The sequence below is a fragment of the Pseudoalteromonas sp. Z9A5 genome, assembly GCF_011378875.1.
Taxonomy (GTDB): Bacteria; Pseudomonadota; Gammaproteobacteria; order Enterobacterales; family Alteromonadaceae; genus Pseudoalteromonas.
The window spans coordinates 57,021-101,850 of the sequence record NZ_WTLC01000018.1; the positions used below are offsets into that span (position 1 = coordinate 57,021).

Here is a 44,830-nt window from a genome sequence, read left to right on the forward strand (position 1 = left end):
GTAAACCATTTCTCGCTTATGCTCACCTAATACAATGCCGCATGCGTTATAAACTAAACTCGCAATTTCTTTAAAATCTTTATCGGTAAATAAAAACGCTTTCATTATTGGCTCTTAATTAAATTCAAAGAGTAATACCTCGCTGTGCTTAATTTGTAGCGAGTATTTTAGAAAAAATTAAAACAAAAATGCTTTAAAACTCTTCCCATTCATCTGCAGAGTCAACAAAGTTGTCACCTCTTGTTTTAGTTTTATTACGGGTATAACTGCTCTGTGGCTTATGAGACAACTCAGGGGTGCGCATCGTCGGTGAAAACATTTCTACATCTTGCGGCCCTAACGAAAAAAAGTGTAGCAATCTACGCATTTCATTAGCTTGTTCCGCCATTGACTCTCCCGCAGCAGATGCTTGCTCGACTAAAGCTGCATTTTGCTGGGTCATTTCATCCATTTGTGAAATTGCTTTGTTTACTTGTTCAATACCCGCACTTTGCTCTTCAGATGCTTCGGTAATATCAGAAATCATTTGTGCCACTCTTTGTACCGATACAACAATTTCCTTTAACGTATCGCCTGATTCATTTACCAACAATGATCCATCGGCAACCTTACCTACACTATCTCTTATTAGATCTTTAATTTCTTTAGCTGCACCTGCAGAGCGTTGTGCTAAGTTACGAACCTCACCTGCCACTACGGCAAAGCCTCTGCCCTGTTCACCAGCTCTTGCTGCTTCTACAGCTGCATTTAATGCTAATAAATTAGTCTGGAATGCTATTTCGTCAATGACACCTATAATGTCTGCAATTTTTTTGCTCGACTCATTAATAGCCGACATACTTATCACTGCTCTATTAACAACTTCACCACTTTTAATCGCTTTTTCACAGGTTTCTTCCGCTAAATTGTTTGCCACTTTAGCGTTATCTGCATTTTGACGAACTGTGCTAGTCATTTCCTCCATACTTGAAGCTGTTTCTTCAAGTGACGAAGCTTGCTCTTCTGTGCGCTGGCTTAAATCGGTATTGCCTTGAGATATTTCCTCAGCACCACTTGCAACTAGCATAGCCGATGAATTTATACGGTTTATTACTTCGGTTAACTTATCTGCCGTTGCGTTAGCATCACGTTTTAGCTTATCAAATGAGCCTTTATAATCATTTTCTATACGTTTTGATAAATCTCCATTTGCCATTGCATCAAGCATATTCGCGGTATCGGCAACTGCATCATCTACAATTTCAACTAGGCTATTTAACCCTTGCGCCAAACGTAAGAAAAACCCGCTTTTGCCCTCTTCAATAACTCTTATCTCAAGCTCGCCATTTCCAGCAGAACTAACCAACTCCGCAATTTCTTTCTCAATAGCAACTTCAGCCGTCCTATCTTCCCACTCAACAATTGTGCCCAACTTTTTGCCCTCTTGGCTAATCCAAGGTGAAGTTATTAAATTAAAAGTAACTCCCGCTAAAAGTAGTTCTGCTTTGTGTGATTCATTTAGGTTTTTTAATATATCTCTTTGATGTGCAAGGTGTTGATAAAAATCATCAACACATGTCCCAATTAAATTATCGACAGAAAAGCCTGGCAACACCGTTTGCAGCTCTTTTTCACGTACTCTAAACATTTGCTGCACACGGTCGTTCACAAATACAATATTAAGGTCTTCATCTGCAATCATCACATTTGCTTGGCATACCTTTAATGCATTAGCCAAATCAGCTGCTTTTCGAGAGATTTTTTCAAGCTCTTTTTGTGCACTAATATCAGATGCATATTTAATCACTTTAAACGGTTTCCCGTTCATATCATAAATTGGGTTATAAGATGCTTGAATCCAAACTTCTTGCCCTTGCTTACCTATTCGTAAATACTCGCCTGAATCAAATTCACCACGACTAAGTTTGCCCCAAAACTCTTTATATTCATTGCTAACTGCATAATCTGGCTCAACAAACAATCTATGGTGCTGCCCTTTAATCTCACTTAACTGATAACCAAGTGCATTTAAAAAGTTATCATTGGCATCAATAATAGTGCCGTCTAAATTAAACTCTATAACAGCTTGCGATTTACTTATTGCATTAATTTGCCCCGAAGCCTCTGCTGCACTGAGCTTTTGTTCTGTAATGTCGGTAGCAAATTTAATAACTTTTAAAACTTGCCCCTGATCGTCAACAATTGGATTATATGTAGCTTGTATCCATACTTCTTTTCCACTTTTACCAAAGCGTTTAAATTCATTCGACATAAATTCGCCATTACGTAAACGCTGCCAAAAACTTTTATAGTCACTACCTTGCGCTTCATCAGTGTCAACAAACAAAGAGTGGTGCTGTCCTTGAACTTCTTCTAACTGGTATTCCATTACGCTAAGAAAGTTAGCATTAGCAGTAATTATTACGCCGTTTGGTTCAAACTCAATCACAGCTAATGATTTATTTAATGCATCGACAATTAAATCATTACTCGATTTTGACTGTTTTAGATTACTAAACCATCCCATGCTCATCACCACCTTTAAATTTATTTTTCATTGTTATATTTAGTTGTTCTATTCGCTAAATATCCATTGTTTTTTGTAAGTCGATCAATACAATCATTTTGTCGCCAACATTGACCAACCCAGATATATATTCGCAATTACTTGATTCAGATAAGCTAGGAACTGCTTTTGCGTCTTGCTCTGTAATGCTGTAAACGTCAGAAACAGCATCTACTGCAACTCCAATAATTTTACTCCCTTGTCCAAACTCTACTTTTACTACAATAACCACCGTTAATGGTCCGTAATCAAGTACAGGTAAACCAAAGCGCAAGCGTAAATCAATAATAGGTACTATTGTTCCACGTAAATTAATAACGCCTTTTACAAATTCAGGGGCATTAGGCAGCACTGTAATTTCTTCCCAGCTACGAATTTCTTGTACAGTTAAAATATCAATGCCGTATTCTTCATTAGCCATAATAAAAGTTAAAAATTGTTTTACACCCTGTTGTTGCTGAAGGTTTAACTGGTTGTTTAATTGGCTTTGTTCAAAACTCATAGCCCCTCCAAAACAACATTAGACTCAAATATTAATTCCTGAGTACCTGGCTTTTTCAAGCCAGAGAGCTTTACTAAGCCGCTAATATCAACAATAAGCGATACACGTCCATCACCTAAAATAGTGGCTCCCGATACACCATCAACTTTGTGATAGTTAGCCTCTAAACTTTTAATAACCACCTGTTGCTGAGAAAGTAAATCATCAACCAATAATCCAACCTTTTGATTATCAGCTTCAACGACTACAAGCAGAGTTTTATCTAGTGATTCAATTGCATTTTGATGATTAAAAATATCGTATAAACGCAAAATAGGAATATATTCATCTCGAAGCCTTAGTACATCTAAGTTTTGACCCACACGACTCACTTTTGTAATATCAATTTGCAGTGATTCAACAATCGAAATTAGCGGAATAATATAGGTATGCTGAGCCACTTTAACTAACTGGCCATCTAAAATGGCAAGTGTAAGCGGTAACCTAATCGTAAATGTTGAACCAACGCCAGGCGCTGAGGTTACTTCTACAGAGCCATTTAAAGATTGAATATTTCGCTTAACAACATCCATCCCTACACCACGACCAGATAAATCACTCACCTCATCAACAGTAGAAAAACCAGGCATAAAAATAAGTTCGTTTATTTCGTCATCAGTTAAATTTTCATCTTCTGAAATCAACTCATTCTCTATCGCTTTTTCTTTAATTTTTTTAGTATTTAATCCCTGCCCGTCATCCATAATTTCGATAACGATATTACCGCCTTGATGAAACGCATTTAGAGTGACAGTACCTACGGGGTCTTTTCCAACAAGTAGCCTTTGTTCAACTGTTTCTAAACCATGGTCAAGTGAATTTCTTACTAAATGAACCATAGGATCAGATATTTTTTCCATTACCGTTTTATCAAGTTCTGTTTGTTCACCAAGCAACTTAAGCTCAACCTGTTTATTTAATTTTTGGGCTATATCGCGTACTAATCGAGGAAACCTACTAAAAACAAAGTTGATAGGGAGCATGCGAATACGCATGACGTTTTCTTGTAAATCTCGTGTATTATGCGCAAGTTGCGCCAACCCTTCTTTTAAAGAGATAATAGTTGCAGGAGTGATCTCTTGCTCACTAAGCTGATTAAGCATTGCTTGGGTAATAACGAGTTCACCCACCATATTTATTAACGAATCAACTTTATCAATACCAACACGAATAGAGGTAGATTCAGGGGTGTTAGCAGGCTTCTTATCTTGGTTAGCTGTAGATTGCTTTGGTTGACTAAGTGATTCAGGATCTTTTATTAATTCTGGTGTTACCAACTCAACCTTTTTAGGTTTACTCTCATGATTAAACGATTTTTTTTCTTTGTTAACTAATAATTCTTTGCATAACTCAACCGCTATATCGGCATCACCTTCAACCCATTCAAATATTTCTTTTATCGCTTTTTCATCATGCTTAGTATTTAATAAAAAGCGCCAATGCAAAAAACATTCATCACTACTTAAATCTTTAATATCAGGCACTTCATCATAAAATGCGGTTGTTTCTAACTCGCCAAGTTCAGCAAGTTCATTAATCATATACAGCGGCTCATTACCTGTTTTAAATAAATGCTGATGAGGCTTAAAATCAATTCGATAAGTATTACTTCCCGACTTTTCCAATTCCTTTTTAATATCTAGTTCTGGGGTTTCACTTTTCATACCCAGCACTCGTTCAAATTCTATTCGCAATGAGGTAGCTTGTGTTAAATCTGGCTCTTGCTCTGCTTGCAATCCAGCCAATAAAGCGCGTAAACAATCTACCGCTTTAAGTAATAAATTAACGTGCTCTGTAGTTAGTTTTCGTTCACCTTGTCGTATTTGATCTAATAGCGTTTCAAGTACATGAGTAAAATCTGCAACCGCATTGAAACCAAAAGTACCACTACCTCCCTTAATAGAATGGGCAGCTCTAAAAATGGTGTTAATAGTTTCTAAGTCTTCCTCACCAGGGAGTAAGTTTAAAAGCTCAGCCTCCATGGTATCTAGGCCTTCAAAACTCTCTTCAAAGAAAACTTCAAAAAATTGACTTAAATCTATACTCACGCTGCGCTCCTAAATTACCGAATAACCTTTTTAATAACCGCTAATAATTGTTCAGGGTTAAATGGCTTTACAATCCAACCGGTTGCACCAGCAGCTTTGCCTTCTATTTTTTTGTCTAAACCAGACTCTGTTGTAAGCATTAGTAATGGAGTGAACTTATAACTTGGTAAACTTCTGAGCTCTCGTATTAATGTTATACCGTCCATTATTGGCATATTTACATCGGAAATTACGGCATCAAAACCTTGTTGTTTAGCAATAGCTAATGCTTCACTTCCATCTTTTGCTTCAGTTACATCAAACCCTGCGGTCTTCAAAGTAAAACTCACCATCTGACGCATTGATGCAGAGTCATCAACTGCTAAAATTCGTTTCATATAAACTCCTAATCTTTACTTTCAAGTATTAAATATTGATTTAAGCCAAGTTGATTAATTGCGTGTGTTAAAACATCACTTTTACCACTCCAAATTATTTTATGGTGAGTAGTAAGTAAGTGTTTTTGCAAGGCGCATAAAAGTTGAATTGAAGCAGTATCGGCAAAAATTACATCGCTAATATCAAGGCAGATATCATCTTTGCTATTGAGTTCTAGTAGTAAATTTTGATGTAGTATTTCAACTTGCGTAATAGCAAGTTCATTAGGAAGTTTTAGCATTTAGTAAGTGCATTCCCTGTCAATTCAATTCATAACAAAAGCTTAGCCCTAGTTATTGAAATTGCCATAAAATGCTTAATTAAATTTATTTTGCTGCTAAAAACAAAAAAGGAGCTTAGGGTCTGTTGACCTTTCAGGATTAGAATTTGTTTTATCTAGGGGCGATTCAATCGCGGCGCGAGGTTTGTAACCTAGTGGAATTGGTAACTGCTCCTGCGTTACTCTACTGGCTTACATCAATGTAAGCATAAGTAAAACCGAGCAAAGCTTCCGCGTCCTGCTCATGCCCCTTAACTAAATCCATGTAGACAACAAAGAGTTAATCGCTCCAAGGAGAACGCAAAGGGCTGCGTGTATTTGGTTTTTATGCGTTGTTTAGCCTATTTATGGGGAACAACCACACTACATAGACTACATAGACTACATAGGCCCCGCCTTACCTAAAAATCAAACGCTCTGCTGTAAATTCAATCTCGAAAGATAGACAGGTCTTAGAGCTCTTTTAAAATAGGTAAAAATAATAAATTAGTTTTTATAGTAATCCGCTATTTTTTTAAACTCTTCAGTTAAAATAGTCGCATTAATTAATGGCACGCCACCTTGTCTAAATTCTGGTTTAAAAATAGCTCTTACCGAACCATTTTTATCAACCATAGCCACCGAGGCACTGTGATCAACTGCATACTCCGATTCGCTGCTATCGTTAATGGCATAAATTAAGCCTAGCTCCCTAACGAGTGGAAAAAGATCTTTATGTGGTCCCGATACAGCTAAAAATTCAGAATTAAAATAATCTATATATTGCTTTCGTTTAGTTGGCGTATCACGTTTTGGATCTACCGATAAAAACCAAATTTGCAATGGATAGTCTGCTTGTAAGTTTTTATACACCGCATTTAGCTTAGCAAGCGTTAGCGGGCAAATGTCAGGGCAACTTGTGTACCCTAAAAAAACTAAATTCCATTGTCCTAAAAATCGTTGCTTAGTAACTAACTCGCCACGCTGATCGTTCAACTTAAAGTCAGAGAGTGGCTTTGCATTTTTGTAAACTAATGCATCTACATCTGATGGAATATTTTCATTTGAACATGCTGACAAAAACAAAGCTAAAACAACGATTAACCCAAGCCATAACTGCTTCATAAAGAGAGCCATTTATTTATAAGTAAGATTATAAAGAATACCATTAAATGAATAACTGAAAAAAGAAATAAACCCATTACATTGCATTAATTAACTACAATTTTTTAATTTAACCGCTTTATAAATAAACATAATTTTTAATAGCATGATCAAAAAATGAGGCTATAAGCATTTGTATACATAAACTAAATAGGCAGGATTTAAGGTCGGTAAATAAGCAAACGAAGGTAAATTATGAGAAATACTATATTAGTTATGTAACTAATATATGAGCCATATAAAAAATGCGCGCTAAAAAGCACGCATTAATAAATATAATAACCAAAAAATGTTTTTAAATTACATCCAGTCAGCGTTACGAATAACCCCAACAGCTAAACCTTCAATATTAAAAGATTCATTTTCTAGATCAACTTCAATTGCCGAAAAATCATCGTTTTCAGGATGAAGTAATACTTTTTTACCCGCTTTTTCAAAGCGTTTTACAGTTACATCGTCATCAACACGAGCAACTACAACTTGTCCGTTTTCAGCAACTTGGGTTTTATGTACAGCTAAGAGATCGCCGTCCATTATACCTATATCTTTCATACTCATGCCGTTAACGCGTAGTAAAAAATCGGCAGCAGGTTTAAACATTAATGGGTCAATTTTGCAATGACTCTCAACATGCTCTTGCGCTAAAATAGGTTCACCAGCCGCTACTCGACCAATTAGAGGTAAGCCTAATTGTTCAGGCTCTTCTTCCTCAACAAGCTGAATACCACGGCTTGCGCCTGGCTTCATTTTAATAACACCCTTTTTAGCGAGTGCTTTTAGGTGTTCTTCTGCGGCATTGGCACTTTTAAAACCTAATGTTTGTGCAATTTCGGCACGTGTAGGAGGCATACCAGTGTCTTTAATAAAAACTTTAACTAATTCGAGTATTTGAGCTTGGCGCTTCGTTAATGGTCGCATACAACTGGTTTTCCATACAGTACATTTAACTGTGAGTATATACAGTTAAATAAAAATCGCAAATTTAAATTACGCTTTAAAATCGCCCTGTTAATAACAAGCTTGCACTGTTTAAACCACTATCAGAATCGAAGGAAGACCCTAATCCAAATTTAACAGCTACATGAGGAGCAAACCAATATTGCGTTTGTAACTCGTAATTATCTCTGGCGTAATCACTGTTTTGAACATTAGCTATTAAACCAACCGACCAATCTTGATTTACAAAGTAATTAGCCCGCCCTTCGATATTGCGATTTTTCCCTGAAATTTGCTTTAACTCTAAATCCCACCCCTGATTATCAGTAATTGCTGTATAGCGTACATAAGGAGCGTAACGCCATTGTGTATCTGTATTAGTGTAGGTATTTAATAGGTGTGAGCGATCCTCTTCTCTATTATAAAAAACACTAAAACCTAATTGTAACTCCTCATTAATTTGCTTTCCGAGCGACCCTTTTATTAAATAGTCTCGAGAACGCCAATAGCCTTGGTTATCAGTTAAACGCTCTACTCCCCCCATTAAAATTAACCCTAGTGGTCCATAATAGGTGGCGTCTGCATTTACATATTCCACATCATCGCTTGCAAATCCACCTACAGCAAAATTAGTTACTTGGTTTAAATGACTTTTTATTGAATGCGGACCTGAAAGTTGATCTAAATTACTTGTAAAGTATCGGTACCTTGCACCTACAAAGCGGTTATCAGAGCCCGACAAATCAGAAAACCCAACATCTATTTGGTTATTAATTGCAGCTTGTGCAGTAGTTAAAAAGCTTGTTGCCAATACCGTTAGTACTATGATTGTTCTCATCCTAAGTGCCTATCAAAAACAGAAGTAATTGGCTCTATCTTAGGTATTTTTAAAATCATGTCTGTTCGAAAGTGTTTAAAAATGTATAAACTAGGTTTTTAATGTGAAAGGAGTGGTTATGAGTATTTGGTATCAACCTATTACTTTAGAGTTTTGCAAACAACTAGACGAGGGCATAAATGGTCAAGGTACGCTGATGAAAACCATGGGGATTGAAATAAGCGAAATTGGTGAGGACTACCTTGTAGCAACTATGCCAGCCATTCCTGAGCATCATAATCCAATGGGCATGGTACATGGTGGTGCTAACGTAGTCCTTGCCGAAACAGTGGCAAGTTATGCAGCTAACTTTGTAGTCGACCTATCTAAATTTTATTGTGTTGGGCAAGAAATTAGCGCTAGTCATTTAAAAGCATCTCGCAACGGCACTTTAACTGCCACAGCAAAAGCATTTCATATTGGGAAGCGCAGTTCAGTTTGGGAGATAAAAATTACAAATAGTCGCAATGAGCTTTGCTGCGTATCAAAAATGACCGCAGCAGTCGTAGAGCGAAGATAATTAAATTACTATTATTTTTCGATTGGGTAAATTGTAATTTCCATACCTGCACCTATCGCAGATATACGTAATAATGTATCTGCGTCTAAAGCTTGGTTAAAGCATTTAGGAGAAGTGCCTGATTCAAAGCCAATATCAAACGTTCTGCGCGAGCAACTTAACCATTGTTTTAACGCATTACGTGAACATGACTCGATAAGCTCACATAAGTGGTTTATTGCTTTATCAGGTGTTTTTACAGCACCGCTCACTTCTATACGCGCTAATTGACGGTATTCGTCTTTGTCATAATGTAAAATCGTAGCGACTTTTTTTAAATCTGCTACAAGCAGGCTAATATCTTGCTTTGACTCAAGCTCTAGATCTACATTTAAAAATTGAATTTCCGACATCGTTTCGTATTTATCCTTTAATGATTACACTGCAAACTTTAACGCAGTTTCCTGTTTATACCAAATCAACTATGCAGTATTAGTCGTTTTATATAGTGAGTAGCCACTTTTGAGTGTTTTTTGGCACTTTATTTGCTCCTTTAACAATACTTTTGAGATTTTAAGCATTGTTGGTATAAACATATTCAAAGTACGAAATACGTTCATATCACTTTATAAACTATACTAACCATTATTGGGGAGGAGCTTTATGGCAGTCATAGACCACATATTAAAAATGACAATTAGTATATGTACTTCGCAAACAAGGAATGAGCAAACAACAATTTATAAAAGTGCTTCGTAATCATTAATCGCTTTTATTTTTGAATAGTTACAGTAAGCTAAAAAATAAGAGCACATTTAACTCACCATCAAAAACAATAAGATAAAAGCGCATGAAAAATATATTTAAGCCAGCCCGAAAGCTACATAAGTGGCTTGGTTATTTGCTCGCATTGCAAATTTTAGCATGGCTATTAGGCGGCTTAATAATGAGCGCCATTCCTCTTGAAAAAGTTCATGGGAAACACTTAGCAACACGAACTCTTAATAACTCATTTACTCAAGCTGATTATATTGCATCCCTTGACTACATTGCATCTCAGGTAGCTAATCCCACTCAAATAATCTTTGAGAGCTTTTTAACTACGCCTATAATTACAGTTAAAAATAAAGATGAGCAACAAAGCTTTAATGGGATAACTGGTCGCCCTTTTGAGCCACCAACTAAAATACAAATTACCGCAAATGCTAAAGCACACTTACTCATACACGCCCAACCAGTTAGCACATTACTTTTAAAACAAGGTACGAGAGAGGTCGGTTACAAATCAAACATTTGGCAAGTACAGTTTGACGATACATTTAATACAACTCTCTACTTATCTGCTAATAACGGCAAAGTCGTTACTGTTCGCAGCACACTATGGCGAATATTCGACTTTTTTTGGATGCTACATATTATGGATTACGATGAACGAGAAGATTTTAATAATCCGTTACTTATTAGTTTTGCAGCAACCAGCGTACTTTTTTGCCTAAGTGGAATATTACTACTTGTACAAAATATTAGACGTAAGCGGTTCATTAGAGTTAAAAGTAAGAGCAAATCAAAATAATCATATTCATTTCGAAAATGAAAAGCCAAATCAAAGAGTATGTATTAACTAAATAATAGTAATACATACCTTTGCTCACCCTATAATATTAAAGCTTTTTATTCGAAGTGTTTAAATCGGCTCAAGTGCTGTTTTAGCATTTCGTTTTCGCTAATTAACTCATCACGCTCATCCAGTAATTGTAAAATTAAAGGAATTGCCGACCAATCTAGCGATAGATCATGCTTAATCCGCGCTGCCTTTTTAACTAAGGTGACTGTAGAAACCGTAAATTGCCATTCTGTAGCACGTTCCCCTTCAATTGGAACCGCAATACTGTGCTCAACTAGCTCATATAAAATTGCTTCGTTAATATCACTGCTCAAACATAGTTCTTGGCTAGTAAGTAAATCGTCTTTTTGTGTCACGATAATTTGCATTATGATTTACTCCAGTTGCTGCGTGGATCAAAATGGGCTTTTTCGGCTAACTCTTCCCAGAGCTTTTTACTTGTATCGTCAATAGATGCTGGATTGACAATTTTAAGGACAGCAAATAAATCACCTTTAGCTTTTTTACTAATTAATCCCTTACCTTTAATTCGTAAACGCTGACCAGACTGACTATTAGAAGGGATAGTTAATTGGATTTTGCCTGTCAACGTAGGTAAATTTATTTTTGTACCTAAAGCAGCTTCCCATGGTGCAAGAGGAACGACTATATTTAGGTTACAACCTTCAACATCAAATAATGGGTGAGGCACTAAGCTAATTTGTAAATATAAATCACCGTTTTGCCCATTCGCCGACCCTAATCCGCCTTGCCCTTTTAGCCTAATTCGTTCGCCATTTACTGAACCAGCAGGAATTTTCACTTTAAGCGATTTTTTAATTTCAGACACACGACCACTGCTATCTCGCTGCGGTAACATAAACTCAATAGGCTTAACGGTATCAACTAAAGTTTCTTCAAGAAATACTGGGAACTCTATTTCCACATCTTGTCCTTTTTGCGCACGAGTAGCGTTACTTCTGCTCTGCCCGGAACGATCAAATCCACCGCCCCCGCCAAACATTGAATTAATAAAATCAGAAAATTCTTGATCGGTTTGAGGATCACTTTGCTGGTAATTACTTTGCGAAGAGCCATTGTTACCACCATAACTACCTTGTTGCTGACGAGCACGGCTTTGTTGATGACGACGTAACTCATCGTATTTTGTGCGTTCTTCTTTGTTATGGATGACTTCGTAAGCTTCTGCTACTTCTTTAAACTTATCTTCTGCTTGAGGTTCTTTGCTTACATCTGGGTGATATTTTCTGGCTAGCTTTTTATAAGCCACTTTAACCGCTTTATCGTCCGCATCAGACGATATTCCAAGCACTGCGTAATAATCAACAAATTTCATTTGCTATCCAAATCCCCATACTAAATAAGCTTTAAGCATACTCCTTAAACTATAGTTTTGTGCAATTTAAATACAGTAATTAGTAAGAAATAAATGAATAATATAAATGACTTTGAATACAAAACAATCAAACTTTTTTAATAACTCAGCATCACCTTTAAGTTAACTTTATCTTTTATCTTCAAGGCTTTAAAATACTTGTTCCTGTAGTTCACATTTGTGATGGATATGACTCGATTTATTCTAGCCTTATTGGCTTGTTGTGTGTGCGTTTCGGTATCGGCCGAACAATTTACCCGTTTTTCAACTGCAAAAAGACATCTAATTAAAACCCTACCTGACAACGCTAAAAGCATTTATTGCGGCTGCGATATTAAAAAAGAAGGTAAAAAACTTGTTCCTGATCCTACTAACTGTGGTTATGTACCGCGTAATACTCTTACCCGCTCAGGTAAAGTAAATGTGCGAGCGTTGCGTATTGAGTGGGAACATATAGTTCCGGCATGGGAATTTGGTCATCAATTACAGTGTTGGCAAGATGGCGGGCGAAAAAATTGTCGTAAAGTAAGTGCCAAGTTTAGAGCCATGGAAGCTGATATAAACAACTTAGCTCCTGCTATTGGAGAAATTAATGCAGATCGCTCTAATTATCGTTTTGGTATGCTAAGCGAAAACGCAACACAGTATGGTCGCTGCGAGGTAAAAGTAAACTTTAAGCAACGCGTAGTAGAGCCACCTGTTAATGCTCGCAAACGTATAGCCGACACCTATGCTTATATGCAAAAAACATACGGTTTAAAAATATCAGATAAACAACAAAAGCTATTTAATGCATGGAAAAAACAAGCAATTGCATTACAAGACGATACAAAAAAATTGTAATGCTTTTACTCTCATTTACACAAGTAGGGCCAAAAGTGTTGAATAAATAAGCGAGTGTTGTAAAATTTTAAACAACTTATTTACATGAAGTACTTAGTATGTTTAAAAATAATAAAACTTCGCTTGCTATTATTGCTGCACTTTCGGGTTTTACTTTAGTTGGTTGTGGCGGCGGGAGCAGTATGGATACGACCCCAACTCCTATACCTACAACGCCAACTGCACCACCAATTAGCAGTACACCAACATGGACTGCCGGTGTATTCGAACAATCGAATGATTTAAAAAACTTTTGTGAAACGCCTCGTACAGGTAACGATCCATTTAATAACAACGCTCCCTACCCAGATCAAGTAGGCTCAGCCCTTTACGAAAAACTATGGCTTCGCTCTTGGAGTGATGAAACCTACCTTTGGTATGACGAGATTGCCGATAACGACCCTGAGAGCTTTGCCACAGTAGCCGATTACTTCGCCCAGTTAAAAACAGAGCAGCTTACCGACTCTGGTGCAAAAAAAGATAACTTTCACTTTTCAGAACCCACTGAAGATTATTTTCAAGAAGCGCAATCGGGCGTTACTTCTGGTTACGGTATAAATTGGGCGTTTATTGGCGATTCAGCCGACCGCATATTGCGTGTTGCTTACCTTGAGGACGGCTCACCAGCAAGCCAAATAGGTTTTCAACGTGGTGATACCGTACTTTCGGTTGACGGTGTAAGTATAACTACCAATACAGAATCGGGTATAGATACCCTTAACGAAGGTTTATTTAGTCCAACTAACGGCGACTCACATACTATTGTTGTACAAAGTAATGATGGCGCCGAAAAAACATTTAATGTAACCGCTGGCAATATTGAGCAAACACCTGTTCAAAACGTTAAAACGATTACAACCGCAAATGGTTCAAACGTAGGTTATATGCAGTTTAATAGCCATATAAGCATTGCCCAAGAAGGGCTTATTGATGCGGTAAATAAATTTAAAGCCGATAGAGTTGACGAACTTGTGATCGACTTTAGATATAACGGCGGTGGTTTATTGGCACTATCGGCGCAATTGGCTTATATGGTTGCGGGTAGCGCTAATGTGCAAAACCGTTTTTATTACCAAACTCAACAAAACGATAAGCAACTAGTTGATTCGCCTTTTCCATTTATTGATGAAGAAATAGATTACTCTACTTTTTTTAGCACGGGTGAAACCTTACCCGATTTAAACCTATCTAAGGTTTATGTATTAAGTACATCGGACACCTGTTCGGCATCAGAAGCTTTTATTAATGGTTTAAAAGGTATAGACGCAGAAGTTATTTTAATTGGCGACACAACATGCGGTAAGCCGTATGGCTTTACCCCAACTCATAACTGCGCAACAACCTATTACACTATCCAGTTTAGTGGTGTAAATAATCAAGGGTTTGGCGAATACGCGGCTGGTTTTTCACCAACCCCTACGCCACAATTTAATGCCGATGTGCAAGGTTGTAAAATTGAGGACGACTTTGATCATCAATTAGGCGACAGCAACGAGGCTGTTTTAGCCACCGCATTATTTCATGTTGAAAATGGCAGTTGCCCAATCAGAACAGCGACTGCAGCAAAAGCAGAACCTGTAAGCTTTTCAAATACACAAGAGTCGCTAGCTCCTTTAAATGTATCCACGCAATTTACTCAACGTAATATGGACTTAACTTGGCCAACGCTGAGTGAGGAAAAATAATGGCTAAATTACTACTCCCATTAGCCACCTTATTTTTTTTAGGCGGATGCCAAGGTGTAAAAGATACCAGTATAAATAGTGAACCGGCTAAACCAGCAATATTAACGAGTGTAAACTCCAGTATTATTGCAACACTACAGCAGGCAATACAACAAGCTAAGGGAGGCGCATTAGTAACGCTTGCCGATTCGGTATTTACCAAGCGTAGCGAACTGCTAATAGATCATGCAATGAGTAAAGGGCCTGATGGCAGAGTAATTATGGGCGCGCATAATATGAAGTCTGAAAAGTTTATTTTGCAAACGCGTAATAACCAATGCGAGCTTTATTATCCTAAAAAAGAACTTACAACGGTTCTTAAAGGCGTTACCTGTATAGAGTTATAAAGTGCTTTAAAGTACCGTGAATTTATAAAATAAAGGCGCGCAGTAATAATACTGCGCGCCCTTTTTTATTTTAAAACGCTATTACAAGTCTTGATGCGGACCAAATATTTCATAATGAATATTTTCGCTTTTAACACCTAGTTCAAGTAATTGGTTTTTTATAAATGCCATAAAACCAGCAGGGCCACATAAGTAAAAGTCACCATTACTTAATGGTAGCTGTGTTTCTATTACGCTTAAGTTCATTAACCCAGTAAAGTCAGCGCCCTCTGTCACCTGATTAAACCAAGTCATTATTTGCAAATGGCTATTTTTCGTTGCTAAATCATTTAAATGTTTTGAAAACGAATGCTGCTGAGTATTTTCGCAGGCATGTAAATACATAATATTTTGATTAGAGTTATCGCTTAATAACGTTTCGAGCATTGCTAGCATTGGCGTTTGCCCTACACCCGCTGAAATAAATACTGCTGGGTTTGTGTTATTGCGTAAAAAGAAATCTCCCGCTGGTGGGTACAACTCAACAATAGCGCCTTGCTCTAATGAGTGTAAATGATTAGACACCATGCCAGGCTTTGGCTGTAGCTCTTTTTTAACACTAATACGGTAGTTTTTAGCGTTACTTTTTTGCGAAATAGAATACTGGCGAATTTCTTCATATTCAGCGCCCTCTGGCTTAACTTTAATACCTAAATACTGCCCTGGTTTATGCGTAATAACAGCTTCGCCATTAACTGGCGTAAGTGTAAAGCTTGTTACTAGTTCTGATTCAGCCTGTTTGTTGGTTATTTCAAACGCACGAGTGTCCGCCCAGCCACCGTGTTTATTTTTACTATGCTCATACAAAGCGGCTTCTTCGGTTATACAAATATCAGCAAGTACACCGTAGGCTTCGCGCCAAGCGTATTCAACATCGGGAGTAAATTGCTCAGGAAGAAGCTCTTTAAGCGTACCAATTAAGTGTGCACCTACAATAGGGTAATGCTCAGGTAAAATATTTAAGCTCGTATGTTTATGGTTAATACGCGTTAGTGCTTCTTTTAATACAGCTAAATTATCAATATTTTGTGCATACGCAGCCAACGCATTAAAAAGTGCAAATTGCTGACGACCTGTATCTTGATTCGCCATATTAAAAATATTTTTAAGCTCAGGATTATGGCTAAATAAACGCTTATAAAAATGATCGGTAACAACCGTTCCCGCCTCGGCTAATAATGGAACAGTACTTTTTACGATCTCAATGGTTTTATCAGATAACATATGTGTTTTCCTATGGGTAAACTAACCACGGCGCCCATCAACACGACGCCGCGTTAATATAGGTGTGCAGTGAATTAAAAATAATGAAAAAGCCACCAACCAAAGCAAAGCACTTATTTGCCAAGCTAAGTGTGGTCCAATAATAAAAGGGAGTAATGAACGAGTAATTGCGGCTACTAACACAAGTGCAAAAGCAACAGCCATATAATGAGGAATAGTGAGCGTACGCCCTGTATGACCATGCGATACACGAGTCATCATTGCTAAAATCATCATACCTATTGTGCCAATAGTGATTAAGTGCAGCGCATCTTTAAATACTACTGCGCTGCTATAAAAGCTTATTGCCACCAGCATTAGGCCAACACCTAACGCTAAATACGAAAAATGCAAAGACCACAATAAGGGCACTTTTAACACGTTAACGTTCCACCAATAGCAAGCGCGTACTAAGTGCAGTGCAGCTACACCGGCTAAAACTAAAGCTGGGCTAATAGAACTTAAAAATAATTTGCTGATAAAAAATAACGTAATGGCAAAAATAGATGAATACAAAATAGCTTTATCTATTTTAGGAGTGCGCACTTGTTCGGTTAAACTCAACCCTTTGGCAGTAAAAAAAGGTAAAACGCGACCCGCTACAATGCCAACAAGTAAGGTAATGACCAATACTGCGGTATCAACAACAGCAAGTGCAAGCTGCATGTTTTGTTTTAAAACAAGTATTAAATACAACGTATTGAGCGCACATAACACAGCTAAAATAGCTAAAAACGGATAGTTATTTTTGCTATTGGCTTTTAATAACATATTAGCCAGCACTGCTATGGCGCCTAACCACCAAGCAACTTGTAATGTAAGTGCAGCATATAAATTAAAATGAGCAATATCTGGCAGTACTACAAAAAATGCTAAGCGTGCTGCAATCCATACAACAGTAAGCCACATAAGTGCTTTGCCACTTATACTCGCAACGCCTGTCCATGTTTGTGCGGCGGTAAGTAAAAAGCCAACAGCGACAACCCCAGCAAAACCAAATAGCATTTCGTGCGCGTGCCATAATGTAGCGGGCATTGCTAAGTACCAACTTGCATGACCAGTTAAAATAAGTAGCCAATACCCCACCGACAAAAATGCCAATAAGCCACCGCCCAAAAAGAAAGGTCTAAAAGCGAGCATCCATAACGGCCATTGAGATACTTGATGAATAGCAACGCGTTTTGGCATTGGCTCAGTTAAGTTTATAGGGCGCATTATCGAATCTCCTGCCCTAACTCATGCAGTGCAACATAGCGCAGTACGTAACTAACTTTTAAAATAGCGCTGATAACAATAATGCCAATATGAGCAAATATTTTCGCCGAAATAAAAAAGTATTCAGCAAACAATAGCGCTTGGTTTAACACTCTAAACTGTGTTTTATAGTTTAAATTATTCAGCATCAGTGTATTCATAGCGACCTCTGTAACTAACCACGTTACTTAGCTATTACACATACTGTGCCAATATATTTAACTATTAAAATTCAAAAGCTTATATTTAACGTCTTTACAGCATGAGTCTTTATGACCTACTATAAATTAACTCATAAAAACACGTATAGGTCATTTTGACATGAACCAACAATTCAATCTTACACAAGTTGCATTAGAGCTTGCACAAAGCACACTGCATGAGCACAGCTTTGAGCAATTACTAGCAACGGTTGAACGGGTTATTCCAAGTGATGCAAGTGCGTTATTAGTACTTCAAGGTGAGCAATTAAAGCCACTGGCAATTAAAGGGTTAATGCCCGACAGTTTAGGCAGACGATTTAAAATTGTAGAGCATCCTCGCCTAGAGGCTATTTGCAAAAGTACGCTCGCGTTGCAATTTGCACACGACTGCCCGCTTCCCGATCCATACGATGGTCTACTATTAGCTAAAACTGGCGATATTCCGGTGCATGCGTGTTTAGGTTTACCTCTTTATGATAAAAACGCGCTACTTGGCGTACTTACATTTGATAGCCTTAACGCCAATGCATTTAACAGCATAAGTACTGATACACTAAACACCTTACAAACGCTATGCAGTGCGCACTTTAAAACAGCTTTAGAGCTTACCCACTACAAGCAGCATGCACAGCACTCCAGCGCTCTAGTGCAAGAGCTAAATCGTGAGGCATTAACAAGAGATGGCGGCGAAATTATCGGTCAAAGCCCGCTAATGCAAACACTTAAAAATGAAATTGAACTCGTTGCAGCATCTAACTTTAGCGTGCTTATTTTAGGTGAAACAGGAGTAGGGAAAGAGCTGGTAGCACGCAACATTCACTTAAATTCAACCCGAAAAGATCAACCGCTTATTCACTTAAACTGTGCATCGCTTCCCGAAAACCTTGCCGAAAGTGAGTTTTTTGGTCATGCGAAAGGGGCTTTTACAGGCGCACAAAATGCGCGCCAAGGTAAATTTCAGCTAGCTGATGGCGGTACATTATTTTTAGATGAAATTGGCGAACTACCACTTGCCATGCAAAGTAAGCTATTACGCGTGCTGCAAAGTGGTGAAATACAAACAGTAGGTGAAGACACGCCAAAATACGTAGATGTACGCGTAGTTGCCGCAACCAACAGAGATTTAAAAGAAGAAGTAGCTCAAGGTCGCTTCAGAGCCGATTTATACCATCGCCTAAGTGTTTACCCAATTACTGTGCCACCACTTAGTAAACGCGAGCACGACATAATACTCTTGGCAGGTTATTTTATTGAGCAAACAGCACGTAAATTAGGGATAAAACAATTAAAACTAAGTACCGAAGCGCAAGTACTGCTTAATCAATACAATTGGCCCGGTAACGTGCGCGAGCTTGAACATGTCATTAGCCGAAGTGCGCTAAAAGCGAAACAAAGCCAATGGCAAAATCCAATAATAACAATTACAAGCGAGCACTGTGATTTAACACCTAGTGCACAGCCAAATTCAATTGTTGAAACTCAAAGCACAACCAATACCCTAATCAACCAACCTTTAAAGCAAGCTGTAGAATCTTTGCAATACAATGTAATTACCGAGCAATTAAAGCAGCATAATTACAATTGGTCAGCAGCAGCAAGAGTGCTCGAATTAGATAGAGCTAACTTGGTACGCTTGGCTAAACGCCTTGGGATAGAAGTAAAAAAAACACTATAATCATTTAAAACACGGCTAAAATGCTGCTAAAGTTATTGATTAGCAGCTAACTTACTAAAATGTGTTTTTAACAACCCTGCAAAAGCTTGCACTTTAGCAGTACGATGCACTAAATGATGCGTTACAAGCCATATATCGGTAGGCCAGTGTAGCTCATTGTGTAATATCGGTACTAAATCAGTATATTGCGCCGCCACATCATGTTGTAATCCGCCTATACCTAAACCTTTAATAATTGCGCGAGTCGCTTCTGCGGTTTCAGACACACGCAGCTTTACTTGCGATGCAGGAATATGCTCATCAACCCATGCAAAATAAGGCACGCGCGCATTAAAACCCGCCACGCCCGATACAAAGTTATGTTGCTGTAAATCACTTAACGATTTAGGCATTCCGTACTTATTAATGTAACGCTTATTAGCATACAAGCCCGACGAAAGCTGCGCTAAATGCTGGGCAATATAATCCCCCTCATCAGGTCTTGGCCCTGCACGTACTGCAATATGCGCCTGACCATGATCGAGCCTTAACCTTTTTTGCTCTAAAATAACCTCAAGCTGTACCTGCGGATGCAATGCCTGAAATTGCTCACATACATCACCAAGCATGTCCATAAAACCACTGACCGTTGTTAATAATAAACTCCCTCTAAGTGTACTATCGGCTGCAGCTATATCGTTATGTAACTGCTCCAAGGAGCTATGTATAGTTTGCGCCGTTGCAAATAACTTAGTGCCAATTTCAGTTACTTTATAGCCACGAGCATGGCGATGAAAAAGCCGTGCGTTTAAGTTTTTTTCAAGATTATTAATTCGTCTAAGCACTGTGCTGTGGTGCACATTAAGCTCCTCTGCCGCTGCTGTTAACGTACCTAACCGTGCTACTTCAAACGCAACTTTAACGTCTTGCCAATCTTCAAATTTAATCGCCATGCTGCTTACCTTTAACTTATGTGCATATACGCACATAAGTGTTGCGTTTATTGGGGTTTTCTACAAGCAAAATTTTGCTACATTAGCGTTATAGATTTAAACATTAAAAGGTTATTAACATGTCAGCACCAAAAATTATCGCCCTAGCAGGCAGCCTTCGCCAAGAAAGCTTTAATCAAAAAATCATTAATGAAGCAGCACGTTTTGCTCTGCAAACAGGTGCTGAAGTAGAAATAATAAAACTAAACGAATTAAACATTCCATTATTTAACGAAGACATAGAAGCACAAGGCACACCAAGCGACGTACAGCTTTTAAAAGACAAACTACGTGCAGCCGACGGTATTTTACTGGCAAGCCCAGAGTATAACGGCTCAATTACCGCTGCACTTAAAAATGCTATTGATTGGGCGTCACGAACAGAGCAAGGCGCAGTCCCTGCTTTTCGTAACAAAGTGGTGGCGTTGTTTGCAGCATCACCAGGTGGACTTGGCGGGTTACGTGGCTTAAATCACGTACGCGATATATTAAGTGGTATTGGGTCGTTAGTGCTTGCGGATCAACTTGCTGTACCCGCTGTGCACACATTGTTTGACGAAAATGGGCAAATTAACGAACCGGTTACTGCAGAGCGAGTATCTGCGCTTGCTCATCAGTTAGTCAGTGTTGCAAGCAAACTAAAATAATCTGCGCGCTCACCTAAATAAATAATTACTTTGTCGCTGCTATTTTTGCGGCGATAAAGTCTGTATGTGTTACATACAAAAGCCCTGCAACTTTACGTATAACATATTCTTCTTGCGGGTCTATTTCACCATCGGCATACGCTAAGCGCCATAATAGCTCTATAATTTCGATACGTTGCTCAGCGCTGCAATGTTCGTTAATTTGTTTCGAAAACTGAAAATAGTCAATCGCACCATCTAAGCTACTCTCTGCATTACCTGTTAGCTCTTCAACTTCAATATTTGTTAAATTAAAGTACTTTTTTAAGGTTACAGTCAGGGTTTTCTCTTCATTATGTTCAAGTTTTTTATCAGCACGCATTACTTCTATTAATAATGCAGCAACCGCAGTCTTAAAATCATGCGGTTCTATCGTTGGTTGCTGATCATCGAATACAGCAAAAAGCTGTTTTATTTGTTTGAACATCACATAATTCCTGGTTGGGTGTTAGACTAAACTTAATGAAATTGAACTTATATCAACTATTAATGGGTATAAATTTTACAAATTAAAGGATAAATTTTTATGAAAGGATTAAATACACCAAGCTTAATTATTAGCACTGCATTGGTGACCCTTTTAAGCTCAAATACTGCATTTGCTGAAAAAGCCGAAACAGAAAAGCTCTATGATTTTGATAATAAAGTACATTACTATCAAACTAAATTAGGTGACAATAATTACAAACTAGAAATTCAGTCTGATGATTACAAGCACTTCACTAATCAAAGTGTATTTTTATTGCGCCACGCTGATCGTTTATGCCGTGGACAAGCTTTTATGCTTAAAGTGCTTGAAGGCGTGCAAGAGTATGAACGTTTTCCAACCAAACCACGCGCCTATCAACCAGATCTAAATGTTTTACTGCAATGTGAAACAAAAGCCGAAGCTAAAGCTGATGCAAAAAAGACTAAGTAGCACTAGTCTTTATAACCCCAAGGTGCTGATGGTGGAGTAATTGGTTTGGTTAAATCAAAATCCACTTTAAACTCACGCCCTTGGCGAATTAACCGATAAGTAAACACATCGGGATAAATATACATTTGCCACGTGTTTCCAACAGACTGTGCAATCCCTTGCTCTACAAATAACTCTTTAGAGTACTGATCGGCAGGAAACGACTGCATTTGAGCAAACCCAGCATCAAGAGTATGACCACCATACATAGTTGATATGTCGTTAGTGCCATCTTTATGACGATGATCGTGCTTTAAGCTCAAGCCGCTGCCCGTTTTAGTAATAATCCACGTACGTGATGCATCATCACCAACATGAAACGGAACTTGTAACTCAGTGTCGGTACATTTACGTACATGCATAACCAGCTTTTTATCTGCAAATGAGCTTACTCCTTTTGCGTTATCTACTGCTACTTTACCCTCAAAGGCTTTACCACAGTGTTGTGCAATACTATTAAAAAATGCATCGTGAGTAGGAATAGACACCAAAGGTGCTGGTCGTGCAAATACTGCTGATGAGGCAAGTAATAAAGTTGTTGCTGTTAATAATTTCATAAGTCACTCGTTATAATAATTTTTAATACCATAGCGGCTTAAATTAGCTATGGGAAATAACTGCGATAAGCTGTTTTTCTGCTCTGTTTTTCATTAAAGTTAAAAGTGAATGATGAAAATCTTGAAATATCACCTCACCCCATAGTCGTGAATAAACCCCAAAATTAGTATTATCTTGTACTGTGGTTTTTAATGTTAAAAGGGTATTACCGCTGTCGTCTTCACTTAATTGATAACCACCATAAAGTGGAGAAAAGTATTCACCACCAAGTTTAACGTGTTTGTCTAATGCACCATCAGGAATTAAATCTGGATTTATTTCAAACTTATAAAGCATTTTTTTGTTTGGTTGCCAATCAGTAATTACCTCTTTAAATACAACCCCTTGTTGCCATTTACTTGTACGAACAGCGCCAACACCGCTTGCATTCATACTTGCCTCTAATGGTTTAGGTACACCTATAAACTGGGTTAACGAAAAAGGAATTTCTTGCGGATCTATATAACTCACATTAGCAAGTTGTTGCCATACAACATCAACGGGGGCGTTAATTGTAATTGAATTTGTTACTTCGTACGTTTTTGATAAATGTAAAAAATTAAGCTCAATTGGCGATAAAGCCAAAGGCAGTAAAGCAACCGATAATAGTGTCGCATTTGATTTACGCGTTGTTCTTTTACGAATAAACCCAGCAAGTACGCCACCTACACTTGAGAAAAACATAAACGCAGGTAATGCCATTGCTACGCAAATACTACCCTCTAACAGAGTAACAATACTTACTAATAAAAATATAAAAATAGGCTGCCATGCTTTCACAATTATCTGGCGATAAGTTAAATTAGGCGTCTCATTGTATTCAAAATGGATTCGAATATAGCCAATGGCAACCGGCACTAAAAACATAAATGAAATTGTAACTAAGCCGCCAAAATTTAACGCTTCACTAAATTCAATAAAAATCCGCATTGATATTCCATAGAGAACACCTAAAAAAATACCAATCGCTTTTGGGGAGATAGAGTCCATTATCTGCTCTTTATTATTTCAATTGCTCAAAAAATAACATTTATGTAATTTCATCACAATAAAAACACCACGACTCAGTTACTTAAATATAAAACTTATAAAAAATCGAGTTAAGTGACTAAAAATGTCCATAAGTACCTTATTAGACTAAAGGATGACTATTAATAAACATGCTAGTTATAGTCTATATAATCATTATTAAATAATATCCAAACTCACGAAAAAACCATAAGGCACTGATTAAAATAGTAAAATAACCAACCAAATCATTTTATTACTTTTCACCTACCTATAAATCATTTATTAAACCAAGGTATACAAGACCTTTTGCCTATTCTACATTTACTAAAAGCTGATCTACTCTACTTGCTCAATATTCATTGCTTTAAGAAAAAGCTGTATTTTAATTTTGAGTAGCAACAATGTTGCAGGGGAAAATATGAAAACTACGCCGCAAGATGGCACTCCATCTGAAGCCGAGCAAGTAACGGATGCTCAAACTGCATCCGGTAGCTACGAAAGCCTTCACAAACCCAGCTCCGAGTTTAATAGCCGCGACGAGTACCTTGAACACGAACTGCAAATTATGCAGCCTAAGCGCTGGCGTCCTAATTTACCGTTTAGAGACTACAGATTTGAATTTGAAGACACCATTCCAGCAATGGCGGGCACAATTGGTAAAGTCGTTATGGTGGGTGCTATTGCGGCAACATTTGCAGCGCCTCTTGGTTTAAGCGATGCATTTGTTTTAGAAAACGTGCGCTACGAATTACTCATTGTTTCTATTTTTATCATCTTGTTTTCGGGCTTTATTTTACCAACAGCCAACTTAGCCGGTACTCATGGTCCACTTATTCCACTAATCCCTATTGTTGTTGCTGCTGGCGGTCACCCTATGGCGTTTGGTTTACTCATTGGTGCCTTTGGTTTTATTCTGGCCATAACCAAAGGAGGAAGTATGCTCGCGCGCCTAACCAGTAAAGGTGTGTGTGGCGGGTTGCTCATTTATTTAGGGTTTATTGGTACTATTTCGCAAGTTAAAAAGCTGTTTGCTTGGGCAGAAGCCATTGATATGGCACACATTGCATTTATTGTTATTTTAGCCACCATTTTATTGTATGCGCTATTAGAGCACTTTAAAAAGCGTTGGTTGGCCGTACCGTTAAGCTGCCTTATTGGTGGTGTAGTTGCCTTTGCCTTAGGTGCGCCGTTTGAATTTCATACAGCACCAGGTTTACCAAATATGAACCCTGCATACTGGTGGGGTGATAACACGGGTTGGATGCTAGGTTTACCAACACTTGAAAGCTTTGTTGTGGTACTCCCATTTGCAGTGCTCGCCGTTGCCATGTGGTCACCGGATTTTTTAGGTCATCAAGTATTTCAAAAAATAAGCTATCCGCAACGCACCGAAAAAGTACAAATGGATATCGACGATACCATGCTAAGTGCATCGGTTAGACAAACATTTGGCTCACTTGCCGGTGGTGCTAACTTTGCCTCCTCTTGGGGGACTTATATTGTGCCTGCCGCTATTGCTAAGCGCCCTATCCCTGCTGGCGCTATTTTAACAGCATTATTTTGTATTATTGCTGGTTTATGGGGTTACCCTATGGATTTAGCGATTTGGCAGCCTGTATTGTGTGTAGCGCTTATTGTTGGGGTGTTTATCCCGCTACTTGAAGCTGGCATGGAAATGACGCGCGAAGGTAAAACGACGCAATCAGCCGCTATTGTGGTATTTGCTTCGACCTTAGTTAATCCTGCTTTTGGTTGGTCACTTACTATGTTACTTGATAACTTAGGGCTGATTGGCTGTAAAGAGCGCAGTGCTGAGCTAACTAAAATGAGCCGCTGGGTGATTCCACTTATTATGTTTGTGTTACTTACCACTGTAATGGCAATTGTAGGTATGTTACCTGGTATACCGGCGTTAATGGCTGACTTTAGGCATTAACCTTTAGCTACCACATCTAATATTTACCCACAAAAAAGCACGGCAATTGCCGTGCTTTTTAATACGTGATTCTTAATTACAGGTTAAGAAATTACTGCCAAGAACGCTCAGTAGCCAGTTGCTTTTCAAACGCATCTATTTGTGAGTTTAGCGTTTCGGTTACACCAATAAAGTCTAAACCACTTAACAAACGCTCTTTTACCTCTTTACTAATATCAAAACTAATTGGTGCAAACTTACTGCTGGTTAGTGTTTGATTTTCAAGATCGATTTCAATGTTAATATCGTCGTGCTGCTCGCTAAGTACAAACAATTGCTCAAGCGTATCGGCAGGTAATGCAATGGCTAGCATTTGGTTGTTACCACAGTTATTAAAGAAAATATCTGCAAAGCTTTCAGCCAAAATTACTTCAAAACCATATTGCTTAAGCGCCCATGGAGCGTGCTCACGAGATGAGCCACAACCAAAGTTATCGCGCGTTAATAATATTTTTGCACCTTGGTAACAAGGGCGATTTAAAATAAAGTCAGGGTTTGGCTCGTCGTTATCTAGGTAGCGCCAATCATAAAATAATGCAGCATCAAAACCTTCACGGCTAGTTGATGTTAAAAACTGCTTAGGAATAATTTGGTCAGTATCAACATTGTTTTTATCAAGTGGGGCCATTAAGCCACTAAAAAATACGCTCATTAGGCTTCTCCTCTAATATCAACAAAGTGACCATGTATTGCAGCGGCTGCAGCCATTGCGGGGCTAACTAAATGGGTACGCCCGCCACGACCTTGGCGACCCTCAAAGTTACGGTTAGACGTAGATGCACAACGCTTGCCTGCTTCTAGGCGGTCATCATTCATCGCTAAACACATAGAACAACCTGGTTCGCGCCATTCAAAGCCAGCGGCTTTAAAAATATCGGCTAAACCTTCGTCTTCAGCTTGTTTTTTAACTAAACCAGAACCCGGTACAATTAATGCTTCTATGCCGGCTACAACATGTTTGCCTTCAACAATTTTTGCAGCTGCGCGTAAATCTTCAATGCGGCTATTTGTACATGAGCCAATAAATACCGTGTCTACTTTTGCGCTTGATAATTTATCGCCCGCTTTTAAGTCCATGTATTTAAGTGCGCTGCGAATAGCATCGGCTTTAATTAAATCTGGCTCTTTATCTGGATCAGGTATGCACTCATCAACACCAATTACTTGCTCTGGGCTTGTGCCCCAAGTAATTTGTGGCTGAATGTCGTCGGCATTTAGCTCAACAACTAAATCAAAGTGTGCGCCTTCATCTGTTTTTAATGTTTCCCAATATTCAACGGCTGCATCAAAATCTGCGCCTTTTGGTGCAAACGGACGACCTTTTAAGTAATCATAAGTAATTTGGTCAGAAGCAATTAAACCCGCTTTTGCACCCATTTCTATGCTCATATTACATAGCGTCATACGGGCTTCCATTGAAAGCGCTTCAATGCCTGCACCACAAAACTCAGCTACATAACCTGTGCCACCAGCGGTACCTAACTTGCCAATTACCGCCATAATTAAATCTTTAGCCGTAACCGTTGGACGCAATACACCATTAATTTGAATTTTTAACGATTTCGCCTTTTTTTGCTGTAGCGTTTGCGTTGCTAATACGTGCTCAACCTCAGAAGTACCAATACCATGCGCTAATGCGCCAAACGCACCATGCGTAGAAGTATGGCTATCGCCACATACAATGGTTGTGCCTGGCAAAGTAATACCTTGCTCTGGGCCCATTACGTGCACAATGCCTTGGTTAATTGAGTTTAAATCGTAAAGTACAATACCAAACTCTTTACAGTTTTTATCAAGCGCCATTAATTGGTTTTTAGATACTTCGCTTGCGGCATCTAATGAGCGGCTTTTAGTCGATACGTTATGATCCATCGTTGCAAAAGTTTTTTCTGGGCAACGTACAGTACGGTTTTTTTCACGTAGACCTGCAAAGGCCTGCGGAGAAGTAACTTCATGCACTAAATGGCGGTCAATATAAAGTAAGTCGGTTTGCTCGTTTATGCTGGCAACGGTATGTGCTTGCCAAATTTTTTCGTATAACGTTTGGGCCACTTGCTAATTCCCTAATCTGTTTGAGTTGCAGCATAACGGTGCTGCAACTTTAATATGTTATTAAATGCGTGAAACGATGGCTGCTGCCACATCGCTTGTGCTGTAACCTGCATGTGGATATATATCTGGTGTGCCAACGCCTGCTTCTACGGCTTCTGCTACTGCCTTTTCAATTGTGCGAGCAGCTTCGTCTTGCCCTAACGAGTAACGTAGCATTAATGCGGCACTTAAAATTTGTGCTATTGGGTTTGCAACGCCTTTACCTGCAATATCTGGTGCTGAACCGCCTGCTGGCTCGTACAACCCAAAGCCCGATTGATTCAAGCTTGCCGATGGTAATAAGCCCATTGAGCCTGTGATCATGGCGCACTCATCTGACAAAATATCACCAAATAAGTTATCGCAAAGTAGTACGTCAAACTGGCTAGGCTGTTTAACTAACTGCATAGCGGCGTTATCTACATAAATGTAATCTAGGCTTACTTCTGGGTAGTCTTTACTAACTTCGGTTACTACTTCGCGCCATAATACGCTTGATGCTAATACATTGGCTTTATCTACCGACGTTACGTGGTTACTACGTAGTTTTGCCGCTTCAAAAGCAAAGCGTGCAATACGTTCAATTTCTTTTCGTGAGTATGTTTGCGTATCAAATGCAAACTCTTCTGCGCCTTCACCACTGCGGCCTTTTTCACCAAAATAAATGCCGCCAGTTAGTTCGCGCACGCACAAAATATCAAAACCTTTTTCACTAATATCAGCGCGAAGTGGCGACGCTGCACTTAATGCAGGTAATAACTGTGCAGGGCGTAAATTACAAAACAAACCAAAGTGCTTACGAAGCGGCAATAACGATGCACGCTCAGGCTGCTCGTTTGGTGGTAAGTTTTCCCATTTAGGACCGCCTACCGAACCAAATAAAATAGCGTCTGAGTTTTCACATGCAGTAAGTGTACTCTCTGGTAATGCTTTACCAAATTCGTCAATGGCTGCGCCGCCAATTGCATAATGTTCGCGGTTTAGGGTAAAACCAAACTTATTGCTCACAGCATCAAGTACTTGCTCTGCTGCTGCCATTACTTCTGGACCAATACCGTCGCCAGCTAACACTGCAACGCTGTAGTTTGTTTTACTCATCCTGCTTTCCTTTGTTGTTTTAAATCAGACACTTTTTGTGCACGATAAATTAAGTTATAAACACGGATCATGGCGCGTACCGACGCTTCAACCACATCCGCTGCAATGCCCGCACCGTGGTAAGGTCGACCATCGTATTTAGCTATAATATTTACTTGGCCTAATGAGCTTGCACCTTGACCTGTCGCTTCTAAGTTATATTCAATCATTTCAACGCTCATACCGGTTAAGCGCTCAATGGCTGCAAACGAGGCTTCTACTGGACCATTACCTGTCGCGGCCTCTTGTTTAGCTTCGCCATCAATTCGCATTCCAATCGTAGAACTTGCTACCGATTGTGAGTTAGAGGCTGAGTTAACAAATTCTAATTGGTATTTTTCGTCTTTGTCGTTAATTTGATTAAAGTAAATCATCGCCTCAAGGTCGTAATCGTATACTGTGCCTTTTTGGTCAGCCAATTCGATAAAGCTTTTATATAAGCCATCCATATCGTAATCAGATTTTTGATAGCCTAACTCTTCTAAGCGATGCTCAATAACATGACGACCCGAACGCGAAGTCATATTTAATTGGTTGCTTGGCACACCAACGCTTTCTGGCGACATAATCTCATAAGTATTTTGCGCTTTTAATACACCGTCTTGGTGAATGCCAGAACTATGTGCAAAGGCGTTTTCGCCAACAATTGCTTTATTTGGCTGTACTGGCATATTACAAATTTTAGCCACCTGGCGAGATGCGCGGTAAATTTCTTCACTTTTAATATCGGTATATACTTTTAAGTGGTCGTGGCGCATTTTCATGATCATCGCCACTTCTTCAAGCGAGCAGTTACCAGCACGCTCACCAATGCCATTAATAGTACACTCAATTTGACGTGCTCCGGCTTGCACTGCAGCTACTGAGTTTGCTACTGCTAGGCCTAAATCGTTATGGCAATGCACACTTAAGCGCGCTTTATCAATATTTGGCACGTTATTCATTAAATGGCGGATCATCGCGGCGTATTCGTCTGGCGTTACAAAACCAACGGTGTCTGGCAAGTTAATAGTTGAAGCTCCGGCATTAATTGCCTGCTCAACAATTTTACATAAATCCCAATGCGGCGTACGACCGGCATCTTCACACGAAAATTCAACATCATCAGTATAGTTACGTGCCAATTTAATTGATTTAACAGCCATTGCCGTTGCATCGTCTAAGCTCATACGTAATTTATGTTCAAGGTGCAAAGGGCTTGTAGCAATAAAAGTATGAATACGGCTTTGCTGAGCTGTGCGAAGTGCTTCGCCACAGGCTTCAATGTCTTTAGCAACTGAGCGTGCCAAACCACAAATAATCGGGCCTTTTACTTCGGTTGCAATACGTTGCACCGAGCGAAAATCAACAGGGCTCGAAACCGGAAAACCCACTTCCATCACATCCACATTCAAGCGGCTAATTGTATGTGCTAATTGAATTTTATCATCTTCAGTAAGGCTTGCTTTAAGCGCCTGTTCGCCATCACGTAAGGTGGTATCAAAAATCCATACTTTATCTTGCTCTTGCATAACTGCCCCTCATTCCTATGTTACCCAAATTTCAATTAATCCCAGCCGCGAGATAAAAAAAACCCCGCAATTGCGGGGTTTTTAGTGTTCAACTCGATGCAAACACACTAATCCCCGCTTACTTGCCATAGCAGTAAGAGGTTAAGTTTTAGTGTAATTAAACGAATAATATGCATCTTGTTTTCTTGTGTGTGTGTTCAGCGAAACCCATTTTTAACATTACAAAGCGCTGGGCGCAAGCATAAAAATTCCAATAAATAGATTTAAAAGCGATTCAAAAAGGTTTTATTATGCAAAATAGAAGTGGTTTATAGATTTTTTTTACAGCATACATCAATGAAATGTTTAAATTAATAAGCACTGTAAAGCACAGTGCTTATATTAGCTTTTTGCTATTATTTTAAACTATATCTCTTTAGTGCTTTCTCTTACGTAATGCGACGCACCACGCGTAATGTAACGCAGTTGCCAAATAACACGTTCAACAAGTTCATCGCGCTGCTGCCCTTCTATATCAAGCGCTTCGGCGCCAGCATTAAATACGAGCGTCACCATGGCCTCTGACTGAATATATGCATGCATAGCGTTGCACTTAGTTTCACTCTCTAAATAATGGGCAAGCTCTAAAATAAAATGTTTAATTTCTCGAGCTACAGCAGCCCTAAATGCTTTAGAGGTACCAGAGCGTTCTCGCAATAACAATCTAAATTGGTTGCTTGAATTATCAATAAACTCCATAAAAGTAACCACTGAGGTATTTATAACACTACCGCCATCATTTGCTATTCGTCTGCGTGCTTGGCGCATAAGTTGACGAAGGGTTAAACCCGCTTCATCTACCATGGTTAAACCAAGCTCATTCATGTCTTTAAAATGACGATAAAATGAAGTTGGAGCAATACCTGCTTCTCGCGCCACTTCCCGTAGGCTTAAATTCGAAAAACTATGATCTGCGCTTAGCTGATTAAATGCCGCTTGAATTAACGCCTGTCGTGTTTTTTGTTTCTGTTGCGCTCTAACACCCGACATCAACAGCTCCCTGAATAATTTTATGTGAATATTTAGTGATTTTAACTCAATTCCCCAGTCTAATACTTGACGACGAGAGTTTGAAATACTATTTTAGCTTACAGTTGTACGCTGAGATTGAGACTTATGAATAAACCACCGATTATTTGGACAAACGTCCTATTTTTTAGCCTTACCTTTTTGGCGGCTATTACACTTGCTCCTTGGTATGGCATTAGCTACGGATTTACCAGCGCACATTGGATTGCTTTTGTAGGCTGCATGTTTTATGCGGGCCTATCTATTACTGCTGGTTACCATCGACTATGGGCACACAAAACTTATAATGCACACCCAGCAGTTGAATTTATTTTTGCGCTTGGCGGTGCTTTTGCACTGCAAAACAGTGCGCTGCATTGGAGTAGCGATCACCGTATACACCATGGCCAAGTTGACGACCCAATAAAAGACCCTTACGCCGCCACTAACGGTTTTTGGTACAGCCATATTGGCTGGATGTTACGTGACTACCAAGGCGATAGCTATAACGACTATACTAATTGTCGTGATTTACAACGAAATAAAATCGTTATGTGGCAACACAAGCACTACTTAAAGCTTGCTATTGCTATGAACGTAGGCTTGCCGCTTGCACTTGGTTTATTAGTTGGTGATGTGTGGGGTATGTTAATTCTTGCAGGTTTACTACGTTTAGTACTGAGCCAACATTTTACCTTTTTTATTAATTCGGTTGCACATATTTGGGGTTCTCGCCCATACACCGAAAAAAATACGGCACGCGATAACGGCTTTTTAGCGTTATTTACGTACGGCGAGGGTTATCATAACTTTCACCATATTTTTGCAAGTGACTACCGTAACGGCATTAAATGGTTTCATTACGACCCAACTAAATGGATGATCCGCTCTTTAGCTGCTGTTGGTTTAGCCAATAAATTAAAGCGCACACCTGTTGAACGTATCGAAAAAGCAAAGGCCGAAACGCTAATGAGTAGGACGCAAACGCGCCTTGCAAAATTGCCTTTAGCGCAAGATAAGCTTACATTATTACAACAAGAGTACGATTTACTGCTGAAAAAACTGCAAAATTACTGTTCATTACAAAAACAAGTGTTAGAAGTTAAAAAAAATAACATGGCAAAGCAGTGCGAACAGTCGGCATTAATGACACAATATCACGAGCTGGAAGCCGCTTGGGAAAATCAAAAACAAGCATGGCTAGCACTTAATGCGAGGTTATTAAAAGCCTCTTTTAATTAATTTAGGAGTGGCAGTGGCCAAACAACCAGAACAAAAAAAAGTACCCGTGACATACCAATACGACGCAATTATTATTGGCACGGGTCCTGGCGGTGAAGGTACCGCCATGAACCTTTCAAAAAATGATAAAAAAGTAGCCGTTATTGAACGCCAAGAAGCCGTTGGTGGTGGTTGTGTTCATTGGGGAACTATTCCTTCAAAAGCACTTCGTCATTCTGTTAGTCGCTATATCGAATATAAAGCAAACCCTTTGTTTAATATTGGCGAGCGTCCTAGCCGTTTAACATTCCCTGATATTTTACGTCATGCTAGTTCGGTTATTTCTAAGCAATCTAATTTACGTAGTAGCTTTTACGATCGTAACCGTATTCATATGTTTCAAGGTGATGCGAGCTTTGTCGATAAGCATACGATTGAAATCAAAAGAAATGATGGTTCAACCGAGCGACTTACCGCTAAAACAATAGTAATAGCAACAGGATCACGCCCTTACCGACCGCCAGAAGTTGATTTTACGCATTCACGTATTTACGAAAGCGATACAATTTTAGGTCTTAAGCACGACCCTCACCGCGTACTTATATACGGTGCTGGTGTAATTGGTTGTGAGTATGCTTCTATATTTAAAGGCCTAGGCGCTAAGGTTGATTTAGTTAATACACGCGACCGCCTGCTTGCTTTTATGGATGCTGAAATATCTGATGCACTTAGCTATCACTTTTGGAACAGCGGTATTGTTATCCGTCATAACGAAGAGTTTGATCGAATCGAAACACGTGACGACTGCGTTATTATGCATTTAAAATCAGGCAAACGCGTAAAAGCTGACTGTATTTTATTTGCTAATGGTCGTACTGGTAATACAGATACACTAAACCTTGAAGCCATTGGTTTAAAAGCCGATAGCCGTGGCCAATTAAAAGTTAACGAAACATACCAAACAGAAATCGATAACGTTTACGCTGTAGGTGATGTTATTGGCTACCCAAGCCTTGCAAGTGCTGCGTTTGATCAGGGTCGTATAGCTGCTGATGCAATTGCATGTGGCAACTGTGACGACAGACTAATTGTTGATATTCCAGCCGGTATTTATACCATTCCAGAAATGAGCTCTGTAGGTAAAACAGAGCAAGAACTTACAGCCGCTAAAGTACCGTATGAAGTAGGTCGTGCTCAGTTTAAACACCTTGCACGCGCGCAAATTGCAGGAACTGAAGTAGGTAGTTTAAAAATACTATTTCACACCGAAACCAAAGAAGTACTTGGCGTGCATTGTTTTGGCGAGCGAGCGTCTGAAATTGTTCACATTGGTCAAGCCATTATGGAACAAAAAAATGGTGGCAATAATATCGACTACTTTGTAAATACCACATTTAACTACCCAACCATGGCTGAAGCCTACCGTGTTGCGGCATTAAATGGTTTAAATCGCTTATTTAAGTAGGTTATTAAGTAAGGTTTTTTAAAGCCCTTTATAAATAGATAACAAAAAGCCCGCTAATTAGCGGGCTTTTTACTTTTAAACAGTTGTACAAAGCTTGTTTAAATAGCTATTACTTATGGTACTTAGCACTTAGCTCATGTACTGCATTAATGAATACACCGGCATTTTCAGGGTCTACATCTGGTGTAATACCGTGGCCTAAGTTAAACACGTGGCCATTGCCCGTACCAAAATCTTCTAAAATAGTGCCTACTTCTTGGCGAATACGCTCTGGTGTACCATGTAACATAGATGGGTCCATATTACCTTGTAGAGCAACTTTATCACCAACACGGCGCTTAGCGTCGCTGATATTAATAGTCCAATCAAGACCGATTGCATCACAACCTGTTGCTGCAATAGCTTCAATCCATTGACCACCATTTTTAGTGAACAAAGTAACCGGTACTTTACGACCATCGTATTCACGAATTAAGCCATCAACAATTTTATGCATGTATTGCAGTGAAAATTCGTTGTAATCGCGCGGGCTTAATACACCACCCCATGAGTCAAATACCATTAGCGATTGTGCGCCAGCTTTAATTTGAGCATTTAAGTAATCGATTACTGAATCAGCTAACTTATCTAGTAATAAATGAAGTGTTTGCGGCTCTGCAAACGCCATTTTTTTAATTTTACCAAATACTTTACTGCTTCCGCCTTCAACCATATAAGTTGCTAGTGTCCACGGAGAACCCGAAAAACCAATTAATGGAACTTCACCTTTAAGCTCTCGACGAATAGTGCTTACTGCGTTCATTACGTAGCCAAGCTCATCGGTAGGGTCTAACTTTGGAATTTTTTTAACATCAGCTAGCGATGAAATTGGTCGTTCAAACTTAGGACCTTCGCCAGTTTCAAAGTAAAGACCTAAGCCCATAGCATCTGGAATCGTTAAAATATCACTAAATAAAATAGCAGCATCTAACGGGTAACGGCGTAATGGCTGTAGTGTTACTTCACACGCAAGCTCAGCATTTCGACACAGGCTCATAAAATCGCCCGCTTGTGCACGTGTAGCGCGGTATTCTGGTAAGTAGCGTCCTGCTTGGCGCATCATCCATACCGGAGTTACATCTACTGGCTGTTTTGCTAGTGCACGTAAATAACGGTCGTTCTTTAATTCGCTCATGGCGTAAATAATCCTAAGGCTTGTATAAATTGTACAAGATTATACCACCATATTCACCGCCCCTCTATTGCTTAGGGACGAAAACAACCTTACCTAGAGGCAGATCAATAAAATTTGAGGTTTTAATCTATTTTGGTTATAAAACAAGCAAACAAACCATAACATTTAAAACTTCTTGTTAATATGTTTGCAACATCACAAAAACCTTGTTATTGTTCATCCCGCGTTAACAAAAACAATAATAAAAATCTTAAAACAATAAAAATAATAGTTTTAAAATAATAACAATAAAAATCATCTCATAAAAATAAGAAAGCTTGTTATAACAAGTCACTGAAAGAAATTAGACCACCTTAATCGGTGGTTTTTTCTTGCCCGCAATAAACTTTTTAGTAATAAAAACTAAATAAATTACACCTCTTTTAGAACATCTATTTACTTGTTGATATACAGGCAAATTAAATATATCTTGATGTACATAAACTTATTATATTCTAATTGAAAGACCAACCCAGCTAGGAGAACAGTTATGCTGACGCGTGTAGAAAAAGCTCAACAAAAATGGGGTGGTAGCCACACTGTAATCGACAAATGGTTAAACGAACGCCAAGATCTCATTGTGCTTTTTTGTAAAATGGCAGGCTTTTCTCCATACGACAAGAAAGAACATGCTTTACCAGAGCCTGCGCAAATTGAATCTTTTTGCCAAATTTTAATGGATTATTTATCTGCAGGTCATTTTGAAATTTACGATGATATTGCCAAAGCTTGTGAAAATAAAGGTGTGCAAAGCCAAGCACTTGCCAACGACATTTACCCGCGCATATCAAACACTACAGATGTAGCTCTAGATTTTAATGATAAATATGCTGAAGTTAATAAAGATGATTTATTAAAAGATTTTGATAACGATTTATCTGTTATTGGCGAAGCATTAGAAGCACGCTTTGCATTGGAAGATGAGCTTATTGATAACTTATTTTCTAATCATACTGATTAATACATGCGCCATACACTTAGCCTAAATTATGGTTATGTGTAAAATGCATTAAAAAAGGGACCTTAGGTCCCTTTTTGCAAATATAGGCTAAATAAATTTTAGCTTATATTATAATTACTCTTCAGTAGCTGCGTCAGCATCAGCTTGAATTTCTAGTAATTCAACTTCAAATACAAGTGTTGAATTAGCTGGAATTTTACCTAAATCACGGTCACCGTAAGCAAGTTCAGAAGGAATAGTAAACTTGTACTTAGAGCCAACAGGCATAAGTTGTAAACCTTCAGTCCAACCAGCAATAACGCGGTTAAGAGGGAAAGTTGTAGGTTCATTACGTGCGTAAGAGCTATCAAACTCGGTACCATCTAGTAAAGTACCTTTGTAATGTACTTTAACTACATCAGTAGCTACTGGCTTTTCGCCATCGCTTTCGCTAAGTACTTCATACTGCAGACCAGACTCAGTTACTGTAACACCTTCTTTTTTAGCATTGTCAGCTAGGTATTTAACGCCCGCTTCTTTACTTTTTTCAGACTCTACTTTCGCTTTTTCTTCTTGCTTAGTACGTACTGTTGTATCTAGCGTTGTTAATAATTCACGAATTTTTTCTTCGTCAATTTGTGCTTTATCAGCAAGTGCATCTTCAAAACCACGGATTAAAAGCGCTTGATCAAGTTCAATACCAAGCTCAGATTTATCTGCTAGGTCTTTATTTAAAAAGTTACCTACAGATGCACCAATACCGTATGCTTGTTGCTGTTCAACAGTGTCTAATTTAACGTCTGCTTGTTCTTTTTTTGCTTCTTGATTACAAGCTGTAAGCGCTAAAACTGACGCTGCAATCAATGACAATCTAATCGTCTTTTTCATTTTAAATCTCCGACACACTTTGCAGTTGTCATTTAATGTATTATTACTAGTTAAAGATTAACTGCCTACATGATAGGCTGCTTGTTTAATAACTAAATTCTGCGTTGTTAGCTAAACTAAAAACATACCCAGTGCTTAGACAAACAACCTAGGCATTTAACGCGACCTAGTCTAACCTCTCAGTCACTAAGAGTTAAGGGGAAATACCTGTAATATGTCGATATTTCGTACTTTTTTAATCATATTTAGCTGTTTTTTAGCCACCGCCTGTACCGACAAAAAGCAACAGGCTGTAGCAAGCTACGAACATGCAGCAAAAGGTGCATTTTCGTCAGCACTATCAAACGATGGTAAATACAGTTTAATATCCTCTATCAACCATGGGGTCGCCCTGTGGGATAATCAACAGCAAGTGCTAAAATACCAGTGGTTTCAGCAACAAGATCAAGACAGTTTGGTATACGCTGTTGCCATTGCATTTGATAATAGCGTTGCCGTTACCGCCGAAAAAACCACCTTCGCCGTATGGGACATAATAACCGGAGCTAATAAGGGTTATTACAAAATACAAGAATCGAGTATTCGCGATATTGCTATTAGCGACCAAGGTCGTAGTGTTTTATACGGTCGCAGCGACGGCGTAGTTGTATTTGTAAACCTTGAAACAGGTAGACGAATACAATTTTTAGGTCATCAAGATAAAATAAATACCGTTGACCTATCTCCTAACGGACGCTTTGCTTTAAGTGGATCAAACGACTATGTCGCTTATTTTTGGGATACACGTACCGGACAAGTAATTCATCGTTTTAATCATCCTACTCGCGTTACCCAAGTTACACTTGACCCACAAGGTCGCTACGCATTTACGGCAGATAGTATGGCACAAGCAAATGTATGGAAGCTGACTACAGGTGATCTTGTAAGCAAACTGAAGTATATTGCGCGTCAGAAAATTTTTACTGCTGTGCGTTTTAACGAACAAGGCACTTTGCTTGCAACCGGCTCGCCAAATAAGCGCGTTGATTTGTGGCAAATACCAAGCGGTGAAAAAATTCAAACTTGGCAGGTTACCCCGCGCGAAGGCAGTAAGCCTAAATCGGCGGTGGTGCTAGATGTGACATTTACAGATAACGGTAAATCGTTGTTAACCGAAAGCTCCAGCGGTATCGCAGAGCGATTTATTATACGAGAGAATAATGAACACAATTGAACATCGCTTAATGGAACTTGAAGCCAAAGTGGCTTTTCAAGATGAGACGATTGAAGTCTTAAATGATGAAATAAAAGTGCACCAGCAACTTTTAGCGAAAATGAAACGCCAAACCGAGCTGCTAGCAGAGAAAATTAAAGAGTCGCAGTCATCATCGTCTATGATGTCTGAAGCACCTGAGCCGCCTCCGCCGCATTACTAAAACAAGTAAAAGTTAGGCAATAAAAAACCGGGTTAGTCGCCCGGTTTAAACACACCAATTACTTGTTCAAATTGACGAGTAGATGCCTGAACAGCGTTATCTGGTTGCGCCATTTTATGACCACACTCAACACACTCTACTTTTTCAACATCATGTTCTCTGTAAAGCATCATAGTATCCATGGCTTTGCAGTCAGGGCACGATGCACCAGCAATAAATCGCTTTTTTTTTCTCACAACATTTTTCCTGTGGTTTGAACTACCGCTATTTTATCGTATAACTTCACTTGTTGATACGCTTGATAAGAGCATTAAGTTCTATGGTATGATAACGCCAACTTAACAAGGGCACAGTAAAGTAACGCATTCATGATCCAAATATCAGAAATAGAACTACTTCGTGGCGGAAAAGCCTTATTAAAAAACGCATCAGCTACGTTATTCCCAGAGCACAAAGTAGGCCTTGTTGGCGCTAATGGCTGTGGAAAATCAACGTTATTTGGTTTATTAAAATCTGAATTGCAACTCGATGCCGGTAATTGCAACATTCCAAAAGATTGGTCTATTGCCTCAGTAAAGCAAGAAACCCCTGCCCTTGAAATAAGCGCAATTGATTATGTACTGCAAGGTCACCCAGAATACTACGCTATGCGAATAGCACTGCGTGAGGCCGAGCAAAATAACGACGGCGACACACAAGCCAAAGTACATATTCAGCTTGAAAACATTAAAGGCTACAGCATTGAATCAACCGCAGGTGAGCTATTACACGGCTTAGGCTTTGCTAATAACCTTATAGAAAACCCTGTAAGCTCGTTTTCGGGTGGTTGGCGTATGCGTTTAAACCTTGCCCAAGCATTGATACGCGACGCCGATTTACTACTTCTCGATGAGCCAACAAACCATCTTGATTTAGATGCCGTTTATTGGCTTGAACGCTTTTTACGCGCTTACACAGGCACCCTTGTACTTATATCGCATGACCGTGAGTTTTTAGATGCAGTGGTTGATCAAATTTGGCACGTAGATAAGCAACTTATTAATGTGTACAAAGGTAACTACTCGCAGTTTGAGCGCCAAAAAGCAGAGCGTTTACTACAACAACAAGCGATGTTTGATAAGCAACAAGATCAAATTGCACACCTTGAGCAATTTATAACGCGCTTTAAAGCAAAAGCCAGTAAAGCTAAACAAGCACAAAGCCGTGTAAAAGCGCTTGAACGCATGGAAAAACTAGCGCCGGCACATGCCGACTCCCCGTTTAACTTTGAGTTTGCAGATCCAAAAGCATTACCAAACCCACTAATGACAATAGATAAAGCCAAAGCGGGTTATGGTGACGTCACTATTTTAAATAATATAGAGCTAAACCTAGTACCAGGTAGCCGAATTGCTTTACTTGGCCGAAATGGCGCGGGTAAATCAACGTTAATTAAATTGCTTTCTGGTGATTTAGAGCCGCAAGCTGGCGAAGTTATTCAGCATCACGGATTAAATATTGGTTACTTTGCGCAGCATCAGCTTGAATCTCTTGATTTAAAAGCCAGTGCAATAACGCATATACAACGACTCGATCCAAAAGCTACTGAGCAATCACTACGTGACTTTTTAGGTGGTTTTGCCTTTATTGGCGATAAAGCACTTGAGCCTGTAGCCCCGTTTTCGGGCGGCGAAAAAGCACGTTTAGTACTTGCCATGTTGGTATATCAAAAACCAAATTTATTACTACTCGATGAGCCAACTAACCACCTTGATTTAGAAATGCGCCATGCACTTGTTATGGCACTGCAAGGTTTTGAAGGCGCTATGGTTACCGTATCGCATGATCGCCACATGCTTAAAAATACCGCCGATGAGTTTTACCTTGTAGATGACGGCAAAGTGACCCAGTTTGGCTACGACCTAGATGCATATTACCAATGGCTACTTAATGCGAATAAAGAAGCGGTTAAAGCGCAGCAAAACGACGAGCCTAAAGCAAACCCAGGTGTTAATCGTAAAGAGCAAAAGCGCTTAGAGGCTGAGTTTAGAAAAGCCATCCAGCCACTTAAAAAGCAAATTGAAAAGCTTGAAAAGCAACTCGATAAATTCACCGCCGAATTAAGTGAAGTTGAAGTGACCTTAGGTGATAACGAACTCTACAACGACGACAACAAAGCCAAGCTTAAAGAGTTATTAGCCAAGCAAGCAACCCTTACGCCTAAGCTTAACGACGTTGAAGAGGAGCTACTTATGGCACTTGAAGAAATGGAAGAAAAAGAGCAGGCATTCGCCGATGAACTTGCTCAATAGCGACCATTTTTGGCAGTTTGCGTGCACCTTGTACGCAAAGCCTGATCAACAAACAACCTTGCTGACACTACAAAACCAGCAAGGAAAAAACGTTAATTTATGCTTATTGCTACTTTATTTAGACTCATTAAATTTAAGTATTAATACCCAACAGCTAAATGAGTTAACGCAAGTAGTTAGTGAATTTGATACTCATGCATTACAACCTCTGCGCGCTGCTCGTAGCTATTTAAAAGCTAATCAGCATACAATAAGTGACTACGCCACAATACGCGCAGAGTTACTGAGCGCCGAGCTAAAGCTTGAAAAACAACAGCAACATATGTTGATTTCAGCAGTAAATAAGTTTGAATTGATCGAACATTCAGAACCGAATAATATTGAGCTATATGTGAAAGCCACTTAGGCTGTGAGTTTTTATACCCTCTTCCACTTCTTATTCTCTTTTCTTTGTGCAAAAAACCTTTAAGTGTTTTATTCACAAAGAGGTTAAAAGCGCTGAGATTTTAAAGAGGATACAAAAAATCATAGATTACGATCAATTCATTATTTAAAGCGCAAACTTCTCTGTGCTCTCAGTGGAAATAACTTATTAGCCCTTAAAACATGATCTAAATCAACTTAGCTTCGCTCCTACATCTGCTTAAGTAAATAACTTGATCTCGATCACGTTACATTCTGTAAACACCGCCTATGATTAACCCATCAGCAACGAGGGGAACAACTCATGAACGTATTCTTTAGAGACTTTTTTACAGACCCAGTTTTATTTATGTCTTTTGGATTTTTAACTATTGTTGTTTCTCTATGTATCTTTTTTGCTTTTTTCTTTCTTAAAAAGATACACGATGCAGAAGTTCCTGAATAAAATTAAGCACGACGCACAAAGCGCCTTATCTGTTACTGATTAGGCGCTTTTTATTCTTTTTGGTACACTAGCGATTCGTTTTTGCAAAGTGTGTAGTACAAACATGATCCCACAGTTTAAACCCGCATGGTGGATGACTAATCGTCACGTTCAAACCATAATGCCGCGTTTTTTCCGCCCATTTCATCATACTCGCTACGAACTTGAGCAGCTTGATACACCCGACGGTGATTTTATTGAGCTTGCCTGGTCACTTCCGCACAACGAAACGGCTCCACTTGCAATTGTACTTCATGGTCTTGAGGGCAATATTAATAGCTTTTATGCCAAAGGCATGATGAAAGCATTAAAAAAACAAGGTTATGCAGTCGTGCTTATGCACTTTAGAAACTGCTCAACCGAAGTTAATCGCCTACCACGTGCTTATCATAGTGGTGACACCGCCGATTTATCTTTTTTTATTAATCATCTAAAGCTGCAATATCCAAACAGACCTATGGTTGCCGTTGGCTTTTCTCTTGGCGGTAACGTACTTGCCAAATACTTAGGTGAACAAGCACAAGCATGCCCTTTAAACGCCGCTGCGGTGGTATCTGCTCCTTATGACTTGTCGTCATCAAGTGATGTAATACGCAAAAGCTTAGGTAAAATTTATCAAAAATACCTGCTCGATCGAATGAAAAAATCGATGCAACGTAAACTTCCACAAATTAAGCAGCAAATATCGATAACTACCGATCAATTAATGGAAATTGACGACTTGTTAGAGTTTGATAATCAGCTAACAGCTCCATTGCATGGTTTTGAAAATGCACATGACTATTATCGCCAAGCTAGCGCTATGCCATACTTAAAGCACATTGCTGTTCCTACATTAATTATTCACGCAAAAGATGACCCAATGCTTTCTATTAAAGCGGTGCCTAGTAGGCAAGATGTGAGCGAGCATGTTACGCTGCGCATCTCAGAAAAAGGCGGTCACGTTGGTTTCATTAGTGGAAAAAATCCGTTTAAGCCTATTTTTTGGTTAGAGAAAGCCGTACCCAGTTATTTTGGGGAACATGTTTTAAATAAAGCGAGTAAAAAGCAGTAATGATCATCCCTTTTGAACAACTCGATAAAGATACGCTATACAACTTAATAGAAAGCTATGTTTTACGTGAAGGCACTGACTACGGTGAAGTAGAGGCAAGCATTGAATCGAAAGTAAACCAAGTTAAGCTGCAGCTTAAAAATGGTGAAGCGATGGTGTTTTTCTCAGAATTACATGAGTCGGTAACCATTATTTCAAAAGGCGAATTTAAAGCTCTGCAAAGTGAAGAGCATCAAGCGCAGTCGTTTGATTAGTGCACAACACTTGTAACTTTTGAATTGAACGTACACAATGGCTTTTTACCCAAAGAGCCAAAACATGATAAAACTCAGCACTCTAGTGGTAGCCGTATCACTAGCATTAACTAGCCAAGCCCAAGCAGAACAAACAATAACAGCATCTGAAAAGGCAATTAAACTGGCTAAAGACACCATTTTAATTGATACCCATATTGACGTACCTTATCGAATTCATGAAAGCTGGGTTGATGTAACCAAAGCAACTAATGATGGCGATTTTGACTACCCTCGCGCAGTAAAAGGCGGCTTAAATGCCCCATTTATGTCGATTTATATTCCAGCGCATTTAGAATTTGAAGGTAAAGGAAAAAGCTACCAATTAGCTAATCAACTTATTGATAGTATGGAAGCTATTGTACAACGTGCCCCCGATAAATTTGCTATAGCAAGCTCAACTAAAGATATAGAAGAGCAATTTAAACAAGGTAAGCTGTCTATAGCTATGGGTATGGAAAATGGCTCTCCAATTGAAGGGGATATGAAAAACCTTCAGCATTTTTACGACCGTGGTATTCGTTACATAACACTCGCGCATTCACAAAGTAACCATATTTCTGACTCATCTTACGATATTCGCCGAAAATGGAAAGGCTTAAGCCCATTTGGTAAAAAGCTTGTCACTGAAATGAATAATGTTGGTATGCTAATCGATGTATCACACATCTCTGATGATGCGTTCTATCAAGTGATGGAGCTATCTAAAACTCCTGTTATCGCTTCACATTCATCACTTCGTAAGTACACACCAGGCTTTGAGCGTAATATGAACGACGACATGCTATTGGCACTTAAAGAAAATGGCGGCGTTATTCAAATCAACTTTGGTTCTAGCTTTGTTACTGCTAAAGCAGGCTCTTGGGGAAAACAGTTAAAAAGTAAAAAAGAAACAGTAAAAAAAGAAGGTACTAAACTAGCTAAAGATTTTGATGCAGCATACCGCGCTAAAAATCCATATCCATTTGCAAGTCTTGAACAAGTGCTTGATCATATTGATCACGTAGTTGAGCTGATTGGTATAGATTATGTAGGTATTGGCTCTGATTATGACGGAGTTGGCGACTCATTACCTATAGGCTTAAAAGATGTATCTAGCTACCCTAACCTTGTCCAAGGTTTAATGGATAGAGGCTATAGTGATAAAGATATTAAAAAAATCTTGAGTGGAAATACGCTAAGAGTATGGAAACAAGCTGAAGAGTACGCGAAAAAGCATTAAAGCGTGAAAGCTTTTAGCGATTAAAGGCTAGCTAAAACCTTAATAAAAAACACGCTCTAGAGCGTGTTTTTTTGTAGCTAAGTTCTTATACCAATCCGCAGTAATATTGAGGGGATTAAGTTGGCTTTTCTTCAGACATTAAAAAACCCGAGACTAAGCTCGGGTTTTTTGGTAAAAATTAGCTAGGCTAATAATTACGCTACGATAGTTGCTACAACACCAGCACCTACAGTACGACCACCTTCACGGATAGCAAAACGAAGAC

Annotated in this window: 46 protein-coding genes and 1 pseudogene (1 of these 47 running past the window's edge); 19 read left to right on the forward strand and 28 right to left on the reverse strand. The window is 39.0% G+C overall.

Going from position 1 to position 44,830, the window contains the following annotated elements:
• The 9 genes from GQR56_RS11015 to GQR56_RS11055 form a co-directional block, all read right to left on the reverse strand.
• A protein-coding gene (locus tag GQR56_RS11015) for a protein-glutamate O-methyltransferase CheR (protein ID WP_166111313.1) crosses the window boundary here: on the reverse strand, positions 1-105 show its beginning. The gene continues 726 nt to the left of window position 1, outside the view; the window shows 105 of its 831 coding nt (coding positions 1-105); the start codon lies at positions 103-105; the stop codon falls past the left edge of the window.
• 88 nt (positions 106-193) lie between these two features.
• Positions 194-2,506: a methyl-accepting chemotaxis protein gene (locus GQR56_RS11020; protein ID WP_166111316.1), complete on the reverse strand. Its 2,313-nt coding sequence runs from the start codon at positions 2,504-2,506 to the stop codon at positions 194-196.
• Positions 2,507-2,561: 55 nt separating this feature from the next.
• Positions 2,562-3,047, reverse strand: coding sequence for a chemotaxis protein CheW (locus GQR56_RS11025; protein ID WP_166111318.1), 486 nt, complete (start codon positions 3,045-3,047; stop codon positions 2,562-2,564).
• Entirely contained in the window at positions 3,044-5,134 is a 2,091-nt protein-coding gene (locus GQR56_RS11030; RefSeq protein WP_166111321.1) for a chemotaxis protein CheA, read from the reverse strand. Before GQR56_RS11030 ends, GQR56_RS11025 begins: the two co-directional genes overlap by 4 nt.
• A gap of 14 nt (positions 5,135-5,148) precedes the next feature.
• Positions 5,149-5,511 carry a response regulator gene (locus GQR56_RS11035; protein ID WP_024610299.1) on the reverse strand — a complete coding sequence of 121 codons (363 nt, stop codon included), beginning with the start codon at positions 5,509-5,511 and terminating at the stop codon, positions 5,149-5,151.
• 8 nt (positions 5,512-5,519) lie between these two features.
• Entirely contained in the window at positions 5,520-5,792 is a 273-nt protein-coding gene (locus GQR56_RS11040) for an STAS domain-containing protein (RefSeq protein ID WP_166111324.1), read from the reverse strand.
• Between the two features lie 525 nt (positions 5,793-6,317).
• A complete protein-coding gene (locus GQR56_RS11045; protein ID WP_166111327.1) occupies positions 6,318-6,935 on the reverse strand; it encodes an SCO family protein in 618 nt (205 codons plus the stop codon).
• A gap of 339 nt (positions 6,936-7,274) precedes the next feature.
• Positions 7,275-7,892: a transcriptional repressor LexA gene (lexA, locus tag GQR56_RS11050; protein ID WP_166111330.1), complete on the reverse strand. Its 618-nt coding sequence runs from the start codon at positions 7,890-7,892 to the stop codon at positions 7,275-7,277.
• A 76-nt stretch (positions 7,893-7,968) separates the two neighbouring features.
• A complete protein-coding gene (locus tag GQR56_RS11055; RefSeq protein ID WP_166111333.1) occupies positions 7,969-8,748 on the reverse strand; it encodes a putative porin in 780 nt (259 codons plus the stop codon).
• A 118-nt stretch (positions 8,749-8,866) separates the two neighbouring features.
• On the opposite strand from GQR56_RS11055, the gene GQR56_RS11060 reads away from it, so the two are divergent.
• Entirely contained in the window at positions 8,867-9,307 is a 441-nt protein-coding gene (locus GQR56_RS11060) for a PaaI family thioesterase (RefSeq protein ID WP_166111335.1), read from the forward strand.
• Positions 9,308-9,318: 11 nt separating this feature from the next.
• Here GQR56_RS11060 and GQR56_RS11065 read toward each other — a convergent pair whose 3' ends face one another.
• Entirely contained in the window at positions 9,319-9,699 is a 381-nt protein-coding gene (locus GQR56_RS11065) for a hypothetical protein (RefSeq protein WP_024610305.1), read from the reverse strand.
• Positions 9,700-10,136: 437 nt separating this feature from the next.
• On the opposite strand from GQR56_RS11065, the gene GQR56_RS11070 reads away from it, so the two are divergent.
• The gene (locus GQR56_RS11070) at positions 10,137-10,859 is read left to right on the forward strand and encodes a hypothetical protein (RefSeq protein WP_166111336.1); all 723 of its coding nucleotides are present in this window, start codon (positions 10,137-10,139) and stop codon (positions 10,857-10,859) included.
• A gap of 98 nt (positions 10,860-10,957) precedes the next feature.
• Here the strand turns inward: GQR56_RS11070 and GQR56_RS11075 are convergent, their stop codons facing one another.
• A complete protein-coding gene (locus GQR56_RS11075; protein ID WP_024610307.1) occupies positions 10,958-11,278 on the reverse strand; it encodes a chaperone modulator CbpM in 321 nt (106 codons plus the stop codon).
• Positions 11,278-12,246: a DnaJ C-terminal domain-containing protein gene (locus GQR56_RS11080; RefSeq protein ID WP_166111339.1), complete on the reverse strand. Its 969-nt coding sequence runs from the start codon at positions 12,244-12,246 to the stop codon at positions 11,278-11,280. The genes GQR56_RS11075 and GQR56_RS11080 overlap by 1 nt, the downstream gene beginning before the upstream one ends.
• 228 nt (positions 12,247-12,474) lie before the next feature.
• Here GQR56_RS11080 and GQR56_RS11085 point away from each other — a divergent pair, with 228 nt between their 5' ends.
• The 3 genes from GQR56_RS11085 to GQR56_RS11095 all read left to right on the forward strand — a co-directional run bounded on the left by GQR56_RS11085 (position 12,475) and on the right by GQR56_RS11095 (position 15,238).
• Complete coding sequence (locus GQR56_RS11085; RefSeq protein WP_029880388.1) at positions 12,475-13,128, forward strand: endonuclease; 654 nt, start codon at positions 12,475-12,477, stop codon at positions 13,126-13,128.
• Between the two features lie 98 nt (positions 13,129-13,226).
• Positions 13,227-14,852 (forward strand): S41 family peptidase, encoded by a 1,626-nt coding sequence (locus GQR56_RS11090; protein ID WP_166111342.1) that lies wholly within the window; start codon positions 13,227-13,229, stop codon positions 14,850-14,852.
• Positions 14,852-15,238 (forward strand): hypothetical protein, encoded by a 387-nt coding sequence (locus GQR56_RS11095; RefSeq protein WP_024610311.1) that lies wholly within the window; start codon positions 14,852-14,854, stop codon positions 15,236-15,238. The genes GQR56_RS11090 and GQR56_RS11095 overlap by 1 nt, the downstream gene beginning before the upstream one ends.
• An 81-nt stretch (positions 15,239-15,319) precedes the next feature.
• Here GQR56_RS11095 and hmpA read toward each other — a convergent pair whose 3' ends face one another.
• Genes hmpA through GQR56_RS11110 form a run of 3 tightly spaced genes read right to left on the reverse strand, consistent with a single transcriptional unit; the run spans position 15,320 to position 17,955 of the window.
• Positions 15,320-16,501, reverse strand: coding sequence for an NO-inducible flavohemoprotein (gene hmpA / locus GQR56_RS11100; protein ID WP_166111345.1), 1,182 nt, complete (start codon positions 16,499-16,501; stop codon positions 15,320-15,322).
• 21 nt (positions 16,502-16,522) lie between these two features.
• Complete coding sequence (locus tag GQR56_RS11105) at positions 16,523-17,755, reverse strand: NnrS family protein (protein ID WP_024610313.1); 1,233 nt, start codon at positions 17,753-17,755, stop codon at positions 16,523-16,525.
• Positions 17,755-17,955, reverse strand: coding sequence for a hypothetical protein (locus GQR56_RS11110; RefSeq protein ID WP_024610314.1), 201 nt, complete (start codon positions 17,953-17,955; stop codon positions 17,755-17,757). Before GQR56_RS11110 ends, GQR56_RS11105 begins: the two co-directional genes overlap by 1 nt.
• Before the next feature lie 160 nt (positions 17,956-18,115).
• Between GQR56_RS11110 and norR the strand changes: the two genes are divergently transcribed.
• Positions 18,116-19,672 (forward strand): nitric oxide reductase transcriptional regulator NorR, encoded by a 1,557-nt coding sequence (gene norR, locus GQR56_RS11115; protein ID WP_024610315.1) that lies wholly within the window; start codon positions 18,116-18,118, stop codon positions 19,670-19,672.
• Positions 19,673-19,704: 32 nt separating this feature from the next.
• Here norR and GQR56_RS11120 read toward each other — a convergent pair whose 3' ends face one another.
• Positions 19,705-20,604, reverse strand: a complete 900-nt coding sequence (locus GQR56_RS11120) for a LysR family transcriptional regulator (protein ID WP_024610316.1) — start codon at positions 20,602-20,604, stop codon at positions 19,705-19,707.
• 119 nt (positions 20,605-20,723) lie between these two features.
• Here GQR56_RS11120 and GQR56_RS11125 point away from each other — a divergent pair, with 119 nt between their 5' ends.
• Complete coding sequence (locus GQR56_RS11125; RefSeq protein ID WP_024610317.1) at positions 20,724-21,290, forward strand: NAD(P)H-dependent oxidoreductase; 567 nt, start codon at positions 20,724-20,726, stop codon at positions 21,288-21,290.
• A 25-nt stretch (positions 21,291-21,315) separates the two neighbouring features.
• On the opposite strand, the gene GQR56_RS11130 is transcribed toward GQR56_RS11125, so the two are convergent.
• A complete protein-coding gene (locus GQR56_RS11130; protein ID WP_024610318.1) occupies positions 21,316-21,756 on the reverse strand; it encodes a TerB family tellurite resistance protein in 441 nt (146 codons plus the stop codon).
• Positions 21,757-21,855: 99 nt separating this feature from the next.
• Between GQR56_RS11130 and GQR56_RS11135 the strand changes: the two genes are divergently transcribed.
• A complete protein-coding gene (locus tag GQR56_RS11135) occupies positions 21,856-22,248 on the forward strand; it encodes a hypothetical protein (RefSeq protein WP_024610319.1) in 393 nt (130 codons plus the stop codon).
• 2 nt (positions 22,249-22,250) lie between these two features.
• Here the strand turns inward: GQR56_RS11135 and GQR56_RS11140 are convergent, their stop codons facing one another.
• Positions 22,251-22,844, reverse strand: coding sequence for a hypothetical protein (locus GQR56_RS11140; protein WP_024610320.1), 594 nt, complete (start codon positions 22,842-22,844; stop codon positions 22,251-22,253).
• A 43-nt stretch (positions 22,845-22,887) separates the two neighbouring features.
• Complete coding sequence (locus tag GQR56_RS11145) at positions 22,888-23,874, reverse strand: hypothetical protein (RefSeq protein ID WP_024610321.1); 987 nt, start codon at positions 23,872-23,874, stop codon at positions 22,888-22,890.
• Between the two features lie 439 nt (positions 23,875-24,313).
• Here GQR56_RS11145 and GQR56_RS11150 point away from each other — a divergent pair, with 439 nt between their 5' ends.
• Positions 24,314-25,831 carry a DUF3360 family protein gene (locus tag GQR56_RS11150; RefSeq protein ID WP_166111348.1) on the forward strand — a complete coding sequence of 506 codons (1,518 nt, stop codon included), beginning with the start codon at positions 24,314-24,316 and terminating at the stop codon, positions 25,829-25,831.
• A gap of 91 nt (positions 25,832-25,922) precedes the next feature.
• Here GQR56_RS11150 and leuD read toward each other — a convergent pair whose 3' ends face one another.
• From leuD to fabR, 5 genes are all read right to left on the reverse strand, one after another.
• Positions 25,923-26,522: a 3-isopropylmalate dehydratase small subunit gene (gene leuD, locus GQR56_RS11155; protein ID WP_024610322.1), complete on the reverse strand. Its 600-nt coding sequence runs from the start codon at positions 26,520-26,522 to the stop codon at positions 25,923-25,925.
• Complete coding sequence (leuC, locus tag GQR56_RS11160; protein WP_007582204.1) at positions 26,522-27,922, reverse strand: 3-isopropylmalate dehydratase large subunit; 1,401 nt, start codon at positions 27,920-27,922, stop codon at positions 26,522-26,524. Before leuC ends, leuD begins: the two co-directional genes overlap by 1 nt.
• Positions 27,923-27,982: 60 nt before the next feature.
• Complete coding sequence (gene leuB, locus GQR56_RS11165) at positions 27,983-29,059, reverse strand: 3-isopropylmalate dehydrogenase (RefSeq protein WP_166111351.1); 1,077 nt, start codon at positions 29,057-29,059, stop codon at positions 27,983-27,985.
• Positions 29,056-30,609, reverse strand: coding sequence for a 2-isopropylmalate synthase (gene leuA, locus GQR56_RS11170; protein WP_166111354.1), 1,554 nt, complete (start codon positions 30,607-30,609; stop codon positions 29,056-29,058). Before leuA ends, leuB begins: the two co-directional genes overlap by 4 nt.
• Before the next feature lie 405 nt (positions 30,610-31,014).
• Entirely contained in the window at positions 31,015-31,638 is a 624-nt protein-coding gene (gene fabR / locus GQR56_RS11175) for an HTH-type transcriptional repressor FabR (RefSeq protein WP_024609861.1), read from the reverse strand.
• A 126-nt stretch (positions 31,639-31,764) separates the two neighbouring features.
• Between fabR and GQR56_RS11180 the strand changes: the two genes are divergently transcribed.
• The gene (locus GQR56_RS11180) at positions 31,765-32,898 is read left to right on the forward strand and encodes a fatty acid desaturase (RefSeq protein ID WP_166111358.1); all 1,134 of its coding nucleotides are present in this window, start codon (positions 31,765-31,767) and stop codon (positions 32,896-32,898) included.
• A 13-nt stretch (positions 32,899-32,911) separates the two neighbouring features.
• Positions 32,912-34,342 carry a Si-specific NAD(P)(+) transhydrogenase gene (gene sthA / locus GQR56_RS11185; protein WP_197112307.1) on the forward strand — a complete coding sequence of 477 codons (1,431 nt, stop codon included), beginning with the start codon at positions 32,912-32,914 and terminating at the stop codon, positions 34,340-34,342.
• 109 nt (positions 34,343-34,451) lie between these two features.
• Here the strand turns inward: sthA and hemE are convergent, their stop codons facing one another.
• Positions 34,452-35,516 (reverse strand): uroporphyrinogen decarboxylase, encoded by a 1,065-nt coding sequence (hemE, locus tag GQR56_RS11190; protein WP_002961084.1) that lies wholly within the window; start codon positions 35,514-35,516, stop codon positions 34,452-34,454.
• A 529-nt stretch (positions 35,517-36,045) separates the two neighbouring features.
• On the opposite strand from hemE, the gene GQR56_RS11195 reads away from it, so the two are divergent.
• A complete protein-coding gene (locus GQR56_RS11195; protein WP_024610837.1) occupies positions 36,046-36,516 on the forward strand; it encodes an Rsd/AlgQ family anti-sigma factor in 471 nt (156 codons plus the stop codon).
• A 114-nt stretch (positions 36,517-36,630) separates the two neighbouring features.
• On the opposite strand, the gene fkpA is transcribed toward GQR56_RS11195, so the two are convergent.
• Positions 36,631-37,383: an FKBP-type peptidyl-prolyl cis-trans isomerase gene (gene fkpA / locus GQR56_RS11200; RefSeq protein WP_024610836.1), complete on the reverse strand. Its 753-nt coding sequence runs from the start codon at positions 37,381-37,383 to the stop codon at positions 36,631-36,633.
• A gap of 214 nt (positions 37,384-37,597) precedes the next feature.
• On the opposite strand from fkpA, the gene GQR56_RS11205 reads away from it, so the two are divergent.
• Complete coding sequence (locus tag GQR56_RS11205) at positions 37,598-38,596, forward strand: hypothetical protein (RefSeq protein ID WP_024610835.1); 999 nt, start codon at positions 37,598-37,600, stop codon at positions 38,594-38,596.
• Positions 38,583-38,798, forward strand: a complete 216-nt coding sequence (locus tag GQR56_RS11210; protein WP_007378900.1) for a SlyX family protein — start codon at positions 38,583-38,585, stop codon at positions 38,796-38,798. Before GQR56_RS11205 ends, GQR56_RS11210 begins: the two co-directional genes overlap by 14 nt.
• 32 nt (positions 38,799-38,830) lie before the next feature.
• Here the strand turns inward: GQR56_RS11210 and GQR56_RS11215 are convergent, their stop codons facing one another.
• On the reverse strand, positions 38,831-39,034 hold the full coding sequence (locus tag GQR56_RS11215; RefSeq protein WP_024592140.1) for a YheV family putative zinc ribbon protein: 204 nt from the start codon (positions 39,032-39,034) through the stop codon (positions 38,831-38,833).
• Positions 39,035-39,166: 132 nt separating this feature from the next.
• Here GQR56_RS11215 and GQR56_RS11220 point away from each other — a divergent pair, with 132 nt between their 5' ends.
• The 5 genes from GQR56_RS11220 (at position 39,167) to GQR56_RS11240 (ending at position 44,565) form a co-directional block, all read left to right on the forward strand.
• On the forward strand, positions 39,167-41,089 hold the full coding sequence (locus tag GQR56_RS11220) for an ATP-binding cassette domain-containing protein (RefSeq protein ID WP_166111361.1): 1,923 nt from the start codon (positions 39,167-39,169) through the stop codon (positions 41,087-41,089).
• Complete coding sequence (locus GQR56_RS11225) at positions 41,073-41,495, forward strand: TIGR02444 family protein (RefSeq protein ID WP_166111365.1); 423 nt, start codon at positions 41,073-41,075, stop codon at positions 41,493-41,495. Before GQR56_RS11220 ends, GQR56_RS11225 begins: the two co-directional genes overlap by 17 nt.
• Positions 41,496-42,060: 565 nt before the next feature.
• Positions 42,061-43,050, forward strand: coding sequence for a hydrolase (locus GQR56_RS11230; RefSeq protein WP_166111368.1), 990 nt, complete (start codon positions 42,061-42,063; stop codon positions 43,048-43,050).
• On the forward strand, positions 43,050-43,304 hold the full coding sequence (locus GQR56_RS11235) for a YheU family protein (RefSeq protein WP_007378894.1): 255 nt from the start codon (positions 43,050-43,052) through the stop codon (positions 43,302-43,304). Before GQR56_RS11230 ends, GQR56_RS11235 begins: the two co-directional genes overlap by 1 nt.
• Positions 43,305-43,368: 64 nt before the next feature.
• Positions 43,369-44,565, forward strand: coding sequence for a dipeptidase (locus GQR56_RS11240; protein ID WP_166111370.1), 1,197 nt, complete (start codon positions 43,369-43,371; stop codon positions 44,563-44,565).
• 194 nt (positions 44,566-44,759) lie between these two features.
• On the opposite strand, the pseudogene GQR56_RS11245 reads toward GQR56_RS11240, so the two are convergent.
• Positions 44,760-44,830 (reverse strand): annotated as a pseudogene (locus GQR56_RS11245) (elongation factor Tu); the annotation flags it as partial.

Coding starts and splice junctions, on each gene's coding strand:
- GQR56_RS11020 (WP_166111316.1), bottom strand. CDS start 2,506: ATGGGATGGTTTAGTAATCTAAAACAGTCAAAATCGAGTAATGATTTA.
- GQR56_RS11025 (WP_166111318.1), bottom strand. CDS start 3,047: ATGAGTTTTGAACAAAGCCAATTAAACAACCAGTTAAACCTTCAGCAA.
- GQR56_RS11035 (WP_024610299.1), bottom strand. CDS start 5,511: ATGAAACGAATTTTAGCAGTTGATGACTCTGCATCAATGCGTCAGATG.
- GQR56_RS11040 (WP_166111324.1), bottom strand. CDS start 5,792: ATGCTAAAACTTCCTAATGAACTTGCTATTACGCAAGTTGAAATACTA.
- GQR56_RS11045 (WP_166111327.1), bottom strand. CDS start 6,935: ATGAAGCAGTTATGGCTTGGGTTAATCGTTGTTTTAGCTTTGTTTTTG.
- lexA (WP_166111330.1), bottom strand. CDS start 7,892: ATGCGACCATTAACGAAGCGCCAAGCTCAAATACTCGAATTAGTTAAA.
- GQR56_RS11055 (WP_166111333.1), bottom strand. CDS start 8,748: ATGAGAACAATCATAGTACTAACGGTATTGGCAACAAGCTTTTTAACT.
- GQR56_RS11060 (WP_166111335.1), top strand. CDS start 8,867: ATGAGTATTTGGTATCAACCTATTACTTTAGAGTTTTGCAAACAACTA.
- GQR56_RS11065 (WP_024610305.1), bottom strand. CDS start 9,699: ATGTCGGAAATTCAATTTTTAAATGTAGATCTAGAGCTTGAGTCAAAG.
- GQR56_RS11070 (WP_166111336.1), top strand. CDS start 10,137: ATGAAAAATATATTTAAGCCAGCCCGAAAGCTACATAAGTGGCTTGGT.
- GQR56_RS11075 (WP_024610307.1), bottom strand. CDS start 11,278: ATGCAAATTATCGTGACACAAAAAGACGATTTACTTACTAGCCAAGAA.
- GQR56_RS11080 (WP_166111339.1), bottom strand. CDS start 12,246: ATGAAATTTGTTGATTATTACGCAGTGCTTGGAATATCGTCTGATGCG.
- GQR56_RS11085 (WP_029880388.1), top strand. CDS start 12,475: ATGACTCGATTTATTCTAGCCTTATTGGCTTGTTGTGTGTGCGTTTCG.
- GQR56_RS11090 (WP_166111342.1), top strand. CDS start 13,227: ATGTTTAAAAATAATAAAACTTCGCTTGCTATTATTGCTGCACTTTCG.
- GQR56_RS11095 (WP_024610311.1), top strand. CDS start 14,852: ATGGCTAAATTACTACTCCCATTAGCCACCTTATTTTTTTTAGGCGGA.
- hmpA (WP_166111345.1), bottom strand. CDS start 16,501: ATGTTATCTGATAAAACCATTGAGATCGTAAAAAGTACTGTTCCATTA.
- GQR56_RS11105 (WP_024610313.1), bottom strand. CDS start 17,755: ATGCGCCCTATAAACTTAACTGAGCCAATGCCAAAACGCGTTGCTATT.
- GQR56_RS11110 (WP_024610314.1), bottom strand. CDS start 17,955: ATGAATACACTGATGCTGAATAATTTAAACTATAAAACACAGTTTAGA.
- norR (WP_024610315.1), top strand. CDS start 18,116: ATGAACCAACAATTCAATCTTACACAAGTTGCATTAGAGCTTGCACAA.
- GQR56_RS11120 (WP_024610316.1), bottom strand. CDS start 20,604: ATGGCGATTAAATTTGAAGATTGGCAAGACGTTAAAGTTGCGTTTGAA.
- GQR56_RS11125 (WP_024610317.1), top strand. CDS start 20,724: ATGTCAGCACCAAAAATTATCGCCCTAGCAGGCAGCCTTCGCCAAGAA.
- GQR56_RS11130 (WP_024610318.1), bottom strand. CDS start 21,756: ATGTTCAAACAAATAAAACAGCTTTTTGCTGTATTCGATGATCAGCAA.
- GQR56_RS11135 (WP_024610319.1), top strand. CDS start 21,856: ATGAAAGGATTAAATACACCAAGCTTAATTATTAGCACTGCATTGGTG.
- GQR56_RS11140 (WP_024610320.1), bottom strand. CDS start 22,844: ATGAAATTATTAACAGCAACAACTTTATTACTTGCCTCATCAGCAGTA.
- GQR56_RS11145 (WP_024610321.1), bottom strand. CDS start 23,874: ATGGACTCTATCTCCCCAAAAGCGATTGGTATTTTTTTAGGTGTTCTC.
- GQR56_RS11150 (WP_166111348.1), top strand. CDS start 24,314: ATGAAAACTACGCCGCAAGATGGCACTCCATCTGAAGCCGAGCAAGTA.
- leuD (WP_024610322.1), bottom strand. CDS start 26,522: ATGAGCGTATTTTTTAGTGGCTTAATGGCCCCACTTGATAAAAACAAT.
- leuB (WP_166111351.1), bottom strand. CDS start 29,059: ATGAGTAAAACAAACTACAGCGTTGCAGTGTTAGCTGGCGACGGTATT.
- leuA (WP_166111354.1), bottom strand. CDS start 30,609: ATGCAAGAGCAAGATAAAGTATGGATTTTTGATACCACCTTACGTGAT.
- fabR (WP_024609861.1), bottom strand. CDS start 31,638: ATGTCGGGTGTTAGAGCGCAACAGAAACAAAAAACACGACAGGCGTTA.
- GQR56_RS11180 (WP_166111358.1), top strand. CDS start 31,765: ATGAATAAACCACCGATTATTTGGACAAACGTCCTATTTTTTAGCCTT.
- hemE (WP_002961084.1), bottom strand. CDS start 35,516: ATGAGCGAATTAAAGAACGACCGTTATTTACGTGCACTAGCAAAACAG.
- GQR56_RS11195 (WP_024610837.1), top strand. CDS start 36,046: ATGCTGACGCGTGTAGAAAAAGCTCAACAAAAATGGGGTGGTAGCCAC.
- fkpA (WP_024610836.1), bottom strand. CDS start 37,383: ATGAAAAAGACGATTAGATTGTCATTGATTGCAGCGTCAGTTTTAGCG.
- GQR56_RS11205 (WP_024610835.1), top strand. CDS start 37,598: ATGTCGATATTTCGTACTTTTTTAATCATATTTAGCTGTTTTTTAGCC.
- GQR56_RS11210 (WP_007378900.1), top strand. CDS start 38,583: ATGAACACAATTGAACATCGCTTAATGGAACTTGAAGCCAAAGTGGCT.
- GQR56_RS11220 (WP_166111361.1), top strand. CDS start 39,167: ATGATCCAAATATCAGAAATAGAACTACTTCGTGGCGGAAAAGCCTTA.
- GQR56_RS11225 (WP_166111365.1), top strand. CDS start 41,073: ATGAACTTGCTCAATAGCGACCATTTTTGGCAGTTTGCGTGCACCTTG.
- GQR56_RS11230 (WP_166111368.1), top strand. CDS start 42,061: ATGATCCCACAGTTTAAACCCGCATGGTGGATGACTAATCGTCACGTT.
- GQR56_RS11235 (WP_007378894.1), top strand. CDS start 43,050: ATGATCATCCCTTTTGAACAACTCGATAAAGATACGCTATACAACTTA.
- GQR56_RS11240 (WP_166111370.1), top strand. CDS start 43,369: ATGATAAAACTCAGCACTCTAGTGGTAGCCGTATCACTAGCATTAACT.